The organism is Bartonella queenslandensis (genome assembly GCF_018155095.1).
Lineage (GTDB): Bacteria > Pseudomonadota > Alphaproteobacteria > Rhizobiales > Rhizobiaceae > Bartonella > Bartonella queenslandensis_B.
This window is the reverse complement of sequence record NZ_NAAI01000002.1, coordinates 288,357-335,125: the sequence shown is the minus strand read 5'-3', so window position 1 is coordinate 335,125 and position 46,769 is coordinate 288,357. Positions and strand designations below refer to the sequence as shown.

Sequence of the window (46,769 nt, the reverse complement as noted above, 5' to 3'; positions counted from 1 at the left end):
TTAAAAACTGAAATTAAGAAAAGATAAATTATCGCAAACTATACGCTTTACTTTATATTCAAAATAGCAATAATGACAAAAAATGTTAGGATAAATCTAACAATAAATAAAGAGTAATATTAATATGAAAAATATCATTCTTATAATTTTGATTGCAAACATTTTATCGGCTTGTGCGTTAGCACCAAAGCTAAAACAACCCAATGATAGAAACCGTGTGCCTATTAATAAAACAATCCCTGCCGAAATCAAGCGAGGAGACAGATGAAAACAAAACAAGCAAAACCAGTGAAAGCCGAACAACTTAGCAATTATTACGAAGAAAGCCGTGGTCTAGAACGGGATCTCATAAATGAATTTATAAGGTCACGCAGAACAGCATGGCGTGTAGCGGGTGCTGTTGGTCTTTTTGGCTTATTCGGTATGATATGTGGCGTCGTTGGATTTTCTCAACCAGCGCCTACACCTTTAGTGTTGCGCGTTGACAACACAACAGGTGCTGTTGATGTTATCTCAGTTATGCGCGAGCACGAGGAAAGTTATGGTGAAGTTGTAGATAGATATTGGCTCAACCAATATATACTTAATCGTGAAACTTATGACTATGATACCATTCAACTAAACTATGACACAACAGCACTTTTAAGCGCAGCTGCTGTTCAACAAGAATATTATAAAATCTATGATGGGGAAAGTGCACGGGATAAAGTGCTTTCCAACAAAGCACGTATCACAGTTAAGGTACGGTCAATCCAACCTAATGGACTCGGTCAAGCAACTGTACGTTTTACCACTCAGCAACTTGACAGCAGCGGTGCTTCTACTGGACCAAAACAGCACCAGATTGCAACAATTGGTTATACCTATGTCGGTGCACCCATGAAGTCATCTGATCGATTGCTTAACCCCCTTGGTTTTCAAGTAACAAGTTACCGTACTGACCCAGAAATGCTGTTGAATGATTAAGGATTTGATTGTTATGAAAAAACTTGCATTTGTTGTTTTATTATCTTCATTTTCTTCTCTTTATACGGTACCTGTGCAGGCGCTCAAAAGTCCATCAAATTCACAATATGATCACCGCATTCGCTATATAACATATAATGAAGCCGATGTAGTTCAAATTGAAACAGTTCTTGGTGTAGCAACACATATTATTCTTGAAGAAGGTGAGCAGTATATCACTCATGCTTTTGGTGATTCAGAAGCCTATGCCTTTGCTCATAAAGGACGGCATATTTTTATTAAACCAAAAGCAGAACTTGCCAATACCAACCTCATCGTTGTAACGGACAAACGGAGTTACAAATTCCGACTACAATTTCGAAATGACCGTGCAGGATCAACCTATGAATTGGCTTTTCATTATCCTGATTCAAACGATGAAAAGTCAGAAGAGAACAGCCGACGCCTTGCGATTGAACGCGGTTTTCACCAAAGTGTAAAAGGCTATAATCTCAGTTATACCATGAGCGGTCATCAAGATATTGCTCCGATCAATGCTTGGGACAATGGACGTATTACTTACTTCAAGTTTCCCGCTAACATGGATATGCCATCAATTTATGTCGTAGACGCTGAAGGGAATGAAAGCTTAATACCACGCACCGTCATCGGCAGTTCTAATGATATTATCGCCGTTCATAAGGTTAATCCTAAATGGCTCATACGACTTGGTAAACGCGCTTTAGCTGTTTTTAACGAAGCCTATGATCCCCATGGTGTACCAAATACAACAGGAACAGTATCTTCGGTGGTTTATCGCATAAATAAAGGAGGAAAATAATGTTTGACAATAAGGAAGGAGATGAAAAGGGCAGAAAACTGGACAATATAGAGCAAAAACATATTGAAAATGCCTATGGAAGCTCCGAACTAGGTTCAGAGCACCGTCCGACAATTCCAGGTACCCGTGTATTGTTAATAGTAGGACTTATTGTCATCGTAGCAGTACCGATTGCTTTGACTTGGAAAGCTTTTAAAATGCGTAATACCGTAGAAATTGAGGAAGAAAAACCGCAACAAACGGTACAGCAAATTATACCAAGCTATACCCCGCGGGTTATAGAAGAGCCAAAGCTTGTAGAAGAATCAGAAAAATCAACGCCAACTGAAGACTCAAGCTTAGATATTTCACCAGCCTTGGCTAAGCTTCTTCAAACAACCGTTCCCCCACATATGATTCAAGATTCTGAAGAATTAGCGCGCAAACGTATGCTCAGTTCTAGTCTTAACAATGGTGGGAGTGAAGGATCTACGGAGACAAATCAAGCATCGAATGACAACAGTGGTGCATTAAATCTCCAACCTGTACGTTTAGGTCAATCACATGCGGTGCAACTTCGTAACCGTGATCTCTTAATTACCCAAGGAACGCAAATAGATTGTACATTGGAAACAAAAATCATCACGTCACAACCAGGGATGACGACATGCCATCTAACACGTGATATTTATTCTACAAGTGGACGTGTTGTTTTGCTCGATCGTGGTTCTAAAGTCGTTGGTTTTTACCAAAGTGGCTTACAGCAAGGACAAACACGTGTGTTTGTGCAATGGTTACGTATTGAAACGCCTTCTGGTGTTGTTGTAAATCTTGACTCACCTGGAACCGGCCCTCTTGGTGAAGCAGGTATCGGTGGCTGGATTGATAGACACTTTTGGGAGCGATTTAGTGGCGCAATTATGGTAAGTATCATCGGTGATTTAGGAGAATGGGTGAAAAATAAAGTTAATATTAATAAAAGTAGCAAAGAAAACAAAGAGAATGCGCAACCTCAAGGGGCTCATAATGCAGAACTTATAGTAAACGATGTTATTCAAAATTCGATCAATATAACACCAACACTTTACAAACACCAAGGCGAACGAGTGAATATTTTTGTTGCTCGTGATCTGGATTTCAGCGATGTCTACAGTCTCGTCACACGTTAACCCGATACAAAAAGATCAAGCAGTTTCTCAGCTTCTGCAACCGCTTGATCGTTTCTTAGAAGATCCGAAGATCACTGAATTATCGATCTGCCGCCCCTGTGAAGTATGGACAAAAAGCTTCAACGGGTGGCAGGTCCATAGCGTACCGGAGTTAACAACAGCTTTTTTGCAAACGCTTATTACAGCTATTATCGTTTATAACGGTATGGCTCCCAGAAGTATTAATTATGTGCTCTTGCCTGGTGGACAACGTGGTACAATTATCCAAACGCCAGCTGTTGTTGATGGTACTCTTTCCTTTGTAATTCGTAAACATTCTCTCATAGTTAAAACATTAGAAGAACTCAAAGAAGAAGGGACTTTCGATGATTTTTCCGATGTAAGTTTTAATAAACCTTCAGCAAAAGAAGCCAACAACTTCTTATTGAAGCATGACTTCACACGGTTGGAACCATTTGAAATTCAACTCTTACAACGTAAACGTGAAGGAAAAATTCTTGAATTTTTGGAAGAATGTGTCCTTCATAAACGCAACATTATTATTGCAGGCAAGACAGGATCTGGTAAAACAACATTTGCCCGCTCGCTCATTGAAAAAGTCCCTGTAGAAGAGCGTATTATTACGATTGAAGATGTTCATGAACTTTTTCTACCCAATCATCCTAATCGTGTAAATATGATTTATGGTAATAATGTGGGTCGTGTTTCAGCTGAAGAATGTCTAGATGCATGTATGCGTCAATCACCTGACCGAATTTTTCTTGCTGAATTACGAGGCGATGAAGCATGGGAATATCTCAATTCACTCAACACGGGTCATCCAGGATCGATCACAACGACGCACGCCAACAGTGCTTTGCAGACATTTGAGCGATGTGCTACATTGATTAAAAGATCAGAGGTTGGTCGCCGACTCGAGCTAGAAATGATAAAGATCGTCCTTTACACAACAGTTGATGTTGTGTTGTTCTTTAAAGATAGAAAACTTTCTGAAGTTTTTTACGACCCGATTTTTGCTAAATCAAAAATCGCTTAAAAGAGGTTTTCTCTCTCGATAATAGCACATAGACAAAAAGAGCCGTAACCGATTGTTACGGCTTTTTTATTTAGCATCCCCTCTTCTCTTTGCTTCTCTAATGTATTTTCTACACTCTTCATGAAAAAAGAAAAAAGTGAACAGACAACAACTTCACAAGAAAACAAAATCGCATATTAAGCTCTATTCTTTTACCTTTGAGCATACTCTCTATTTATTTTGAAAATGTATATTTGATGCACAAAAGAAAAAAATGACGACAAAATAACTATTTGAACAAAAAGAAAAGAATAAATTTTGATTTGCCTAAAAATTAAGAGATTCATGAAACAGTTACCGAACACAACCAATTATTATCATTATCAAGACAAAAGCTTATTTTAAGTAATCAAAATATATATTTTTTATCCAAACAGTTTTCAGATAAAGAGAATCTCATATAAATACACGATCATTCTGCTTTTACATCTATAAATCACATTCTATTCAAGAATAGAATGTATAGCAACCTATCGATTTTTTTCGACAAAATTGGTTACTTTGCAAAGATAGAAATAAACCCTAAGCTTTCTTAAGCCCATGCCACTGCAAGGATTTTTTCTACACGAATGACTTCATTTTTAGGGGGGATTTCGCTTTTAGAATGATTATAGTTACAGGGCACTCTCATAAGAGGATCATGCACTCTTAAAGGTTAAATTCCTAAAGGTACATACCATTTCTAACTTTGACCTTTACTTTCATTCATGAGTAATTCTTTAAAGGCGGCGTTCAACCATGAGTTTTTTAATTTCAGCAATCGCTTTTGCTGGATTTAATCCCTTTGGACAAGTTTGCGTACAATTCATAATCGTATGACAGCGATACAGGCGGAAAGGATCTTCTAAATTATCAAGACGTTCACCGCACATCTCGTCACGTGAATCCGCAATCCAGCGATAAGCTTGAAGCAAAACGGCAGGGCCTAAATAACGATCACCGTTCCACCAATAACTTGGACATGATGTCTGACAACACGCACATAAAATACACTCATAAAGACCATCGATTTTTTGGCGATCAGAGTGACTTTGTAACCACTCTTTTGCAGGTTCAGGAGAAACTGTTTGCAACCAAGGCTCAATGACACGGTGTTGTGCATAAAAGCGCTTTAAATCAGGAACCAAATCTTTAACAACCGGCATGGAAGGCAAAGGATAGACCTTAATGGGATGTTTTACATCATCCATACCTTTGGTACACGCCAACGTATTAGTCCCATCAATATTCATCGCACATGAACCACAGATACCTTCACGGCATGATCGGCGAAGTGTTAAAGTTGGATCAATATGATTTTTAATAAATAAAAGCCCATCAAGAATCATAGGACCACAAGCAGAACGATCTACATAATAAGTATCTAGATGAGGATTTTTCTCATCATCAGGCGACCAACGATACACGTGAAATTCCGTCAGCTTTGTAGCACCTTCAGGTTTAGGCCAAACCTTTCCCGGTTTTACTTGAGAATTTTTGGGAAGCTTAATTTGTACCATATTTCATTCTCCCCTTAATAAACCCGTTTTTTAGGTGCAATACGCTTTAAATCGATCCCACCATCAGCTTCAGATGTTAATGGGTCCACATGGACAGGTCGATAGGATAAAGTAACCTTACCTTCTTTTGACAAATATGAAAGCGTATGTTTTCGCCAATTTTTATCATCACGCTCTGGATAATCTTCACGAGCGTGAGCGCCACGGCTTTCTAAACGTGCTTCAGCAGAATGAACAGTCATGATTGCATTCGCCATGAGATTTTCAAGCTCTAATGTTTCAACCAAATCAGAATTCCATATCAGAGAGCGATCTGTGACTTTAATATCAGAGAATTCCCCCCAGATTTTATTCATCCGTTGACAACCCTGTTTCAAAGAATCTTCTGTACGGAAGACTGCTGCATCTTCTTGCATCGTGCGCTGCATTTTTTCACGCAATACGGCTGTTGGTATGGCTCCTTGTGCAAAACGCAAACGATCAAAACGGGCCATAATTTCATCAACCGCTTCTTCATTCAAAGGTGGAATTTCAGCATTCCGATCAATAACTTCACCCGCGCGAATAGCAGCAGCGCGCCCGAAGACCACAAGATCAATCAATGAGTTTGATCCCAAGCGGTTAGCTCCATGAACAGAAGCACATCCTGCTTCTCCTACCGCCATCAGCCCTGGTTGAATACGATCAGGCGAATCAGCTGTTGGATTAAGAACTTCTCCGTAGTAGTTGGTAGGAATTCCCCCCATGTTATAATGAACCGTTGGCAAAATGGGGATAGGTTCTTTTGTTACATCCACCCCTGCAAATATGCGTGCTGATTCTGAAATCCCTGGTAAACGCTCGTGCAAGATTGCAGGATCAATATGATTGAGAACCAAATGAATATGATCCTTCTTAGGTCCAACGCCACGCCCTTCACGAATTTCAAGCGTGATACAACGTGAAACCAAATCACGTGAAGCTAAATCCTTAAAGGAAGGTGCATAGCGCTCCATAAAGCGTTCACCTTCAGAATTGATTAAATAGCCTCCCTCACCACGAGCTCCTTCTGTAATGAGACAGCCAGAGCCATAAATTCCTGTCGGATGGAATTGCACAAATTCCATATCCTGAAGTGGTAATCCAGTCCGTGCGATCATTCCACCACCATCACCCGTACAAGTATGCGCCGATGTCGCAGAAAAATAAGCACGTCCATAACCACCCGTTGCAAGAACCACCATTTTGGCAGAAAAACGGTGTATGGTACCATCATCGAGATTCCACGCCACAACCCCCGTGCACACCCCATCCGTCATGATGAGATCGAGTGCAAAATATTCGATAAAAAATTGCGCATTATGCTTTAAGCTTTGTCCATAAAGGGTATGCAAAATAGCATGTCCTGTACGATCAGCGGCTGCGCAAGTACGCTGAACAGGTGGACCTTCACCAAATTGTGTCGTATGTCCACCAAAAGGACGTTGATAAATTTTGCCTTCTTGCGTTCGCGAAAAAGGAACGCCATAATGCTCTAATTCATATACAGCAGCGGGTGCATTACGCACCAAATATTCCATTGCATCGGTATCGCCCAACCAGTCAGAACCTTTCACGGTATCATATAAATGCCACTGCCAATTGTCAGGTCCCATATTTGAAAGCGATGCGGCAATCCCCCCTTGTGCTGCAACCGTGTGTGAGCGCGTTGGAAAAACCTTCGTAATACAAGCTGTCTTTAATCCTTGTTCTGCCATACCCAGTGTTGCACGTAATCCTGCACCACCGGCCCCAACAACAACAACATCAAATTTATGATCTACAGTGCAATAAGGGGCATTACCTGCTCTAGTGCCCAAAGATGACCTTGTACCCGCCATATTTGTTTAACCCCCTAATGCAATTTTCAAAAGAGAAAAAATAATGACACCACCTATGAAAAAACAAAACAAAATATTTAATATCAAAAAGAATAACCGAAAACCTTCGCGTGGAATATAATCTTCAATCACCACCTGCATACCAAGTTTCATATGATAAAGGAGTGAAAAAGTCATCAATCCCATCAAAATAGCAACAATAGGATGTGCAAGTCTTGCACGCACAATAGTATAATCCTTTCCTACAAGCGAAAGAATAAGAACAATCAAAAATGTCAAAAGTGGTAGATTGATAAAGCCTGTCAAACGCTCTAGCCAAAAATGCTCTGTTCCTTCATGAGCACTTCCACGCCCCCGTACTTTTCCAAGTTCCGTTCGAAAATCTTTTTTCATATCTCTTTTCACCCCCAGTTAAACAACGGTATATCCAACAATCCAAATCGCAAAAGTAACAATAAGAGAAATAAACACTGTCGCCCAAGCCGTGACTGTTGCCTTTTCTTTTTCCAAAAGGCAAGGCTTCAGATCCCAAACGATGTGGCGAACACCGCCAACCATGTGATGAACCCCTGCCAAAGTATAAAGAAACAAAATACACAATCCAAACCAAGAACTATAAATTTCATAAACTGTTCTAAATGTCTCTTCGCCACACGCAATAGCAATTAACCAAACAGCAAGAAAAACCGTTCCAACATAAAGGGCCATACCCGTAATGCGGTGCGCAATGGACATGGCCATAGTAATTGTCCAACGATAAATACTGATATGAGGGGAACGAGGGCGTTCTTTGATCCTAGTTGTCTCTGTCATAAAATATCCTGACCTGGTTTTGGCAACCGCAATGAACGAGAAAATTCGCACAAAACGACTAAACATACTCTCTCGTTTTCACTTGTTTGGCATCTCAAGATACCGATATTACAGGTCGGTTGTCTCAAATAACGGATTAAAGGTCACGCATAAAAAAACCGATTACTCCACGGATATGATCCGCAAAACTCGCCTTAATCTAATACACTTTTATCTTCACGTCAAAGGTCTAAAATCTTTTCTCAAATACAAACAGACATTTTTTCAAACGATACTTATTCCGTTTGAATATCCACGACATGTGCAATGATATCCTGCCCCTCACCCATTATTAAGAATAAAAAAAGAGACAAAATTTAGATAGATTAAACATTTTCACATCCCCTCTAGGCCTTTATCAATGACAAAACGAATCATAAAAGACACAAATTAAGCGGCATAAAAGCCGCTTTTGTATAAAGTTTAACGATATAATTTTTACTCAGCAATTTGCGTTTCAACATTTGCGCTTACAGGGGTTGTTTCTACTCTCTCAACGCCCTTTTCATCTTTTTTTCGATAATCTCTCTTTTCAGCAATACGAGCAGCTTTACCTCTCAAACCACGAAGATAATAGAGTTTTGCCCGACGTACTTTACCACGACGCACCAGCTCAACAGCTTCAATCAAAGGTGAATAAACAGGAAATACCCGTTCCACTCCTTCACCATAAGAAATCTTGCGGACTGTAAAAGTCTCATTCAACCCGCCACCTGAACGCGCAATACAAACCCCTTCATAAGCCTGAACACGTGTCCGCGTACCTTCCGTCACACGCACCATGACACGGACTGTATCTCCTGGTTTAAAGGCTGGAAATTGGCGTTTTTCTTCAATTTTTGCACATTGTTCAGCTTCAAGCTGTGCGATAATATTCATCTTTTTATCCTTCATGTTTTTTATCGAACAGTCAGAGCGCTCAACTCTTACCCAAAAAGCCTTGTACTACAAATAAGATGCTCTTTAGGCTATGCCTTACACAGGAGCGAATACACCATTCCTTCATTTTAATTTTGGAATTACAGAAAACCTTTTATTAAAAACTCTCTAAAAAAGAGAGCCATGCCATACACCACCTTATCATATGAATCAAGTTTTCTGACGATTTTTATCATAACGCGCATAAAGATCAGGACGACGTTGACGTGTTAACAATTCGGCTTGGCTTTGACGCCAATCTGCAATCGCCTTGTGATGACCTGAGGTTAACACGGGCGGAATCTCACGTCCTTCGAAAAGAGAAGGACGCGTGTATTGCGGATGTTCCAACAAACCATTTTCAAAACTTTCACACTTTGCAGAAGCTTTATTCCCCATCACACCGGGGAGAAGACGTATAATAGCATCTAAGATAACCAACGCGGCGGTTTCACCCCCTGAAAGAATATAATCACCAATAGAGACTTCCTCTAATTCCCGTGCTTCTATGACTCGCTCATCAACGCCTTCAAAACGTCCACAAACCAATGTTATGCCTGAATCGTCAGCCAAACGACGCGCATAAGCTTGATCAAAAGGGCGCCCACGTGGACTCATCAATAGTCTTGGCGAATCCTGTGGACAATGATCAAGCGCAGCTGCCAATACATCGGCCCGCATCACCATACCAGCCCCCCCACCAGCAGGTGTATCATCAACGCTATGGTGTTTATCCAAAGCAAAATCTCTAATCTGCACTGTCTCCAGTGACCAGATTCCGCGTTCTAAAGCTTGCCCTGCTAAAGAATATCCTAAAAAACCAGGAAACATTTCAGGATAAAGAGTTAAAACGCGCGTCTGAAATTTCATTTTTATTTTTTCATCCTCATTTTCTTAAACAGACTCTTAGCAAAAACAGCACAAACCGGACCCAAATAACGCTATAGCGTTAACATAAATCTCTTCTCTCTGCAGCCATATTCGATCCTATCCCTCTCTTCAATACTTACACTTTAAAATAAAGACTATCCCTTCCACGTCCCCTCTAAAAGTCCAAAAAACATTTAGAAATCAAAACACCAAACCCCCTCCTCTTTGAATCACTTGCCTTTTTAATATTTTCCATTTTTTATTTTTTTTAGATTCAAGCCATTTTCTCATTGATCACTTTCTCGCCCATCGCTCAGGCCAGCGGCCATGGGATTAACAATAAGGAAACCAGAATCTATACAAATTTCTGGTACCGCCACCTTACTAAAAGGAATAAGGACTCTTTTACCTATATTCAAACGTATTTCAAGCAAATCACCAGCCCCGAAATTATAAAAACCGCACACTTCACCTAAAACTTTTCCCCCATATTCTTGCACACACAAGCCTATTAAATCGACTTGATAAAACTCATCTTCCATCAAATCATCAATCAATTGATCACGCATCACATAAAGGCGAATACCTTTTAAAGACTCAGCAGCATTACGATTTTCCACCCCTTTAAAACGGACAATCGCGTTATTTTTTTGTATGCGAAGAGTTAAAATTTCATAAGAACGCCCCATATCATCATAAAGAGTCCCGTAAGATTTGAAGCGCTGTGGATCGGCACTTAGAATTTTAACAAAAACATCCCCTCTTATACCATGAGGCATACCAATAATGGCAAGATAGACTTTATTTTTAAGCTTTTCTTTATTATACTTCATGCAAAAATATTATCTCTCAAAAATGAACCCTCAATCTTAATCATTTCTATTCAATCTTGTTGCCTTATGAAACAATCTTCTCAAAAGACTTTTCTTGGTAACAAAAACAAATTAATAAAGGAGAAAGTCTTATGGCAAATATTATGCTATTTTACAAAGATATCACGCCAATCAATAAAGTTTCCCATAAAAACCTAAAATTTGCCCCTCCAAGTGATATGTCTTTTGCTAAAGATACGCACTGGGTTCCTTTAGCAAGTACTGAATACTTTCAAGCAGCACTAGACTATCCTATTTTGTTTATGTGCGCCGAAGATGAACAAAAAAAACGGCACTATACATCCGCTGCTCTTGTTGGTCTTTCTAACGACGAAAATGACTATATAGCCTCTGATAAAAGTTGGAAAAACAATACTTATGTTCCAGCTTTTGTCCGTCGCTATCCTTTTGTTTTGGCACAACTGAGCAATGAAAAAGAACTTTCTGTTTGCTTTGATCAACAGTCAGGGATGTTTAATGAAGTTGCGGGAACAGAACTTTTTAATTCCGATGGTTCTATTTCTCCTTTTATGGAAGAACGTATTCGTTTTCTTGAAAGTTTTAAAATCGCTATGGAGAAAACCTCTGAATTTATTGATGCGTTGGTAGAAATGGATCTTCTCAGTCAAAAATCAATCAATGTGAAAAACGATAAAGGTCTCTCAGCACAATTAGAAAATTTTTGGGTTGTTGATGAAGAAAAACTGAACAAACTCTCAGCAAGCCAACTTGCCAAACTTCATAAAAACGGCTTTTTAGGATTAATTTTTGCACATTTGATGTCAACGCATAATCTTTTAAAAATACTCTCTCTTAAAGGTGAAAAGCAACTTATCAATCATGAGGAAAAGCTCGACAGTAAAAATGGTCATTCTGACGATGAACAATCTAAAAAGAAAGAAACCCTCAACTAAATAATGTCCATCAAAAACGACAAAAGAAAAGATGAAAATAGTCCTCTCATTCCAGCAGCCCCTGCGGTTTTAACCGCAAGGGAAAGCTGGTTAGAGTGTCTTGTAAAAACACGCCGTATGTCCGCACAAACAGCGCAAGCCTATGAACGTGATACGCGACAATTTTTATCTTTTCTCTGTCAACACTTCAATCAAGCACCAACCCTTACAGATCTTGCTCATTTACGTGTCAGTGACTTGCGTGCTTATCTTGCTTATCGACGTACAAACAATATCAGTGCTCGCTCTTTAAGCCGCGGGGTAGCAGGCATCCGTTCTTTTTTCAAATATCTATCCCGCGAAGGAATCGTCAATATTCCCGCTGCTCAACTGATCCGAAGCCCTAAACATCCAAAATCGCTTCCAAAACCTTTAGCGATACCATCAGCTCTCCGCGTCGTTAAACAAGAAAATCAACGAGAAAACGAACCTTGGATTAACGCTCGTAATGCTGCTGTCCTCATGCTTCTCTATGGCTGTGGAATGCGCATATCAGAAGCCTTAAGCCTCACACCAGAACAATTTTCTGATCCTAAAAAAACAAGTTTATTCATAACAGGAAAAGGAGGCAAAACACGCCTTGTTCCTCTCATCAAAATTGTTTACGAAGCCGTACAAAATTATCTCAAATGTTGCCCATATCCTTTAATAGAAAACCAACCTCTCTTTCGTGGTGCGCGAGGTGGTCCCCTACAGCCCGCCATTATCCAGAAAACCGTCCGCAATTTACGGACAAGTCTCGGGTTACCAGAAACGGCCACCCCTCATACACTGCGCCATTCTTTTGCCACCCATCTTTTATCACGGGGAGGAGATTTGCGAACAATTCAAGAACTTCTTGGACACGCTAGTCTTTCCACCACACAAACCTATACCCATGTCGATACAGATCATTTGTTGGAAATTTATCAAAAGGCCCATCCTCGTTCTTAAAAATGTCTCATCAAAAAAATTAAAGCGTTTCAACCTCAAGTGCCAAAGTTTAGACACAAATCGCTCACTCTTCTTTTAAAACAAGGATAAAATCGCTCGATGAATTTCGACGCGCGTCATATCTGAAAAACAACAATGCTTTAATTTATAGCAATAATATAGCATTCTTTATATTGAATAGAACCTTGAATATCGTAAAATTCTCTCATTTCAAATCTGTTCCCTGTCGAATTAATAAAAGTCGAATCAATCAAAACCTCTTTCTTGCACGCATCATAAGCAAGTGGACTATAGGAAAAACTTTACAGACAAGGCATGCCTCTTATGTAAAACAGAACGCCATTGATTTGCTAATTCACGGGCTTTTTTTAAAGAAACATTTCTTAAGGTACCCAAGCCCATTTCATGACGGCGCCCGTGAAGGGTATACCGTAAAATCCATTGAGTACTTCCATCTTTACGCTTATGAAGTAACAAGCCAGCCCCATCATTATATTTGCCAGCCCGTAGGTGTTGTGACAGATCTTGGCACTTAAGACGGTTCATAAGAGCCATTTTTAGTCCTTTCTTATACAAATTTTATCCACACACTCATCCCGCTTATAACGTGCAAGGGAGTGGTTTTTATTGATTCAAGATAAGCAGGTTTGAAATGAGAGAATCTTACGTTATTCGGGACTCTCATTCAATATGAATAACGCTAGATTATCTATATAAATCAATATCTTGCCTGAATCATTTTAAACGCTAAAAACCGTGCAATACCCATAAACTGGAAAAGTGTGTGATCGTGTAGCTTGCTTTTTTATGAAGCGTAAAGAGGGAGTGCTCAATAGATTTTATACACTTCATAGAAGGATTCCCCTTCTACCATTCACGGACACCGTCGCGAAATGGGTGTAAGAAGTATAAAGAGATGTTTCTTTAAACAAAAAAACCGCTTTAAAAAATTTTTTAAGAAAAAAATTAAATCTTTTCAACCTCGAGTGCCAAGGCATGGACACAAGTAGCCAGTTCTTCTTTTAAAACTTTATAAATCGCTCGATGAATTTCTACGCGTGTCATATTGGAAAAAGAAGAAGATAACATTTTCACTCGAAAATGTGTTTCTCCTTTACCATCAAAAGCATGCTCATTATGAGGATGCCCCTCATGCAGATGACTCTCGTTAATCACTTCAAGTTTCTGCGGATGAAAAGCATCTTGAAGCTTTCTCTTGATTATTGTTTCTACAGACATTTTTCATTCCTTAACAAAATGCAAAGTGCAAGAATACACCTTTTTCATAATCACATAAGTGTGAAAACAAATTTTTCAAAAGTCAATTCTTGTAAAATTAATCAATTTTGCATAAATCAAGAATATGACAATAACATCTAAATTATTCGATTCAATTCGCATAAGCTCAAATAAAAAACAAAAATCTGAAGCAGAAGCGCAACAGTGTCAGTGGGAAGGTTGTGAAAAAACTGGGACCCATAAAGCACCTGCAGGTCGAAATCACGAAGGGCAATATCTACATTTTTGTATTGAGCACGTGCGTGCCTATAATAAAAATTTTAATTACTTCTCTGGTCTTAGCAACCAAGATATCGCCAAATTCCAAAAGGATGCTCTCACAGGACATCGTCCAACATGGCCGACAGATCTTAGCAATGGTACATTGAAAAAAACAGCAGCCAATTATGCAAAGATTCGCTCTGGAACAGCGGCCTATCAAAATCGTATGCGTGATCCTTTTACACTTTTTACTGAGCAGCATTCAAAAAATAATTTCTCACGAAAATTAAAACCTTTAGAAGCCAAAGCTTTTGATACACTGGGCTTACAAGCGAACGCTTCAGCAGAAGATATCAAAATGAAATATAAAGAGTTGGTAAAAAAACACCACCCTGATTCCAATGGGGGTAATCGTGCTTCAGAAGAGCGCTTTCGCGATGTTTTGCATGCTTATAATTTGCTCAAAAAATCTGGTTTATGCTAAAAAATACGCACTTATATGAACCCATTCTCATTGAGATCGTTACTCTTTGCATAAAACATTCTTATCTTTATAAAACATTATAGAATACGTGGAAACAATCTTCCTTCATCTCTAAGCCTCTCGTTATAGAGCATTGCATAAATGCTCTAACTCTTGTATCGTTTTCTCATGAGATAAATAGCGTCCTTTCCCTTCCAGAAATATCATGACAAATCTTACCGTTGAAAATACACCCGATCTTATACTTTGCGCTCGTGATCTATTTCATATTGAAACAGATATGAAAATCCCTGCTTTTAGTACAAAAAGCCTCCATGTTCCTGATATTGACCCCGATTATCTTTTTGATCCGCAAACAACTTTAGCGATTCTCGCAGGCTTTACCTTTAACCGCCGAGTCATGATTTCCGGCTATCACGGAACAGGGAAATCAACGCATATTGAACAGGTTTCTGCCCGTCTCAATTGGCCTTGTCTTCGGATTAACCTCGACAGTCATGTAAGCCGTATCGACCTTGTAGGGAAAGACGCTATTGTTTTAAAAGATGGCTTGCAAATCACTGAATTTAAAGAGGGTATTTTGCCATGGGCTTATCAAAACAATATTGCTCTTGTTTTTGATGAATATGATGCGGGCCGTCCCGATGTTATGTTTGTCATCCAACGTGTTCTTGAAACCTCTGGAAAACTAAGCTTGCTTGATCAAAGCCGTGTTATTTCTCCTCATCCAGCATTTCGTCTTTTTGCAACAGCCAATACCATTGGTCTTGGCGATACAACAGGGCTCTATCATGGTACCCAACAGATCAATCAAGCTCAAATGGACCGCTGGTCTATTGTCGCGATACTCAATTATTTACCCCATGATAAAGAAGTTGATATTGTTTGTTCAAAGGTCAAATCGTTTCAAACGGCTGAGGGAAAAAAGACAATTTCACAAATGGTTCACGTTGCTGATATGGTCCGCCAAGCTTTTATCAATGGAGACCTTTCAACAGTCATGAGCCCGCGAACTGTCATTACTTGGGCAGAAAATACCACAATTTTTCAAGATGTTGGCATTGCCTTTCGGTTAACTTTTCTCAATAAATGTGATGAACTCGAGCGTGCCACTGTCGCAGAATTTTATCAACGCGCCTTTGGACAAGAGCTTCCCGAATCACTTATGCAGGGTGTCTTGTCTTAAAGGAATATGTCAATTATGGCGATCGACCCTGACGACAACAGAAAAAATTTAACAAACAATCCTCCCTCCAATACGCTTAATCATGAAGCTTTTAAGAAAGCTCTTTCCACCTGTATGCGTGCCATTTCTGGTACATCGCAGCTAGAAGTTTCTTTTAGCCACAACAGGCCATCTTTGAGCGAAAATTGTGCACGTCTACCAGAATTACCACAACATGCAACAGATCAAGATATCATGATTACCCGCGGATTAGGTGATTCCATGGCTCTGCGCAAAGCATTGCATGATAGCCGCATTCACATGCAATTTTCTCCTCTAGAATCAGAAGCACGGGCTGTCTTTGATGCCCTTGAACAAACACGTGTTGAAGCAATTGGTGCTTTAGCCATGAAAGGGCTTGCGAAAAACCTTGATGTCATGATCGCCGATAAATACAAAAGAGCCCATTATGAAAAAATTAGCAACCAAAGTGAAGCCCCTATCCAAGAAGCGATAGCTCTTTTATTACGCGAAAAAATAACAAAGCGCGCTGCCCCAAAGGAAGCAGGTCTTGTTTTAGAATTTTGGCGCCAAGAACTCGAACAAAAAGCCGCAGCAGAACTTAATGAACTTACCCATCACATTTACAATCAACAGGCTTTTGCAAAGATCGTTCACCAAATGCTTGTTACACTCCAAATGACAGTGCAACAAAACGAAACTTCTGACAGCGAAAACAATAAAAAATTAAAAAACGCGTGTGAACCTCAAGACCAAGCAACCGAAGAAGAAAGTAAAAATAAAAAACACGCTCAAAGTGAAGAACAAACGAGCACTGAACAAGAAAGTGATGTGCAAGACGAAGGAAAAGCACAAACAACACACTCAAATAACAATGATCAAGCTGACGGCGAACAAAAAAATGGACCTTGGCAAGAAAAGCCAAACAAACCCAAACGTCTTTTTGCCGATTCAGAACAAATGGAAAAACTTGGCAATTATAAAATATTTACGCGTCAATTTGATGAAGTTTTGGAAGCAACAGATTTTTGTTCTGAAAACGAGTTAGATCACTTACGCCGTTATCTTGATAAACAAGCCAATCATCTTCAAAACATTGTGGGACGTTTAGCAAACCGTCTCCAACGCCGCCTTATGGCACAACAAAATCGCAACTGGAACTTTGACCTTGAAGAAGGATATCTTGATACAGCACGACTTCCACGTCTGATTATTGATCCCATGCAACCCCTTTCTTTTAAAATGGAAAACAATACCCAATTTCGGGATACAGTTGTTTCACTCCTTATTGATAATTCTGGATCAATGCGCGGACGTCCCATTATTGTTGCGGCAAGTTGTACCGATATTTTAGCACAAACTCTTGAACGTTGTGGTGTTAAAGTTGAAATTTTAGGTTTTACCACCAAAACTTGGAAAGGAGGAAAATCACGCGAAAAATGGCTTGAGCAACATAAGCCTAATCATCCTGGACGTCTTAATGATTTATGTCATATCATCTATAAAAGTGCTGATATGCCATGGCGTAGAGCACGGCGCAATTTAGGTTTGATGATGCAAGAAGGATTATTAAAAGAAAATATCGACGGAGAAGCTTTGATTTGGGCGCATCAACGCCTTTTATCACGGCGTGAACAACGTCGTATTCTCATGGTCATTTCTGATGGTGCCCCTGTTGACGATTCAACACTATCGGTCAACTCGAGTAATTATCTAGAAAAACATCTACGCGCAGTGATTCAGGAAATCCAAACACATTCCCCTATCGAGCTCATTGCCATTGGAATTGGTCATGACGTCACACGTTATTATCAACGTGCTGTAACCATTATGAATGCTGAAGAACTCGCCGACGCCATAACAAAACAATTAGAAGCACTTTTTAGTGATAAAACACCTCAACTTTATAAAAAATAAACCCACTTTAAATCAACAATATATTGATTTATAATGATAATCTATCATTTTTTCAACTTGAATGAGACCCCTGCATACCGCAGGATTTCTTTATTTTAAATTCGTCCCAGATTGAATCAATCACAACTATTTTCTTACACATGACAAACGGTACTGGAAAGCATGGTCCTATTAAAAAAAATTTCGGCTTACTTCCAAGCTTATTGCACAAAAGCGCCTATGAATGATCTTTTGTGTAAAATCCATTAAGTATCACCATTTTTACACCCATACAGAAAAAACCGATACTATTATTGTGCCTGCCCATCCCAATATCACAACAAGCTTTAGCATTTGAAGTGATTCATTAAGAGGCATTTTTGTCTTTTCTTTAATGTTTATGTTTTTTATCTACACGGGCTTCCCTCGCTTGCCATATGCAAGAGAGATACTTTTGATTGCAGCCATATTAAAAGAGATTGAAACGAAAGGTTTCTTACAATATTTAAGGTTTTCATTCAACATATAAAAAGATGAATTATCCTTATAAATTAATGTATTACATAAAATATAATCCAACACAATCATCTTTACCTATGCAAATAGCTCTATTTTCCAACTTTTAATATTTTGACATAAATCAACACATTGATAGCAACCAACGACAATTTCTTTTATATTGAAACGACTCATAAAAACGCATTTTGCATCCTCTCAAAGGGTATTTATCCGCATATCACCCTTTCTTTTGATACACGAAGAAGAGCTTAAATTCAGTATAAGAAGATTTACAATACGCGAAGGTAATTATATGCAGTTTTCTTATGGTGCAAAACGATGAGTTATCATTATAAATTCAATAAATTAACAACACAAAAATGAAATTTCTTTTACATCAATGTAGTTTATAAGAAGGTATTTTTAACCTCTTTCAAAGAGTGCTTATTCACCCATTTTTTATGAAATTATAAATAAATAACTTTTATTGCTTCCTAACAACAAGTGTCTTGAAATGAGAGAAACATCTAGGCCTCTCACATAAGCCATGAAGCAATAAATTTTCTCAATCAACGCTTGCCTGTCGGATACCTAAGATAATGGAAATTTTCTTAAGCTTTACAGAAAATAAAGACTATTATTTGTTACAAGCAAAAGAGGAATCATCCTTTGAATGACTTTGATAAAGAGGAACCTTCACAATGTTAAGGATTGTCCCATAAGGAATCAGCATAAACAGACTCATAACAATTTTTACGCAAAAATCGCCAAAAGCAAGTGAGAGCCAAACTGGCATGCCTATCCCTCCCAAAACAGTACTCTCCACCAGTGAACTATCAGCATACCCTGTTATCTTATCAAGAACGGCAAAAGAACTCGAAAAAGCAAGAGAAAAAAACAACACCGTATCCAACGCCGAACCAACCAACGCCGCTGCTAAAGGTGCTTTCCACCACGTTTTCCGTCGCAAAGGCGTAAAAACAACAATATCAAGGAGTTGCCCAAATAAAAATGCCAAACTAGAAGCAATTGCCAGTCGCGGAGTCGCCAATATCCAAGAAACAAAAACACCGGCAAAAAAACCGGCATAAACCACACGCCGCGCAGCAGATGGACCATAAAAACGATTAGTTAAATCGTTGATTAGAAAGGCAAATGGATAAGTAAAAGCGCCATAAGTCAACAGCTCATTCAAACCAAACCAATAGACAGGATATTGAACCAAAATATTAGAAACAGTGACCGCAAGACACATCGCTAAAATAGAAAAAACGACATACCTTTTCTTTTGCTGTTCTAATAAAAGACCGCTTAAAAACATTTTTTTTAACCTGGGGTATGGAACCAATAAAATAATCTAAGAAGAAAAAATCCTAAAAACGCACTTTTAGGATAGAGAATAACAATCAAATCATTCATAAACCAAAAACAATAACGCTAAGAACTAGGCTGCTTTTCCAGCTTCTTGCTCAGCTTTCTTCTTAACGATTTGGCGTTTTAATAAGCGCGCACGTTGCGATAACTCTTTGTCATCGGCTTTAACCAAAAATCCATCAAGACCACCACGGTGCTCAACAGAACGCAATGCATTTGCTGAAATGCGCAAGCGATAACTTTGCTGTAACACCTCTGAAATCAACGTCACATTGCAAAGATTTGGTAAAAAACGACGCCGAGTCTTATTATTCGCATGACTCACATTATTACCATACAGAACCGTTTTCCCTGTCAATTCACATGCACGAGACATAAACTTCACCCTTAAACTCTAAGAAACTTTCAATCCCCTATACCCTAAAGAACATAACACACAATGCGGCCTTGAACAGGTATCATCGGGAATTTTCTTTCTAATAGGGGGTCGACAACAAAAGGTCAAGTCTTTTATAAAACCTTTTTCATCTCTTGCTGTTTCATCCTTCATCTTTTTCCGCAATAAAGGCACACAAATTCCACCCGAAAGCGTACAAAATGCTTTTTTTTAAGGTATACCATGTTAGAATAAAAGCATATTATCCTGAAAGGAAGCATAAATCATGAACAAAAAAGAACCCGCCATGGCAAAGCATCAGGGAAATTCTTGTTGCTTTTCTTCTCTTTTGTTTGGAACTTTATGCATTTGTTTTTTTCTTCTCTTCAGTGCATTAGGCATATGGCAAGTACAACGGTTAAACTGGAAAACAAATCTTATCACCAGTGCCAATCAGCGTGTTCACTTACCCCCCATAACAGCCCCCCAAAAAAATCGATGGGCAGATGTTACTTTTGAAAAAAATGAATATCAACCTGTTGTTATCACAGGAACACTTTTAACAGATAAAAACATTTTTGTTACTGCTGCTGCTCAAAACACTACGGGCTACTGGGTTTTGACTCCTTTACAAACCGTTGACAACACACTAACCTTTATCAACCGTGGCTTCGTCCCCATGGACGAACGTAGCAATTTTCAACACTCAGAGCAATCACATACAAATACCTCATCTCAGCAAGATTCTACCAAAAACACAGAACAAACAACAATCATCGGTTTATTACGTATGAGTGAAAAAAATGGATTTTTTCCACGCAGAAATAATCCTGACAAAAATGTGTGGTATACGCGTGATCTTCCTGCTATGGCGGAAAAACTTGGTCTGTCCACTGTTGCCCCTTATTTCATTGATGCCAGAAAAACATCTCCACAAGCAAAACTTCCCATCGCTGGTCTGACCATTATCCACTTTCGAAATAATCATCTTGTTTACGCAATCACATGGTTTATTTTAGCTGCGGGTGTACTGGGCGCTTTTCTTTTTCTGCTAAAGCAAAAAGAACTAAAAAAATAACAGCAAAAACACCTTCCCCCATAATATAATCATTCATATGCTTCACAATAAAGCATATCTTAACGCTATTATATTGAGAGTTTACACATAACAACATTTGTTTTTAAAAATCAATTATTTGATTTATAATAATAATTCTATCATTTTATAAATTAAAACCTCAGATATCTATAACACTCTTGCACTGAAAATCTTCTGACTAAAAAGCCGCAAAATCATTCTCTTACGCCCCACAAGCAAAGAGCCATAGGGATAAAGTTATTAAAATAAAAAACTCAACACCTTTTCCATCTCAAAGGCTAAGTCTTGTTAAAGCAAGAGTTATTAAAATATTGAAAACGGATAAAGAGAATGGCTGTCCTGATTTGCGTCTTTAAATATAGATACAATGGATCTATTATACCATTTACGAAAGATTTACACGACACTCTTCACAAGACTACCATAAAATAGAAGTTGATTCATTGAAAAATCCTTTTTTAAAATCAATGCGCACAAATTCGCGATATGATAACATTTTATTTTGCATGAAGAGTGTAATCTTATTAAAAACGTCATGTACAAAAATGTGAGGCGATCTGTTATTTCTGCTCTAAAAAAACCACTCTATTAAAAATATTGTCATAAATGCTTTTGAAAAACATAAAAGAAAAATGAGCAAGCGATTTTACTATTATAAATTTTATATTCTTGCTGATTATTTTCCATTTTAGAGATAACTCAAATGAATATATGCGATATTCTTGCCTTCATCTTACATACACAAGCTAATAAGAAGAGAACATATGGATGCGTTTTATGTTTCAACCCCGCTGTAAAGATGAGATGTTGCGTTATAAGAAACCAAAAAAAACATTTAATGTGTCAATGAGGCTTTTATACCGATCACCACATCTCAAATGATGGGTATTTTTACAGGATAATAAAACAAGGTGAGTCATCATATATTTTAAAAAAGACAGTTTATCCTTTCAGTGTATTTTGCTAAAGGCTTTTGCTATAAGCGTATAAGTTTGTTTTGTTTGAATTTTAACTCTTTCATTTTTAAGGCTTTTGTTATGGGTGTTGTTGCCAAAAATTTTCCCATACCTGATCTTCATCGGGTTCGTCGTGTTCTTCTTTCTGTGTCTGATAAAACGGGGGTGGTTGCATTTGCACAAGCCCTTCATGCGATTTACAATGTTGAATTGATTTCAACAGGAGGAACAGCCAAAACCCTTATAGCGGCTGGTTTACCCGTAAAAGATGTTGCTGAAGTTACTGGATTTCCTGAAATAATGGATGGGCGTGTAAAAACACTCCATCCTTTGATTCATGGTGCTTTGTTAGGGGTAAGAGAAAATCCTAGCCATAGGGAAGCTATGGAAAAGAACAGCATTCATGGAATTGATCTTTTGGTGGTGAACCTTTATCCTTTTGAAGAAACGATCCAATCGGGAGCCGATGCGCAAACAATTCTTGAAAATATTGATATCGGTGGACCGGCAATGATTCGCGCTGCGGCAAAAAATTATGCTTATACCGGTGTTGTAACAGCGATAAATGACTATGATTCGATTCTAGCCGAATTAAAACAGCATAATGGGTGTTTAAGCTTATCCATGCGTCACCAGTTAGCAATGCGTGCGTATGCGCACACCGCAGCTTATGACACAGCAATAGCAGCGTGGTTTGCACAGGATTTAAAAATCGAAACACCCTCATGGCAGAGTTTTTCTGGCCATCTTGAAAGTGTTATGCGCTATGGGGAAAATCCCCATCAACAGGCGGCATTTTATCGCAATAATGAAAAACGTTTTGGAATCGCAACAGCAAAACTTTTACAAGGCAAAGCGCTCTCTTATAACAATCTGAATGATACAGATGCCGCCTTTGAGCTTGTGGCAGAATTTGATCCGCAAAAAACCGCTGCTGTTGCTCTTATTAAACATGCCAATCCTTGCGGTGTTGCAGAAGGAGAAAATTTGAAAGAAGCTTATTTGAAAGCTCTTATGTGTGATAATGTATCGGCTTTTGGTGGAATTGTTGCTTTAAATCAAACCCTTGATGAAGAATGTGCCGAAGAGATTGTTAAAATTTTTACGGAAGTGATTATTGCTCCTGATGCGACAATGGCGGCACGTGAAGTTATTGCCAAGAAAAAGAATCTTCGTTTGCTCATTACAGGTGGTATCCCTGATCCACGTAGTGGAGGACTTCTTGCGAAAACACTTGCAGGAGGCATTTTAGTGCAATCACGGGATAATGTGGTGGTTGATGATCTTAAATTGCAAGTGGTGACAAAGCGAGCACCAACTCAAGATGAAATGCGTGATCTTCAATTTGCTTTTCGTGTCGCAAAACACGTTAAATCAAATGCTATTGTTTACGCGAAAAATAGCGCAACAGTTGGAATTGGAGCTGGACAAATGAGCCGTATCGATTCAGCAAAAATTGCTGCAAGTAAAGCAGCAGAAAGTGCGCAAAGAGCAGGCTTAACAGAAACGCTCACAAAAGGATCCGTGGTTGCATCCGATGCATTTTTTCCTTTTGCAGATGGTTTATTAGCAGCAGCTGCAGCAGGAGCAACAGCCGTTATTCAACCAGGAGGCTCCATGCGTGATGAAGAAGTTATCACTGCTGCTGATGAGCAAGATTTAGCGATGGTTTTTACAGGAATACGACATTTCCGTCATTAATATAATTTGGGTGATTTCCTCTTCAGATGAGATAACCGTTTCAAGGAGTTTTTCATAAATCATATGTCGATTGATAACCATTGAAATAGAAGCAGTTATTCAATCCAGAGAATCTACGTGTCATGGAGAAATGATCACAGCAGAAAATGCACATAATTTAGCCATTGTTTTAGAGATAAAATACCAATGGCTTTAGTGGTCGCCCTTTCACATGAGACAAATGTTAAAGGGAGTTTTCTTATGTTTAGATGCATACCTGTTATGACATTATAGCACAACTTTTTTTAGTAATATGTTCTATTCTTAAACTAAAGAGTGTAACAAAGTTTGAGTACAGGATATGAATATTCTACGTTCTTATAGTAATTGGCGCCGTTATCGTCGGACTGTTAATGCGTTGAGTCGTCTTTCGACGTATGAACTCAATGATCTTGGCATTTGTCGAGGTGATATTGATGCAGTTGCACGCCGCTATTCGCGTAAATCTTTCTAAAGAAGTTGTTTGAAGAATATTTGAGAATTTGAAGAGACGCTTTGCTATAAAGAAACAAACAGTTTGAGGCGGGTTTTTATCGCTTAATTGTTAAATGATAATACAAAGAAGAAGGGATTTTTTCCTGAAGCTTTGGTGCGATGTTGTTTCTTGAATTCTCAATGTTTCGGTGATGAATAATTTTTGATTTATCAAGTGTGTCCATTATTTTGCACATGGGATGAGAGACTCTCCTGTATGGATTCTCTTATTCAAAGTCTGTTTATATTAAATCAGAGAAAGCATATCTCTTACACGCTACAAGCGAGGAGTGTCTGCGTGGAATAAAACTGTTAAAAAAAAGAACTAAAAATGCCTATAATGACCCATCTCAAACACCAAGAGCTATCGCAACATTGGAAGATGGAAAAGTGTGTGGTAATTCCGGTTTTTTCTCTCTATACGTAGCAATAATGGGATCAAAATAAAGATTAAGATAGTTTAATGCTTTCCTCTATCCGCTTTGATATGCGAGATAAGAACAAGAATATTATAACTTCTAAAATGGAAAATAACCTATTTTAGCAAAAATATGAAGTCTCAAAGATAAAAAACTATTCACATCTTTGCTGTCATTTTTAATTTGGTATCTTTTAAAAATAGGATGCAATACCTCACCTTTTTCTTTCTCTTCAATAAAATCACACCTCTCATGCAAAACAGAAAATCCAAAATTAAAACATCATTATATTTCATACGCTTTTGTTTTAAAGAAATATATCTCAATGCTCATCACCCCCCTCTCATGGCAACGCTCATGGAGAAAATCCTCTGAGCATTCTCTCCTTTACGTTTAATGAAGACCTAAACTAAAATATTATACCATTAGGCCCCAATGCTGTAACAACCTTTGGCGCTTGAAAGTGTCCCAAAGAACTATCTTTATTTCTTTCTTCCAGCAATTTACACACCACCACTCTCAATAGGGTACAAATTTATGCGTTGCTTTACCATAAATAAATTCGCAATGAGAGAGCCTTACCATTTTCCAAGTTTCATTTAAGTTTCAAATAATAAATGATATAAATCAACATTTTAACTTCTTAAAAGAGTAAAAAATAAAAGTGCAAAATAAAGCATGATTCACATTATTCTTCTAGATACTTTTAAAAACCATAAACTCAAATAAAAAGAGAAGGGAGGAGGTGAAATAATTCTACACCTATTGGCCGAAAATTTCATATTATACTTTATACAAGCACCATTATGAAATGAGGATAATAAACATGGGGAAATGTTTTTTAACAGAAGCGTAAATTTACAAGAAAATATTTGATTATCTTAAACGTGCAGCTCCCTCAAAGGGGAATATTGATCACGAGAACGCACTCAAGAACTTTTTAAGATAGACAACAGTTTAATCTTCTCTCCACGCCTTTAAAAAACGAAGATTATCTGTACCGATCTATAAATAATGGTCTGTCAACACCCAATTTCCGCTAAAATCCCCTCCTAGCATTACCTCACGAGATGTTATAGGCAAGACTTTGCCTAAAAATATCCATTCCCATAGTCTCACAAAAAATATTAGCGTATAAAAGTTTACATGGTCCTTCAATAAGATATTACCGCACTAAACGATGATATTTTAGAAAATAAAGATAAAATGCAATAGACTATAGGTTGGAATAATATTCTGATTTTTTATCAAACGCTTTACGGATAAAACGCCAGCGAACTTTTTCCTGAAATGCAGGGCGAAAATATAAAACGATCTGCTGTGTGCGTTGTGGACCTTCTAATGCCGCAAAATCAATCGAATCTTCAAGACAAATATCCGCATCAGGCGATATAAAATACCATACTTGCTCATCCTCTACGTGCCCGTCCTTTACCGCTAAACACACACGCTCACCATCATAGTTAACTTCAACTTGTGGATGAAGATGAAACCGAACCGCAACATGATCTTGTTCACTTTGCGTTCTCTTATGCCTCTTTCCCCCCTTATTTGGCATAAAAAAGCGATCAAAGCCTTCAATCATATCTCCACTTGTCGCTAAAATAAGACCACGCTCATGAATAAGATTAAAGGGTCGCACATAACCATTATGACTCGCAATAAAACCTGTTTTTCCTGAATCCTCTATACGCTGCACTTGAACATCTGTTGGTCCATTAAACAACAAAGAAGCGCTATTTTTCTTTTTTTTATAAAAAGTTCCCACCGAACAATCATTAAGCGTAGCTGTTGAATGGGCCGCAGTAACACGCCCTAAATGGCGATAATCTTCCAAACCATTAGGATTAACACCGGTATTGATAATAAAACGGTGTCCTTGTGAGGACATTTCAAAAGATAAACAGCCCGAACAAGCCTGCTGTGCTACAAAGTGATGTGGAAATTTTCCTGTATCTGCAAGCACTGTTGTTTGATTGGCTTTTAAGCGCTGAAACCCTGAATAACGAGCATAACTAAAAGGATGCCCTCCTGTTTCATCAAGCTCCAAAAGTTTCAATAACCGTTCCGATACAAGGGGACCAACCCCATTAAAACGCGCCAATGATTGATCCTCATGGATAAAGAATCGTAAAGCTGGCAACATACGCTCAACAGAGTCAATCAAAATACGGGGAGCTGTTTCATTGCTACGCATAAAAAGATAACGTAAAGATAATAAATCTGATAACAAATTAAATAAGATAATAGGACTACGGGAAATATGACCACCATCAAGCAAGATCTGACGCGAAAGCTCTTCTATAAGCGTAGTTTGTACCTTTTTCTTCACGGCAACAGAAACAGGCAAAGCAAGAGAGGCGAACATCAAAGCTGCTGCTGCTTGTAAACGTTGATCATTGTGCTCCATACTGCAAATTGTTACGCGCAAATAACGAAATTTCACACCGAGCGCACGTAAAAAGCGTTTTTCAAACCGTTCACTTGCCCCTTCTAACAACATTTTTGAATGACAAATCCACGAAATCAAACGCCGTGCCACAACAGGAGCACTCCAAGCAAGCCCCTTTACCTTCTTACCAGCATGGTCAAGCCAATCTTCTAAAAGAGCGCGCGCATGTGCCGCAGCTAAATCACTTTCTGCTGCATCCATATGGCGCAACCAATGAAAATCATGAAGAGCCGCTTCCCATTCCAGCGTTGGTGGCATCAATGAAAATGGTGAAACAGCACCAGAATGAACAATATGACCAGCAAAAGCAAAACGACCATGATAAAATTCATGCGCCATCATTGGATCAGCCATATGCAAATCAATAGGATACGCTAAAATTTTATGAGGACGAAACCCTGAAAACCGCCAACGAAACAAGGGTCCAACCCATAAACGCCGCATAACATGCTGTATCGTATCGATACAGGCTGCCATTTTCACCTGAGGAGCTTTTACTGCAACCGCCAAAATTCCATCTCCATTTATGCTGAATCAAATACAATTTCGACCATTTTTGTAAATGAAATGTTAATTAAGCAATTTTTCGTAAGCGTGCAGCGAAAAAACCATCCATTCCTAAAAATGCCGCTTTCTGAGAATCAAAGTTTTTATGACAAAAATCTGCCGGCGTCGTGCGCAACATCCCCTCAAAAAGCAAATGTTCCAATGCTCCTATTTCCTCTGGATAAATAGGGTCTAAAACAATGTCATTGCGTGTCGATAAAATTTTCTCGATAAGGTCTTCACCTTCTTCTCTTGCCAAAGAACAATTGGAAAAAACAATCCGTCCACCCTCTTTGACCAAAGCAATTGCAGCGATCAGCAAATCATATTGTAATTCTGCCAACTTAACGACATCATTCCTCGATTTCGTCCATAAAATATCTGGATGACGACGGATCGTTCCAGTAGAAGAACAGGGAGTATCAAGAAGAATCGCATCAAACAGCTGTGTTGGATGAAAATTTCTCACGTCCCCCAGCCAAATGTGAACGGAAAAATGAAGCCGTTCCATATTTTCTTTTAAACGTTTTACACGATTAGCAGAAAGCTCAATTGCTGTCACCTCTGCCCCTTGCAAAGCCAATTGTGCTGTTTTCCCCCCAGGGCTTGCACAAAGATCAGCAACGCGTTTACCTCGAATTTCTCCTAGTAAACAAGCAGGCAACGCTGCAGCAAAATCTTGAACCCACCAATCCCCTTCACGATAGCCTGGTAAATCAGAAACAGAACACTCCAAACGATTCAATCGAACAGAACCATTAGGCAAGACCACACCACCAAGTCTCTCAGCCCATCCAACACTATCAGATTTCACTGTCAAATCGAGAGGGGGTTCCAAACTTTGAATTTCTATAATTTGTTGTGCTTTTTCTATTCCATAAGCTGATACTAAAAGCTGGCTAAACCACGCTGGAACACCTTCAATTGTTGGAACCTGTTGGCGTAAAGAGGCTGCCTCACGCGCAACATTGCGCAAAAGAGCATTCACCACCCCTGAAAAACGGCGCATACGCGGATCAAATTTTGCCACACGCACAGCTAAATCAATCGCTGCATGATCAGGAACATCAAGATAAAGAATTTGCGCCACACTAATATGCAAAAGATGCTGAAGTGAAAGTGCTTGCGAAGGTAAAGGGCGTCCCAAAAAGCGTGAAAGAGCCGCCGCAATCTGCCCTCGATGACGCAATGACGTTGTCAAAATAGCCCGACACAATAAACGATCTCGTTGTGAAAGGTTTAAATATTGTGGGTGTCCGTGTTCATTATCCGTCAAACCAGAAAGAGGCGTATACTTATCAACCACCGCCCCTAAAAGACGCACACACACCTGCCGAACAGCTAATCCTGGAACATTTTTTTCAGACACATGCCCCGCTTTTTTGCGTTTCAAAACAATACCTTTATATCACTGCTTTCTCAAGAAATTCCCCAGGAATCTCTTCGAAAATTCTATGAACGAGATCTTTTTGAATTGTCATAATGAAGCCAAGAAGGACGTTTTGTGACACGCTGAAAAGTGCTGTTTTCTTGCTCTCTTGACGCATGAGCCTGACCACTTCGAAAATCTCCATAATTCATCTCGTTGTTTTTTTTATTCATACTGCCTTCTTCAATCCATCCCCCATTTTCAGCAAGAGCCCCTTTCATCTCCTCTGCTTGCCAATAAAGAGCAGCAATACGATTTGCCGTTGCAGGATGTGTCGAAAAAAGACTATCCGCTCCCTCACCCCTCAAAGGATTGATAATAAATAGATGTGCTGTTGCTGGATTATGCTCTGCCTCTTCATTGTAAACCCCATGCCCTCCATCAGCAATTTTACGCAATGCCGAAGCCAACCATAAAGGATTACCGCATATTTCAGCCCCTCTCCGATCCGCAGCATATTCACGCGTACGGCTAATTGCCATTTGCACGAGCATTGCAGCAAAAGGAGCCACGAGCAGAGCAATCAATCCTCCAATTGCCCCAGCGCCATGAGAATTTTCTGAAGAGCTACGCTGTCCTCCCATAAAAAAAGCAAAATTACCAAGCATTGAAATTGCCCCTGCAATTGTTGCTGTTAGAGTCATGGTTAAAGTATCACGATGTTCGATATGTGCGAGCTCATGCGCCATAACGCCAGCAATTTCCTCAGCACTTAACCGCTTCAACAACCCAGTACTCGCAGCAACAGCAGCATTTTGCGGATTACGTCCCGTTGCAAAAGCATTTGGCTGTGCATTATCAATGACATAAATTTTTGGTTGAGGAAGAGAAGCTTTTTTAGCTAAATCGCTTACAATCTTATAATAAACAGGCGAGGAATGCTGATCAACTTCACGCGCCCCGTACATGCGTAAAACAATTTTATCTGAATTCCAATAAGAAAAAAAGTTTAAACCACTTGCCATCAAAAGAGCAATGACCATACCATTGCCCCCTCCAACAAGATAACCAACCCCCATAAAGAGAGCCGTCATAAAAGCCAAAAGCATGGCTGTACGCATTATATTCATTACTCAAAAAACTCCATGATAAAAGTCTACCAATACTATATGATGGGGTTTTCTTTCTGCTTCTTCAATGGAATAGGTATAAAATGAATAAAAAAGATGAAAAAATAAGCAAAAAAAATTCAACTGTCATTAAACAGCCATCCCTTTCTCCCGCAGCACAACGCGCCCTTAAAGAAGCTGAAGAAAGACGAAAAGACGAAACAACAAAAAAACAACCGTTGGAAAACGGTGGACGTGGCGGAAAAGATCCATCCCGCTATGGAGACTGGGAAATTAAAGGCCGCGCCATTGATTTTTAAAGTTATACTTTTAAAGCCATAGATTTCTACAATCGAACTTTAAAAACCAACACTGTTTTAAATAAACACCTTCTTAAAGAAAATCCGTTTTTGATTGGCAAAAACGGATAATATTTATTCTTCTAGCACTTTTAAAGAGACGTTTATGAAACAATCATGCTTCTGATGTTGAAGCAGATTCTGCTTCAGCCGCAGCTTCTGCGTCCTCTGCCGCTTGCTTTGCTGCTGCTATACGTTCTTGTGCTTTTTTGCCCGGTTCACCTTTATGGGGATTATTGCGGGTTGGACGCTTTTTTAAGCCAGCTGCATCTAAAAACCGTAAAACGCGATCTGTTGGTTGAGCCCCTTGCCCAAGCCAATATTGGATACGTTCTTCATTAAGTTTTACCCTCGGTCCATCTTTAGGCAACATTGGATCCCATGCACCAACACGTTCAAGAAAACGCCCATCGCGCGGACTACGAACATCTGCAACGACAATATGATAGTAAGGACGTTTTTTTGAACCTCCACGGGACAAACGAATTTTCAATGCCATATTTTATCTCCTATTGTCAGCTCTGGCTTTCGTTTAAATTGACTTTTTTCATTTTTTGCTCTTCAGCAATAATTTCATGATGACGCACAACTTCTTTAACAATAAACTTTAAAAATCTTTCAGCAAAATCGGGATCAAGATGACTATCTATCGCCAATTGCCGCAAACGCGCTATCTGATGTTGCTCACGCAGAGGATCGACTTTAGGCAAATCATAACGCGCTTTTAATTGCCCAATAGCTTTCGTACAACGAAAACGCTCTGCTAAAATATGAATCAAAGTTGCATCAAAATTATCAATAGATACTCGTAAATGTGCTAATTCGTTTAATACTGTTTCCTGCATCATATTCCTTTCCCTCTTTGCATCTTATTTTTTTTTAAGATGCTGAGGAAGTTTTCCCCTATCAGTAATGCCATTGGAAAGACCAGGAAATGTAGGGTCACGCCCGGGAAGTCCAGGCAAGAGATTCCCTCCATTATCATTTTTAATCTGCTTTTGAAGTGCTGAGAGTTGTTTGAGATCCACTCCCGATAAATCGGGCACAGCCGGAGAATCTGCACCTCCCATTCCTCCAAATCCCATTTTGGAGCCAAGACCTCCTAACATTTTTCCCATCAAACCACTTTTGCCCTTACCACCCATAGATTTCATCATATCAGCCATTTGGCGATACATCTTCAAAAGTTTATTAATATCAGCCGCCGTTGTTCCAGAGCCTTTAGCAATCCGTTGTTTTCGGCTATGTTTTAAAAGTTCTGGATTCATACGCTCTTGTGGTGTCATGGATGAAATAATAGCCAATTGACGATTAAACAAACGATCATCAAGACCGGCCGCCGCAATCTGCTCTTTGACCTTTCCCAATCCTGGCAACATGCCCATAATGCCGCCCATTCCACCTAGTTTTTTCATTTTCTGCAACTGTTCAGCCAGATCATTTAGATCAAATTTTCCGCTCTGCATTTTTTTTGCAAAAGCAGCAGCTTTCTCATGATCCATTGTTTCAGCAGCTTTTTCAACCAAAGAAACAATATCCCCCATTCCGAGAATACGATCAGCAATACGACTGGGATGAAACTCTTCCAAGTCTTCTATTTTTTCACCGGTTCCGATTGCTTTAATCGGCTTGCCTGTAACAGCACGCATAGAAAGAGCAGCACCCCCACGCCCATCACTATCCATCCGTGTTAAAATAATCCCTGTAATCCCTACACGCTCATCAAAAGAACGAGCAAGATGAACGGCGTCTTGCCCCGTCAAACTATCAGCAACCAACATAATCTCATGAGGAAGAGAACATGCTTTAATTTCAGCCAATTCAAGCATCAAAGCTTCATCAATATGATTACGTCCTGCCGTATCAAGAAGAAGCACATCATAACCGCCCAATTTAGCAGCCTGCACGGCACGTGATGCAATATCAACGGGTAGTTGCCCCGCAATAATAGGCAAACTTGCCAGTTTTGCTTGTTCTCCCAATTGGCGCAATTGCTCCTGTGCAGCAGGACGACGTGTATCTAAAGACGCCATGAGAACTTTTTTATTTTGCTTATCAGTGAAACGTTTTGCAAGCTTTGCAGTTGTGGTTGTTTTTCCGGAACCTTGCAAACCAATCATCATAATAACAACAGGCGCTGGTGCATTCAAATCACTCAGAACGCTTTCATTTCCAAGAATACGAACCAATTCGTCATGAACAATTTTAACCACCATTTGGCCTGGTTTAATTGATTTAACAATTTCGGTCCCAACAGCTTTTTCTCGAACCCTATCGGTAAAAGAACGGACAACATCAAGGGCAACATCGGCTTCCAATAAAGCGCGACGAATTTCACGCAGCGCCTCTGCAACATCTTGGTCCGACAAAGCACCACGCCCCGTTAAATGAGACAGGATAGAACCAAGTCGCTCTTGCAAGGATTCAAACATCATTTACCTCATTGTTGCCTAACAAAGTTGCATAACGAACAAACCAAAATAGCACCCGAGAACGCATCGCGCCGTCGAATGTTGACCTCTGAGATCTCTTCATACCCTTGCATTGGGGTCTCAGTCGGTGGCTCCAAGTTAATTTTGTCACTGAAAGCTCGCTCCTTCAAACAATAAAACCCCAGCTTTGTCAAGTTTTATCATAAAATGTCTTTTTATACGAAGAAATAAAAACAGCAAATACTACAATACTACCCTTCAAAATTTTCAATTTCAACACGCATAAAACAACCTGTTTCCTGTTCCACATTCCATAATTTCCCACTAGAGATATCAAACCAAACCCCATGCAATGTTAAAATACCTTGATTTTTTCGGAACTTTATCCACGGAAACGTCTCTAAATTTCTCAACGAATGTCGAATAGAAAGCTGCTCTAAAGCCGTCTGTTTTTCTGGCCAAGACAGTGATTTATTATTCAAAACAACTTCTGCTGCTGGCGCTAAAAGACTAATCCATTGGCCAATAAAATCATTTGAAGGTAAAGATTTACACGTCTCCTTAAGAGCAGTATGAACACCTCCACAATGCGCATGACCAAAAACAACAATATGTTTTACCTCAAGCAATTGCACGGCATATTCAAGAGCTGCTGATGTTGCATGATATTTGTTATCAGGAGAAAAAGGAGGAACCACATTTGCCACGTTGCGTAAGGTAAAAATTTCGCCAGGCTTAGCATCAAAAATCATTTCTGGGACTGCACGCGAATCACAGCAAGCAATAACTAAAACTTCAGGTTTTTGCCCCTCGATCGCCAATTGCTGATAATGTTCTGTTTTATATGAAAAATGATTATTTATAAAGTTTTTGTAACCACTTAAAAGTCTTTCTGGTAAACGAGTCATTCTCTCTTTACTTCTAATTCTTTCTTTACTTTCATTTCATATAATTAGAAAAAAAAACTATTAATATACAAAAATACTAAAAAGTCCCTTTCATTGGTGTAAAATATTTCTTTAAAGTACAAATTATTACTAAAAAATAATAAAAACATTGTCATTCTTTTCAAATAAAGAGCTATTTTCTTTAGGAAGAAAATGTTACAGTGTAGGAAGATATAATGGTCTGCTCTTAAATAGGCAAACAATGCAAGAAAAGACCCGAAGAGCAAAAAGGGAGAGCGAATGTGTTGCAACAAAAAACAATAGAAACAACAAACACACCAGATAAAATAGAAAAAATACTTTTTGCTCAAACTGATAAAGAAGACATTGTTTATTACGAAAATACAGAACTTCAAAAAGCCGCAGCCATCGCAGTAAAAACTTTCAATCTTCATCAGGCAGGAAAAAATACCATCTGCTTTGAACAGGATTTGACCCGCAATAACAGACCTATAACTGTTGTCACGCTTGTCAATGATAACAAACCCTTCCTTCTCGATTCTATTTTAAATGTCTTCAATCAACATAAAAACCATATTTATTTGATTGCACACCCCGTTCTTGATTGTGCTTCTGGAAAACGCATCAGTCTGATGCAAATTCACATCGAGTCTTTAAACAAACAACAGATACAAAAACTTGAAAATGAACTCACCTTAGTTCTTGAGCAGGTTAATGCTGCTGTACGAGACTGGAAACCGATGCTTGAAGAAGTTGAAAAACATATTCATGCCTATCAAACAAGCCTTCCCTCATACTACAAACAAAAAGGCGAAAAGGCTATTGAATTTCTTCACTGGCTTACAGATGATAATTTTATCTTCCTTGGCATGCGCACTTATAACTTCATCAAAGATCAGAAACCTATAAAATCCTTTACCGCGAGTAACATTGAACTTGGCATACTCGGGGATGCTTCTATTCATATTGTTGATGATGAAAGTATGAAAGAACCTCCTCAGGAAGTTTTATCCTTTATGGAAAGTGATAACCTATTTATTGTGACAAAAGCGAACAGCCGCTCCAAAGTTCACCGTTCTGTTTGGCTCGACTATATTGGTCTTAAAATCTTTGATAAAGAAGGCCAGCTCTGCGGAGAATTACGCATTGTAGGGCTTTTTACCTCTTCAGCGTATACACGCTCTATTTTGCAAATTCCTTTCTTAAAAGAAAAAGCCCAAACCATCATTCAACGCCTTGGATACAATCGTTCTGATTATTCAGGAAAAGCACTCATCAGTGTTTTAGAGACCTATCCAAGAGATGAAATATTTCGCACTGATATTGATACATTAACAGAAAATGCCAAACTTATCCTGCAACTAGACGAACGTCCGCGTTTGCGGGTTCTTGTTCACACTGATTCTTTTGGGCGCTTTGTTTCTATCCTTGTCTATGTGCCACGTGACCAATACAGCAGCAGCCTCCGTGAAAAAGTTGGCGAACATTTTGTTGGGCTTTATAAAGGCGACTTTTTTGAATCCTATCCGCTATTTTTAGAAAGCCCTCTTATCCGTGTTTATTATATTATCCATCGCAAAGTAAGCGAAACGGTTCCACTTCACGAGCGCGCCACACTTGAACAACATGTCCGTTCAATCGCACGAAGTTGGGAAGATAGTGTTCAATCCATCGCTCTTGCCCACAAAACAACAGAGCCACAAACCCGTCTAGCCAGTGAATTTCCCAATAGCTATCGTGATTTATTCTCAGCAGAAGATGCCATTAAAGATTCCGGACACATTCTCAATCTTCATGATAAAAAACCCCTTTTTGTGACCTTTTATCACGCACAAAACAAAGAAAAACAGAACATTTCTCTTCGGCTTTTTCACCGCCATGAGGCCCTTGCTCTTTCCAAACGTGTACCACTGCTTGAAAATATGGGGTTTCGCGTTATTGCGGAACAGACCCTTGAGTTACCAGATGGCAACGGACAATCCGTATATCTTCATGATATGCAACTAGAAAGTACTTTCCAACTCTGTATCGATTTTGAAAAAGAGGGGCAAAAGCTTGCCGAAACCTTTGAAGCCATTTGGGCACAAAATGCTGATAATGACGCCTTTAACGCCCTCACTCAAACAGCTAAGCTTGATTGGCATGAAATTGTTATTTTGCGCCATTACGGGCGTTATCTCCAACAAGCTGGAATTCCTTATTCGCAAGACCGCGTCGCCCAAACTTTAAATACTTATCCTGATATTACCAAAGAGCTTTATGCTTTATTTCATTTAAAATTTCATCAAAGTCATCCAGCAAAAGAACGAGAAAAAAACCAACAGATTATTCAAAAGCGCATTGAAGAAAAACTACAGAAAGTATCTGGTTTAGATGATGATCTTATCTTACGTCGTTATTGCAACCTTATCGATTCGAGTTTACGAACAAATGCCTTTACCCTTCTTAGCGATGGTAGTCCTCGGCGTATTTTAGCCACCAAATTAAATCCGCGCCAAATTGAAGGTTTGCCTGAACCACGACCTTATCGAGAAATTTTTGTTTATGGACCAGAAGTTGAAGGGGTCCATTTGCGTTTTGGCCCTATCGCTCGTGGTGGAATTCGTTGGTCTGACCGCGCATTAGATTATCGCACCGAAGTGCTTAGCTTAGTCAAAGCTCAACAAGTTAAAAATGCAGTTATCGTTCCTGCCGGTGCAAAAGGTGGATTTTATCCCCATCGCCTTCCTCAAACAAATGACCGTGCTCTCATCATAGAAGCAGCACGACAAGCTTATACAGACTTTATCACGGCTTTGCTCTCTATCACAGACAATCTGGTTAACGGCAAGATAAGTGCGCCCCACAATATCATTTGTCATGATGATCCTGACCCCTATTTTGTTGTCGCAGCAGACAAAGGGACAGCAACCTTTTCTGATACAGCCAATGCTATCAGTCAAGAAAACCATTTTTGGCTCGATGATGCTTTTGCCTCTGGTGGCTCAGCAGGCTACGACCACAAAGAAATTGGTATTACAGCCAAAGGCGCATGGGAAGCCGTCAAAAGACATTTTCGAGAATCATTTAATCACGATATTCAAACAGTACCTTTCACCTGTATTGGTGTTGGTGATATGTCTGGTGATGTCTTTGGCAATGGAATGCTCCTTTCCAAACAAACAAAATTAATTGCTGCTTTTGATCACCGCGATATCTTTATTGATCCAAATCCAAATACAGAGGAAAGCTATGCAGAGCGCAGGCGTCTCTTCAAACTTCCTCGCTCAAGCTGGCAGGATTACGACCAAAACAAATTATCAAAGGGGGGTGGTGTCTTCTCACGAAAAGAGAAAACCATTACACTCTCACCTGAAGCAGCAAGGGCCATTGGTTTCGACAAACAAACAGGAACCCCCTTTGAAATTATCTCTGCTCTTCTCAAAGCCCCTGTTGATCTTTTATGGTTTGGTGGCATTGGTACTTATATCCGTGCTACAACAGAAAATGATGCCCAAGTAGGTGATCGTGCAAATGATGCAATACGCATTACCGGAGAACAGGTACGTGCAAAAATTATTGGCGAAGGCGCTAATCTTGGTGTCACACAACGTGGACGGATTGAATATGTTTCAAATGGTGGACGCTGCAATACGGATGCCATTGACAATTCTGCCGGTGTGAATTGTTCTGATATTGAGGTCAATCTCAAAATTGTTCTTGCATCAGCACTTCGTGCTAAAACACTCACCCGCGAAGAACGCAATAAACTCTTAAAAGAAATGACTCCCCAAGTCGAACAACTCGTCCTGCGCAATAATTATCTACAACCCCTTGCCCTTTCCTTAGCAGAAAGCCAAAGCACGGCTGATTTACCCTATCAAATACGCTTCATGCATGATTTGGAACAAAGAAAGCTTCTAGATCGCAGAGTTGAAGTACTCCCTGATGAGCAAATTTTACGGCAAAGAACAACTCAAGGCAAAGGTCTTATCCGTCCAGAGCTTGCCGTTATTTTTGCCTATGCTAAATTAACGCTCAAAGAAGAAATTGCCAAGAGCCCCGTTGTTGATGATCACTATTTCAACGCAGCTTTGCTGAATTATTTTCCAACCCAAATTCAAGAAAATTTTGAGAAGGAAGTCATTAACCATCAATTACGTCGTAATATTATTGCAACGCTGATTGCTAACGATATTGTCAATCGTGGTGGCCCCACTTTTGTTAATCAACTACGCGATGCAACAGAACAAAAGGCTGAAAATATTATTCGCGTTTTCATTGCCATCCGTGATGGATTTGAAATTCCTCAATTGTCCGATCAAATTGATAAACTTGATAACAAAATACCCGGTCTTGTCCAAAACAAATTCTACGCAGCAATAACCTCAATGCTCTTTGAAACAACCAATTGGGGTTTGCACAACATGGATCTCTCAAACCCATTAGAAGAAATTGTAAAAACACTAAAACAAGCCCGTAGTGTTATTGAAAAAGAGCTTATGCATTCTCATGATAACGATATTAAGCAAAAGATTGAAGAAAAAGCACAACACTACAGTGAAGAAGGAGCACCAAAAGCATTAGCAAAACAATTAGCTCTCTTGGAAGCTGCTCCAACCATCTGTGATATTTCTTTAATTGCAAAACAAAGCAACAGCGATCTTATTAAAACCGCAGGAATCTATTTCTCATTTGCGCAAATCATTCGTATAAACCGAATTAACGAAGCGAGAAGAACAATTCCTATCCTCGATTACTATGATAGTATGGCTTTAAACCAAGCCAAAGAAAATGTTTCCAAAAGCTTACGGAAAATCGTTATGAAAATTCTCAAAAATTATGGAAAAAAAGAGGATCCTTTTGCCACTTGGAAAAAAACAAAAGAAGACGATATTCATAATATCACAAACCGCATTAGCGCTCTTATTGAAAATGATCTCAATATTTCTCGTTTTACTTTTGCAGCAGGATTGATTTCTCAACTTCAAAATACTGGCTTTCAAACTTAAAATGAGTATAGAATAACTCAGTTAAAAACTCCCATTCTATCCTACAACAGCAAACTAGCAAGGTACAGAGTGGGAGTTTTCATTTTGAGATAAAGCACCCAAAATAAAAATCCTGCTCCTTATCACGATAGAATTTCTTGTAAACAATTCCAAAACGTCAACAAGATTGATTTATCAACGTAAAAACATCAACTTTCAGATTTAAAAGCAGAACAAAACAGCTAAGCTTTTATCCCTGTTCTATCCATCCATAACCGATCTCAATGTAATCTGACAATAGATTTTATACCGAGTGGAATTAGGAAAGAATATGTAATAACTCCTTGTTTTTATAGCTATTTTTTACCATTCAATACGCGTTTTATAAAAATGGATTTTGACATCTGAATATCGAAAAAATGGTAAAAATCGAAATTTTGTAACAAAAAGGATAACGAGCTTTGAAAGCTCTTTAAAGACCTTTGAGAGCTCCTTAAAAATCATTTAAAAATAAAATGAATTGGTACAAACCTTAAGTAAAAATAGATAAAATCTGCTGGCAAGCGACAATCAACAAGGAAAGAATGGGAGCACTATCCCGTATTTTTAAACAGAGCATCAAAAATAAAAAATAACATTTGAAAACTATAAGCTTGTCAGCAAATAAGCGCTGCAAAGTGTCAAGAATCTCTGCGGATGAAACAAAAAACACATTCAAATTTTGCTGTCAAATATCCCTCATTAATTGACAATCATAACTTTATCATTTTGCATATTATAAGGAGAGCATAATATCCTAAGATTCTCTCATTTCGATCTTGTTTATATTGAATCAATTAAAATTCTCCACCCTTGCGTGTTGCATTCTTTAATAAGGTCATGTCCTTCACGTAAAACAGAGCGCTATTGGTTTGCAAATTCAGCGGCTTGTTTTAAAGAAACATCTCTTAAGGCCTCCAAGCTCATTTCACGACAGCACCCATGAATAGTATAATGGTAAATCCATTGTGCCTCCCTATCTTTACGCTTGTGAAGAAGCAAGACGGCACCGTCATACACTTTGCCAGCCCGTGGGTATTCGACAGACCTTGGCACTCGAAACGATTTATGAGAGCTATTTTAGTCCTTGTCTATACAAATTTTACCCACACGCTAATCCCACTTATAACATGCAAAGGAATATTTTTGTTTGATTCAATATAGATAGAATTAAAATGAGAGAATCTTACGATATTCAAAACTCTCATTAAAATATAAAACAGTGAACACTTTCTATAAATCAATATCTTGCCATACAGACACGCTCTTGACAATTTATTCTCAAACTTAAAGTGGAGCAAGACGACCAAGCTCTAAAAACCCCAGTTTTACCCATCCATGGCGAATAGTCAAAGGAAGAACGGGGGCGCCATCTGCGTTTTTAGGAAGTGTATTCAAAATAAAAAATAATGCTTGAAAATTATCCGCTTCTTCAGAAAACAAATGTTGCAAAGTCTCAAGAAACTTCTTGTGCTGTATACAGACAAGTTCAAATGTTGCTGTCAAATATCCTTCATCATCAAAAGAAAAAGGCCCACTGATATGCACCCCACCACCTGTATGAAAAGCCAATTCACCATGCTTTAAGATGCCACTTTTTCCATAGAGATGCTGTCTCCAATTTTCTCCTCCTTTTTCAGATAGAAGAGAAACATCATTTAAAATCCATTTCAAATTGCCATCAATTTTTGGAACTTCAACAAAAGAAGATATAAAAATTGGAGAAACATCAAAGCCATCAAAAGTCATATTCCCTGAAAAATGATTCTTTTCACGTTTAAGATCAAGACGCAAAAATTCTGTCGTTATTTTTTGAGAGATATCTTTTGGCTCTAACTTCTGGACAGCAACATCAGGAAGATCTTTCAAAGATGTCTGATCTTCAACGTTTTGTTGTGTTATCTTTTTATCTGCCGTTTTTGATCCCACAACTTCTTGAAGCTTTTGATCCTCAAGAGAAGAAGAAAGAGGAGAAAATTCAAGCCCTTCAGCTATAAGCTTGAATGTCTGACCTGTTTTCCAATAAGGTTCTGTTTCAATCACCAAATTGCGCCAACGAGATACTATGGAAGTTTTTCCAGAAAAAACAATTGATGCAGGAGAATTAACATTAAATTCGACCACATGAGGCGCATAAATTGGTGCACCAGCCGTTAAATGCCCCGTCGATAAAGAAATCCCATATAAAGGCCAAGAAAATTGAAACTTGTCACAAAAAATACCGATCCGTAAAGGATAACCACTCTTGCGCACATCCTCACACACCGCCGTCATATTACCGGAAGATGCTTTTGTGGATATATCAGAAACATAGTTTTCTATTTTACGTGAAAAAAAAACCAGAAAGCACTATAAATAAGGATCAGAGCAAGGCAAAACAGCCCACAAAATAAATAGCGCAAAGAAAATCTTTTTTGTGATGATGGTATTTGAGAAGATGTAGACAACTTTAAAACTTTCTTTATCTTTTGATTTTCACCCCACCCTAAAAAGGATAAAGATTCTTAACATTCAACAATCTATAAACAATCCGCTTTTTAATCTATCGGGTTTTATCCGCTGACCACTTCATGGAATTCATCGTCTACCGCCCCAAAATACAAAATCTCATAAACTCAAAAAGCAAGATTCTCTTAAAAAAATCTTTAACAAAAAACACCTTACATGTAAAGGCTTACATGATTTTTCTATCTTTAACCTAAAAAAAACACTATTTTACAGCAGCATAAAAATGATAATAAACAGCGCATACTCACACAAGTGCGGTCGGTGTACAAAAGATCTGTCGTAATGCCCCTTCAAACCATTGGCTTAAAGCTCGATCATAGATTAAACGCCCTTCTAAATGTGCACAAGCAGGTTGAGCACCTTTTTCGGTCAATTTATGTGCTGAACGCGCCAATAAACGCCGCATCATAGCGCGTGTAAATTCAGCATGAAACTGTAAACCCCATGCATTGTTTCCATAACGGAAAGCTTGCGTAGGATATGTACTCCCTGTTGCCAAAAGCATTGCCTCTTTTGGTAAATCATAAATACCTTCATCATGAAAATGGTAGACCATTTCTGGCCACTTCATCAATTCCTTTCCTTGTGGGGTTACTTCTATTGGATACCAGCCCACTTCAACAGTCCCATCACTTCTTGTACCAACGCGCGCACCTAAATTTCGCGCTAACATTTGTGCTCCCAGACAAATACCTAAAAAAGGCTTGTTGTCCTTTAGCGATAACGAAATCCAATCAATTTCCTCACCAATATAAGCTTCGTTGTCATTCACACTCATCGGTCCCCCTAAAATAACAACACCAGCGTAATGTTTTAATGTGTCAGGAAGTTTTTGTCCAAAAATAGGATGATAAACATCAAGGACAAAACCATTTTGTTGTAAAAATTTTCCCAAACGACCAGTATAGGTAGATCGCCGATGAATAACGACAGCAATTCTTGGCTTGCTATCTTTTTGCTTTTTACCAAGACATCTTTGATGTAAAAACATTTTCTAACCAATCACCTCTGTAACGAAGTAAAACTCCATTTTTTTAAAGCGCAAGAGAATACTTTTATTGGACAAGATTAACAATAAATTTTTTTCTTCTACATTCATTGTTTCTTCTGAAAAAACACTCAAATTATCCTATTGATGCAATTTAAAATAAACGAAATTTTTTTCTCGATAAAAACGTCCCTTCTTCTTCTGTTTTAACCCCTGGGTCATCAACGTTTAAATGAATTTGGCTGAATGTTTTCTTATCTTTTTCTTTTATATCTTGTTTTTCCACCTGCATATTATACAAAAAAGAATCATCTATAGGCGTTAATTTTTCAAAGCTCTTATCTACAACACCATCACTTTTTTCCACAGCATCCTCTTTATCGTGATTTTTTGGCATAATATTGTCCGTCTCTAATGTGATAGAAGGTACACGGGGAGGAGCTTTCCATTCAAAACAGCCCAAACGTCCACTGATTGGAGAAACAGCTGACCAAGAAGAAAAAATAGCTCCATCACACATCCATACTGGATCACGTTCAGCACGAAGTGCTAAAGAAAGCCATTGACGCACAGCGCCTTGATTGTTTCCCTGTGCCTCTTCAATATCTGCCAATAATAAATAAACACTTTCCCGTGGATGATACTGCAATGCTTTTTGTGCCTGCTCTCTTGCTAATGCTGTTTCACCAGCATCCAAAGCAGCTTTGGCAATAAGGAAAGCCGACTCAAATGCATCTTTATTATAAGAAGCAAGTGTCTTAGCCCTTCTCAATCGTCCAACAGCTCCTTCTTCTCTTTCAAGATAAATCCTCCCCAAATCAGGATGAGGATTCTTCTTCCAAGCCGCTATAATCATTTTATCCGCTTTACGTATTTCATTTAATTTATAAAGAATATCAGCAGCTATAATTGTTATTGGAACAAAATCAGGCGCTAATTTATGGGCTTTCAAAATGGCTTCACGGGCTTTTACAGGATATGTATCAAACAAATGAAGTGCTTTCCCACTTAACAGTAAAACCTGTATATGCTGCCGCTCTTGAGTCGAACGAACAGAACGCGGGAGAGCTTTTTGCGCTTTTTCAAAAACAGTAAGTGCCTTATCCCATTTACCCTCAGCACCCAACCGATCCAGCACCACCTGATGTGCCCATACAAGTGCTGGCGATAAAGTTAGCGCCTCTTCTGCATATTGTTGGGCTGCCTCATAAGCCTTACTCTTCATCGCTTCACGAAACAAACCGTAAAGTCCAACCAGTTTTGTTGGATCTTCCTTTCTCATCTCCTCAAAAAGACTGATGGCACGAACAGAGTTATTTTGTAAAGACAAGGTTTGTGCTTTTAAGAGTTTTACCAACGGTTCTTGTTTTCCTGCAAGATATTTAGCAACCCGTTCCTCCATTTTTTGTGCAACCACACCATCACCAGCAAAAGTTGCAAGAATCCCCTTTGAGAGAGCTTCATAACCGCGCTTTCGATGGCGTTTATAAAAATAATTGGAAAAAGCACTCGGTATGGAAAAAAAGAAAGACAATAACCACCATAAAAGCACTAGCGTTGCAAAAAGCAAAATCAGCACACTTAACATTGTAAGGAATGAAGCAGAAAATCTGAAGTGCAAAAATGTGAGGACAAAAACACCATTGTGATTAGCAACCCACCCAAAAGCTAAGCCGATGATACAAACAATAAAAGTATAAATAAAAACACGTATCATCTGGATCCTATTTACATCTTTGTTGCCTTAAAAGACCCTTGTTGCACCGACAACAGCAATTGCTGCAACAATTGTTGAACAGTAATATGTCTTTCAAGCTTCTGAACAAAATCCATTGAAACATCTTTTGCACTTTGGGGCAATGATTGCCATTCGCTCAAAGCCTTTTCGTAATCACCGGCTTGAATAGCAACTTCCATGCGCGCAGCAATCGCCCCCAGAGTTGTCCCTTCAACATTTCCAATCGGTCGTGAAACAACAAGCCCTTTTATCCATGCTAAAATTCTGTCAAAAAAACCAGCATCTGACGCAACAATATTTTGCGTACGAACGATTGCATCGGCAACATGAGCAAAATCAATTGAAAGTTGTGCTGAACTTGGAAGCCCTACGGTGGCTGTCTTTTGCAACACATCAAGTCCATCAATCGAGGGTGATAATTGCTGTAACAGCTTTAATTCATTGCTATAAGACCCACCCCGTTCTACAGCATTTTTTAATGAACTGATTGCTGTAAAGAGCGCCATATCTATTCCTCTTTTCTCACTATTTTTAACAGTAATTTCCTCCTGAAATGCTTCCAACTGTTTTTTTAACGCAGCAAGATCATTTGCATTGCTCTGTCCAACAGACAAAGCCATTTCTATCTCTTTTGGCGCTCCAACAAGAGTTTGTACAGCCTCTTCAAGAGCTTTTACTTTTTCCTCTAAAATCGCAAAAGCTTGCCTACTTTCTTCTTTCGATAGCTCATTATTTGTCGTTGTTTTAAACTGCTGTGATGAAAAAGAAGAAAACTCTGTTTTTAATGCATCAATTTCTTGAAATAGCTGCTTCAATTGTTTTCTTGCTTCTTCCCCTTGGCTTTTTGCAGTTTCAACAATCTGTAAAACGTTTTTCTCTCCAACTGAATTTTCCACAAAAGGAGAAGAAAACAAACCCGCCCATTGAAGCCCCACAAAAACCCCCAAGGCAATGATTCCCCCTAGAATCCCTGAAAGAAGCAACAAAAGCCAAGCCGTACCAGAGGTACTTTTATCCTGATTTTGCATATTCTGTTTTTCTTGTGCATAAGATTCTACAGAATCTTGTATTTCTTTCTCTGAATCATGGGAAACAACTTCATGTTCAATGACGGGCTTCTTACGGCGCGTACCAGCATAATGTGATTTAACTTTTGGTTTTGAAGAATCGACCATCTCTGTCACTTTTTGTGCACATTTTCTTTGATGATAAAATAATAAAATGAAAAAAGTTTTAAAGATGAAGCTTTTCTCAAATATCTTTGTTTACTTTACATTCCTTTTACAAAGAGTATAACTTTATAGAAATTTCCTAAATAACATTTTTCTCAGTAATATTTACAATGATAAACTTTGATAGACAAGTTTTTAAAAACACATCTGAATTTTATACTAAAAAATACAGCTTCATTTTTTAATCAAGAATGCCATAAAATTCAAAATAAGGATTAAAATGCATTCTCTCATAGAAAAATCAATTCTTAAGAGAAATCCTTTGCATCTTTTTCTGTTCATGATACGCACGTAGGAAAGAAGCTTCAATATAAGGTCCCCTTTAAAATGCGTCTGTTGGGAATAGAAACAAGTTGTGATGAAACGGCAGCGGCTGTCATTGAATACAACAATGAATTAAACACCCGAATTCTTTCCAATATTGTTTGGAGTCAAATTGATCATCATGCCCCTTACGGTGGTGTTGTTCCTGAAATTGCCGCTCGTGCCCATGTTGAAATTCTTGATCATTTAATTCTTCAAGCCCTCACCGAAGCCAATATAAAATTAAAAGATATTGATGGCATTGCAGCCACCAGTGGACCTGGTTTGATAGGGGGGTTATTAGTAGGTGTTATGAGCGCAAAAGCACTCTCTCTTGCCACTGGAAAACCATTTATTGCTGTAAATCACTTAGAGGGGCATGCTTTAACAGCTGTGTTAACGCACAATGTTAAGTTTCCTTATTTATTACTTTTAGTTTCAGGGGGGCATACACAAACAATTCTTGTTCATGGAGTAGGTAACTATCAGCGTTTAGGAACCACCATTGATGATGCATTAGGAGAAGCCTTTGATAAAACTGCCAAACTTTTAGGTCTTCCTTATCCTGGTGGACCAGCACTTGAAAAAGCAGCTTTATTAGGTGATAAAAATCGCTTCCCTCTTCCACGACCTTTAAAAGGTGAAAAACGGTTAGATTTTTCTTTTTCAGGACTCAAAACGGCTGTTCGACAAGCCGCAACAGCCATAGCGCCTCTTACAGAAAATGATGTTGCTGATATTGCAGCAAGTTTTCAAGCCGCCGTGACCGATACGGTGCGTGATCGTGTTCTTTTGGCTCTAAAACATTTTACCAACCAATATCCTCTCTCTCATGATCAAGGAAAGCATTCTCCTGCTTTAGTTGTTGCAGGCGGCGTTGCTGCAAACCAAGCACTCCGCTCTACATTGCAAGAGCTTGCCCATCAACATGGTTTTGAATTTATAGCGCCTCCTCTTTCCTTGTGTACGGATAATGCAGCCATGATTGCTTTTGCCGGTGCACACAAGCTCGCACGAGGAGAAACAAGCCCTCTTGATATTGCCCCTCG

At 38.8% G+C, this 46,769-nt stretch carries 37 protein-coding genes and 1 pseudogene (1 of these 38 only partly in view); 16 read left to right on the top strand and 22 right to left on the bottom strand.

All coding sequences use genetic code 11. The features are described from left to right. Nucleotides 1-124: 124 nt before the first annotated feature. The 5 genes from B5V81_RS02605 to virB11 are packed head-to-tail and all read left to right on the top strand — an operon-like array spanning nucleotide 125 to nucleotide 3,970. Nucleotides 125-268 (top strand): TrwH protein, encoded by a 144-nt coding sequence (locus B5V81_RS02605; protein WP_212111893.1) that lies wholly within the window; start codon nucleotides 125-127, stop codon nucleotides 266-268. Beyond that, nucleotides 265-966, top strand: coding sequence for a VirB8 family type IV secretion system protein (locus B5V81_RS02600; RefSeq protein WP_212111892.1), 702 nt, complete (start codon nucleotides 265-267; stop codon nucleotides 964-966). The genes B5V81_RS02605 and B5V81_RS02600 overlap by 4 nt, the downstream gene beginning before the upstream one ends. A 13-nt stretch (nucleotides 967-979) precedes the next feature. Next, complete coding sequence (virB9, locus tag B5V81_RS02595; protein ID WP_212111891.1) at nucleotides 980-1,786, top strand: P-type conjugative transfer protein VirB9; 807 nt, start codon at nucleotides 980-982, stop codon at nucleotides 1,784-1,786. Beyond that, entirely contained in the window at nucleotides 1,786-2,934 is a 1,149-nt protein-coding gene (virB10, locus tag B5V81_RS02590; protein WP_212111890.1) for a type IV secretion system protein VirB10, read from the top strand. The genes virB9 and virB10 overlap by 1 nt, the downstream gene beginning before the upstream one ends. Then, nucleotides 2,909-3,970: a P-type DNA transfer ATPase VirB11 gene (gene virB11 / locus B5V81_RS02585; RefSeq protein ID WP_212111888.1), complete on the top strand. Its 1,062-nt coding sequence runs from the start codon at nucleotides 2,909-2,911 to the stop codon at nucleotides 3,968-3,970. The genes virB10 and virB11 overlap by 26 nt, the downstream gene beginning before the upstream one ends. Before the next feature lie 758 nt (nucleotides 3,971-4,728). Here virB11 and B5V81_RS02580 read toward each other — a convergent pair. The 7 genes from B5V81_RS02580 to rimM form a co-directional block, all read right to left on the bottom strand. Beyond that, complete coding sequence (locus B5V81_RS02580; RefSeq protein WP_212111886.1) at nucleotides 4,729-5,508, bottom strand: succinate dehydrogenase iron-sulfur subunit; 780 nt, start codon at nucleotides 5,506-5,508, stop codon at nucleotides 4,729-4,731. Between the two features lie 14 nt (nucleotides 5,509-5,522). Then, nucleotides 5,523-7,367 (bottom strand): succinate dehydrogenase flavoprotein subunit, encoded by a 1,845-nt coding sequence (sdhA, locus tag B5V81_RS02575; RefSeq protein WP_212111884.1) that lies wholly within the window; start codon nucleotides 7,365-7,367, stop codon nucleotides 5,523-5,525. 6 nt (nucleotides 7,368-7,373) lie between these two features. Next, complete coding sequence (sdhD, locus tag B5V81_RS02570; protein WP_212111882.1) at nucleotides 7,374-7,760, bottom strand: succinate dehydrogenase, hydrophobic membrane anchor protein; 387 nt, start codon at nucleotides 7,758-7,760, stop codon at nucleotides 7,374-7,376. Nucleotides 7,761-7,778: 18 nt separating this feature from the next. Continuing rightward, nucleotides 7,779-8,180, bottom strand: a complete 402-nt coding sequence (gene sdhC / locus B5V81_RS02565; RefSeq protein WP_212111881.1) for a succinate dehydrogenase, cytochrome b556 subunit — start codon at nucleotides 8,178-8,180, stop codon at nucleotides 7,779-7,781. 477 nt (nucleotides 8,181-8,657) lie between these two features. After that, complete coding sequence (gene rplS / locus B5V81_RS02560; protein ID WP_212111880.1) at nucleotides 8,658-9,098, bottom strand: 50S ribosomal protein L19; 441 nt, start codon at nucleotides 9,096-9,098, stop codon at nucleotides 8,658-8,660. Between the two features lie 210 nt (nucleotides 9,099-9,308). After that, nucleotides 9,309-10,007 (bottom strand): tRNA (guanosine(37)-N1)-methyltransferase TrmD, encoded by a 699-nt coding sequence (gene trmD / locus B5V81_RS02555; RefSeq protein ID WP_212111879.1) that lies wholly within the window; start codon nucleotides 10,005-10,007, stop codon nucleotides 9,309-9,311. 287 nt (nucleotides 10,008-10,294) lie between these two features. Further along, nucleotides 10,295-10,840 (bottom strand): ribosome maturation factor RimM, encoded by a 546-nt coding sequence (rimM, locus tag B5V81_RS02550; protein ID WP_212111877.1) that lies wholly within the window; start codon nucleotides 10,838-10,840, stop codon nucleotides 10,295-10,297. A 131-nt stretch (nucleotides 10,841-10,971) separates the two neighbouring features. Between rimM and B5V81_RS02545 the strand changes: the two genes are divergently transcribed. Next, nucleotides 10,972-11,793, top strand: a complete 822-nt coding sequence (locus B5V81_RS02545) for a SapC family protein (protein ID WP_212111875.1) — start codon at nucleotides 10,972-10,974, stop codon at nucleotides 11,791-11,793. A gap of 3 nt (nucleotides 11,794-11,796) precedes the next feature. Further along, nucleotides 11,797-12,765, top strand: a complete 969-nt coding sequence (locus B5V81_RS02540; protein WP_212111873.1) for a tyrosine recombinase XerC — start codon at nucleotides 11,797-11,799, stop codon at nucleotides 12,763-12,765. A gap of 321 nt (nucleotides 12,766-13,086) precedes the next feature. On the opposite strand, the pseudogene B5V81_RS02535 reads toward B5V81_RS02540, so the two are convergent. Together B5V81_RS02535 and B5V81_RS02530 are read right to left on the bottom strand one after the other, a co-directional pair. Beyond that, nucleotides 13,087-13,320, bottom strand: a pseudogene (locus B5V81_RS02535) (Arm DNA-binding domain-containing protein); the annotation flags it as partial. Nucleotides 13,321-13,731: 411 nt separating this feature from the next. Continuing rightward, on the bottom strand, nucleotides 13,732-14,004 hold the full coding sequence (locus tag B5V81_RS02530; protein ID WP_212111869.1) for a BolA family protein: 273 nt from the start codon (nucleotides 14,002-14,004) through the stop codon (nucleotides 13,732-13,734). Between the two features lie 124 nt (nucleotides 14,005-14,128). Here B5V81_RS02530 and B5V81_RS02525 point away from each other — a divergent pair, with 124 nt between their 5' ends. From B5V81_RS02525 to cobT, 3 genes are all read left to right on the top strand, one after another. Beyond that, entirely contained in the window at nucleotides 14,129-14,749 is a 621-nt protein-coding gene (locus B5V81_RS02525; protein WP_212111866.1) for a J domain-containing protein, read from the top strand. Between the two features lie 205 nt (nucleotides 14,750-14,954). Then, on the top strand, nucleotides 14,955-15,935 hold the full coding sequence (gene cobS / locus B5V81_RS02520; protein ID WP_212111865.1) for a cobaltochelatase subunit CobS: 981 nt from the start codon (nucleotides 14,955-14,957) through the stop codon (nucleotides 15,933-15,935). Nucleotides 15,936-15,950: 15 nt separating this feature from the next. Continuing rightward, complete coding sequence (gene cobT, locus B5V81_RS02515; RefSeq protein ID WP_212111864.1) at nucleotides 15,951-17,852, top strand: cobaltochelatase subunit CobT; 1,902 nt, start codon at nucleotides 15,951-15,953, stop codon at nucleotides 17,850-17,852. Nucleotides 17,853-18,966: 1,114 nt separating this feature from the next. Here the strand turns inward: cobT and B5V81_RS02510 are convergent. Together B5V81_RS02510 and rpmB are read right to left on the bottom strand one after the other, a co-directional pair. Next, entirely contained in the window at nucleotides 18,967-19,650 is a 684-nt protein-coding gene (locus tag B5V81_RS02510; RefSeq protein ID WP_212111862.1) for a VUT family protein, read from the bottom strand. Between the two features lie 123 nt (nucleotides 19,651-19,773). Then, on the bottom strand, nucleotides 19,774-20,079 hold the full coding sequence (gene rpmB, locus B5V81_RS02505; RefSeq protein ID WP_039758803.1) for a 50S ribosomal protein L28: 306 nt from the start codon (nucleotides 20,077-20,079) through the stop codon (nucleotides 19,774-19,776). Between the two features lie 286 nt (nucleotides 20,080-20,365). On the opposite strand from rpmB, the gene B5V81_RS02500 reads away from it, so the two are divergent. From B5V81_RS02500 to B5V81_RS02490, 3 genes are all read left to right on the top strand, one after another. Beyond that, nucleotides 20,366-21,157: an SURF1 family protein gene (locus B5V81_RS02500; protein ID WP_212111860.1), complete on the top strand. Its 792-nt coding sequence runs from the start codon at nucleotides 20,366-20,368 to the stop codon at nucleotides 21,155-21,157. Between the two features lie 1,058 nt (nucleotides 21,158-22,215). Continuing rightward, complete coding sequence (purH, locus tag B5V81_RS02495; protein ID WP_212111857.1) at nucleotides 22,216-23,835, top strand: bifunctional phosphoribosylaminoimidazolecarboxamide formyltransferase/IMP cyclohydrolase; 1,620 nt, start codon at nucleotides 22,216-22,218, stop codon at nucleotides 23,833-23,835. Nucleotides 23,836-24,175: 340 nt separating this feature from the next. Continuing rightward, nucleotides 24,176-24,328 carry a DUF1127 domain-containing protein gene (locus tag B5V81_RS02490; RefSeq protein WP_212111855.1) on the top strand — a complete coding sequence of 51 codons (153 nt, stop codon included), beginning with the start codon at nucleotides 24,176-24,178 and terminating at the stop codon, nucleotides 24,326-24,328. A 1,655-nt stretch (nucleotides 24,329-25,983) separates the two neighbouring features. Here B5V81_RS02490 and B5V81_RS02485 read toward each other — a convergent pair. The 3 genes from B5V81_RS02485 to htpX form a co-directional block, all read right to left on the bottom strand. Continuing rightward, nucleotides 25,984-27,729, bottom strand: coding sequence for a heparinase II/III family protein (locus tag B5V81_RS02485; protein ID WP_212111853.1), 1,746 nt, complete (start codon nucleotides 27,727-27,729; stop codon nucleotides 25,984-25,986). A gap of 64 nt (nucleotides 27,730-27,793) precedes the next feature. Continuing rightward, entirely contained in the window at nucleotides 27,794-29,158 is a 1,365-nt protein-coding gene (locus B5V81_RS02480; RefSeq protein WP_212111850.1) for an RsmB/NOP family class I SAM-dependent RNA methyltransferase, read from the bottom strand. A 59-nt stretch (nucleotides 29,159-29,217) separates the two neighbouring features. After that, entirely contained in the window at nucleotides 29,218-30,264 is a 1,047-nt protein-coding gene (gene htpX / locus B5V81_RS02475; RefSeq protein ID WP_212111849.1) for a zinc metalloprotease HtpX, read from the bottom strand. 83 nt (nucleotides 30,265-30,347) lie between these two features. On the opposite strand from htpX, the gene B5V81_RS02470 reads away from it, so the two are divergent. Further along, nucleotides 30,348-30,563 (top strand): DUF1674 domain-containing protein, encoded by a 216-nt coding sequence (locus B5V81_RS02470; RefSeq protein ID WP_212111848.1) that lies wholly within the window; start codon nucleotides 30,348-30,350, stop codon nucleotides 30,561-30,563. Nucleotides 30,564-30,717: 154 nt separating this feature from the next. Here the strand turns inward: B5V81_RS02470 and rpsP are convergent, their stop codons facing one another. The 4 genes from rpsP to B5V81_RS02450 form a co-directional block, all read right to left on the bottom strand. Further along, nucleotides 30,718-31,101, bottom strand: coding sequence for a 30S ribosomal protein S16 (gene rpsP / locus B5V81_RS02465; protein WP_212111847.1), 384 nt, complete (start codon nucleotides 31,099-31,101; stop codon nucleotides 30,718-30,720). Between the two features lie 16 nt (nucleotides 31,102-31,117). Continuing rightward, nucleotides 31,118-31,447, bottom strand: coding sequence for a chorismate mutase (locus tag B5V81_RS02460; RefSeq protein ID WP_212111918.1), 330 nt, complete (start codon nucleotides 31,445-31,447; stop codon nucleotides 31,118-31,120). Nucleotides 31,448-31,471: 24 nt separating this feature from the next. Beyond that, nucleotides 31,472-33,034, bottom strand: coding sequence for a signal recognition particle protein (gene ffh / locus B5V81_RS02455; protein ID WP_212111916.1), 1,563 nt, complete (start codon nucleotides 33,032-33,034; stop codon nucleotides 31,472-31,474). A 251-nt stretch (nucleotides 33,035-33,285) separates the two neighbouring features. Then, entirely contained in the window at nucleotides 33,286-33,942 is a 657-nt protein-coding gene (locus B5V81_RS02450) for a carbonic anhydrase (RefSeq protein ID WP_212111845.1), read from the bottom strand. 281 nt (nucleotides 33,943-34,223) lie between these two features. Here B5V81_RS02450 and B5V81_RS02445 point away from each other — a divergent pair, with 281 nt between their 5' ends. Further along, nucleotides 34,224-38,933 carry an NAD-glutamate dehydrogenase gene (locus B5V81_RS02445; protein ID WP_212111843.1) on the top strand — a complete coding sequence of 1,570 codons (4,710 nt, stop codon included), beginning with the start codon at nucleotides 34,224-34,226 and terminating at the stop codon, nucleotides 38,931-38,933. 1,305 nt (nucleotides 38,934-40,238) lie between these two features. On the opposite strand, the gene B5V81_RS02440 is transcribed toward B5V81_RS02445, so the two are convergent. From B5V81_RS02440 to B5V81_RS02425, 4 genes are all read right to left on the bottom strand, one after another. Beyond that, nucleotides 40,239-41,225, bottom strand: a complete 987-nt coding sequence (locus tag B5V81_RS02440) for a DUF2125 domain-containing protein (RefSeq protein ID WP_244979342.1) — start codon at nucleotides 41,223-41,225, stop codon at nucleotides 40,239-40,241. Nucleotides 41,226-41,703: 478 nt separating this feature from the next. Continuing rightward, nucleotides 41,704-42,450, bottom strand: coding sequence for a glutamine amidotransferase (locus B5V81_RS02435; RefSeq protein WP_212111841.1), 747 nt, complete (start codon nucleotides 42,448-42,450; stop codon nucleotides 41,704-41,706). A 151-nt stretch (nucleotides 42,451-42,601) separates the two neighbouring features. Further along, nucleotides 42,602-44,164 carry a heme biosynthesis protein HemY gene (locus B5V81_RS02430; RefSeq protein ID WP_212111837.1) on the bottom strand — a complete coding sequence of 521 codons (1,563 nt, stop codon included), beginning with the start codon at nucleotides 44,162-44,164 and terminating at the stop codon, nucleotides 42,602-42,604. A gap of 11 nt (nucleotides 44,165-44,175) precedes the next feature. Beyond that, a complete protein-coding gene (locus B5V81_RS02425; protein WP_212111836.1) occupies nucleotides 44,176-45,360 on the bottom strand; it encodes a COG4223 family protein in 1,185 nt (394 codons plus the stop codon). Nucleotides 45,361-45,744: 384 nt separating this feature from the next. On the opposite strand from B5V81_RS02425, the gene tsaD reads away from it, so the two are divergent. Next, nucleotides 45,745-46,769 carry the 5' portion of a tRNA (adenosine(37)-N6)-threonylcarbamoyltransferase complex transferase subunit TsaD gene (gene tsaD / locus B5V81_RS02420; RefSeq protein WP_212111833.1) on the top strand. It continues 70 nt past the right edge of the window, so 1,025 of the gene's 1,095 nt are visible here — the first part of the coding sequence; its start codon is at nucleotides 45,745-45,747; its stop codon lies off the right edge, out of view.

Bases quoted from the DNA above. Each gene is read 5' to 3' on its own strand.
- htpX (WP_212111849.1), bottom strand. From the start codon at position 30,264: ATGAATATAATGCGTACAGCCATGCTTTTGGCTTTTATGACGGCTCTC.
- virB10 (WP_212111890.1), top strand. From the start codon at position 1,786: ATGTTTGACAATAAGGAAGGAGATGAAAAGGGCAGAAAACTGGACAAT.
- B5V81_RS02600 (WP_212111892.1), top strand. From the start codon at position 265: ATGAAAACAAAACAAGCAAAACCAGTGAAAGCCGAACAACTTAGCAAT.
- B5V81_RS02440 (WP_244979342.1), bottom strand. From the start codon at position 41,225: ATGACGGCGGTGTGTGAGGATGTGCGCAAGAGTGGTTATCCTTTACGG.
- B5V81_RS02605 (WP_212111893.1), top strand. From the start codon at position 125: ATGAAAAATATCATTCTTATAATTTTGATTGCAAACATTTTATCGGCT.
- B5V81_RS02435 (WP_212111841.1), bottom strand. From the start codon at position 42,450: ATGTTTTTACATCAAAGATGTCTTGGTAAAAAGCAAAAAGATAGCAAG.
- rimM (WP_212111877.1), bottom strand. From the start codon at position 10,840: ATGAAGTATAATAAAGAAAAGCTTAAAAATAAAGTCTATCTTGCCATT.
- B5V81_RS02540 (WP_212111873.1), top strand. From the start codon at position 11,797: ATGTCCATCAAAAACGACAAAAGAAAAGATGAAAATAGTCCTCTCATT.
- B5V81_RS02530 (WP_212111869.1), bottom strand. From the start codon at position 14,004: ATGTCTGTAGAAACAATAATCAAGAGAAAGCTTCAAGATGCTTTTCAT.
- purH (WP_212111857.1), top strand. From the start codon at position 22,216: ATGGGTGTTGTTGCCAAAAATTTTCCCATACCTGATCTTCATCGGGTT.
- trmD (WP_212111879.1), bottom strand. From the start codon at position 10,007: ATGAAATTTCAGACGCGCGTTTTAACTCTTTATCCTGAAATGTTTCCT.
- sdhC (WP_212111881.1), bottom strand. From the start codon at position 8,180: ATGACAGAGACAACTAGGATCAAAGAACGCCCTCGTTCCCCTCATATC.
- B5V81_RS02470 (WP_212111848.1), top strand. From the start codon at position 30,348: ATGAATAAAAAAGATGAAAAAATAAGCAAAAAAAATTCAACTGTCATT.
- sdhA (WP_212111884.1), bottom strand. From the start codon at position 7,367: ATGGCGGGTACAAGGTCATCTTTGGGCACTAGAGCAGGTAATGCCCCT.
- B5V81_RS02525 (WP_212111866.1), top strand. From the start codon at position 14,129: ATGACAATAACATCTAAATTATTCGATTCAATTCGCATAAGCTCAAAT.
- B5V81_RS02425 (WP_212111836.1), bottom strand. From the start codon at position 45,360: ATGGTCGATTCTTCAAAACCAAAAGTTAAATCACATTATGCTGGTACG.
- virB9 (WP_212111891.1), top strand. From the start codon at position 980: ATGAAAAAACTTGCATTTGTTGTTTTATTATCTTCATTTTCTTCTCTT.
- cobS (WP_212111865.1), top strand. From the start codon at position 14,955: ATGACAAATCTTACCGTTGAAAATACACCCGATCTTATACTTTGCGCT.
- B5V81_RS02545 (WP_212111875.1), top strand. From the start codon at position 10,972: ATGGCAAATATTATGCTATTTTACAAAGATATCACGCCAATCAATAAA.
- B5V81_RS02430 (WP_212111837.1), bottom strand. From the start codon at position 44,164: ATGATACGTGTTTTTATTTATACTTTTATTGTTTGTATCATCGGCTTA.
- B5V81_RS02500 (WP_212111860.1), top strand. From the start codon at position 20,366: ATGAACAAAAAAGAACCCGCCATGGCAAAGCATCAGGGAAATTCTTGT.
- cobT (WP_212111864.1), top strand. From the start codon at position 15,951: ATGGCGATCGACCCTGACGACAACAGAAAAAATTTAACAAACAATCCT.
- B5V81_RS02510 (WP_212111862.1), bottom strand. From the start codon at position 19,650: ATGTTTTTAAGCGGTCTTTTATTAGAACAGCAAAAGAAAAGGTATGTC.
- B5V81_RS02490 (WP_212111855.1), top strand. From the start codon at position 24,176: ATGAATATTCTACGTTCTTATAGTAATTGGCGCCGTTATCGTCGGACT.
- rpsP (WP_212111847.1), bottom strand. From the start codon at position 31,101: ATGGCATTGAAAATTCGTTTGTCCCGTGGAGGTTCAAAAAAACGTCCT.
- rplS (WP_212111880.1), bottom strand. From the start codon at position 9,098: ATGAATATTATCGCACAGCTTGAAGCTGAACAATGTGCAAAAATTGAA.
- sdhD (WP_212111882.1), bottom strand. From the start codon at position 7,760: ATGAAAAAAGATTTTCGAACGGAACTTGGAAAAGTACGGGGGCGTGGA.
- ffh (WP_212111916.1), bottom strand. From the start codon at position 33,034: ATGTTTGAATCCTTGCAAGAGCGACTTGGTTCTATCCTGTCTCATTTA.
- rpmB (WP_039758803.1), bottom strand. From the start codon at position 20,079: ATGTCTCGTGCATGTGAATTGACAGGGAAAACGGTTCTGTATGGTAAT.
- B5V81_RS02460 (WP_212111918.1), bottom strand. From the start codon at position 31,447: ATGCAGGAAACAGTATTAAACGAATTAGCACATTTACGAGTATCTATT.
- B5V81_RS02450 (WP_212111845.1), bottom strand. From the start codon at position 33,942: ATGACTCGTTTACCAGAAAGACTTTTAAGTGGTTACAAAAACTTTATA.
- B5V81_RS02580 (WP_212111886.1), bottom strand. From the start codon at position 5,508: ATGGTACAAATTAAGCTTCCCAAAAATTCTCAAGTAAAACCGGGAAAG.
- virB11 (WP_212111888.1), top strand. From the start codon at position 2,909: ATGTCTACAGTCTCGTCACACGTTAACCCGATACAAAAAGATCAAGCA.